This is a genomic window from Rhizobium sp. SG741 (assembly GCF_012275435.1).
GTDB lineage: Bacteria > Pseudomonadota > Alphaproteobacteria > Rhizobiales > Rhizobiaceae > Rhizobium > Rhizobium lusitanum.
This window is the reverse complement of sequence record NZ_JAAZQP010000005.1, coordinates 57,672-114,889: the sequence shown is the minus strand read 5'-3', so window position 1 is coordinate 114,889 and position 57,218 is coordinate 57,672. Positions and strand designations below refer to the sequence as shown.

General features: G+C 61.1%; 52 protein-coding genes and 2 riboswitches (2 of these 54 cut by a window edge). Of the genes, 26 read left to right on the top strand and 26 right to left on the bottom strand.

Annotation, left to right across the window (positions count from 1 at the left end; translation table 11 throughout):
- On the bottom strand, positions 1-455 hold the 5' portion of the coding sequence (locus FHT29_RS14705; RefSeq protein WP_047553917.1) for a TetR/AcrR family transcriptional regulator. The gene continues 241 nt to the left of window position 1, outside the view; only the first 455 of its 696 coding nucleotides appear in the window; it begins with the start codon at positions 453-455; its stop codon lies beyond the left edge, outside the window.
- 181 nt (positions 456-636) lie between these two features.
- Between FHT29_RS14705 and FHT29_RS14700 the strand changes: the two genes are divergently transcribed.
- The 6 genes from FHT29_RS14700 to ugpC all read left to right on the top strand — a co-directional run bounded on the left by FHT29_RS14700 (position 637) and on the right by ugpC (position 7,074).
- On the top strand, positions 637-1,923 hold the full coding sequence (locus FHT29_RS14700) for an ABC transporter substrate-binding protein (protein WP_047553920.1): 1,287 nt from the start codon (positions 637-639) through the stop codon (positions 1,921-1,923).
- A 61-nt stretch (positions 1,924-1,984) separates the two neighbouring features.
- A complete protein-coding gene (locus FHT29_RS14695; RefSeq protein WP_063835585.1) occupies positions 1,985-2,896 on the top strand; it encodes a sugar ABC transporter permease in 912 nt (303 codons plus the stop codon).
- Between the two features lie 28 nt (positions 2,897-2,924).
- Positions 2,925-3,773: a carbohydrate ABC transporter permease gene (locus tag FHT29_RS14690; RefSeq protein WP_173412154.1), complete on the top strand. Its 849-nt coding sequence runs from the start codon at positions 2,925-2,927 to the stop codon at positions 3,771-3,773.
- Positions 3,774-3,846: 73 nt separating this feature from the next.
- Positions 3,847-4,872, top strand: coding sequence for a Gfo/Idh/MocA family oxidoreductase (locus FHT29_RS14685; protein ID WP_037195923.1), 1,026 nt, complete (start codon positions 3,847-3,849; stop codon positions 4,870-4,872).
- Positions 4,873-4,879: 7 nt separating this feature from the next.
- Positions 4,880-5,950, top strand: a complete 1,071-nt coding sequence (locus FHT29_RS14680) for a Gfo/Idh/MocA family oxidoreductase (protein WP_047553923.1) — start codon at positions 4,880-4,882, stop codon at positions 5,948-5,950.
- Positions 5,951-5,994: 44 nt separating this feature from the next.
- On the top strand, positions 5,995-7,074 hold the full coding sequence (gene ugpC / locus FHT29_RS14675) for a sn-glycerol-3-phosphate ABC transporter ATP-binding protein UgpC (protein ID WP_037196172.1): 1,080 nt from the start codon (positions 5,995-5,997) through the stop codon (positions 7,072-7,074).
- 73 nt (positions 7,075-7,147) lie between these two features.
- Here the strand turns inward: ugpC and FHT29_RS14670 are convergent, their stop codons facing one another.
- The 7 genes from FHT29_RS14670 to epmA all read right to left on the bottom strand — a co-directional run bounded on the left by FHT29_RS14670 (position 7,148) and on the right by epmA (position 15,488).
- On the bottom strand, positions 7,148-9,619 hold the full coding sequence (locus FHT29_RS14670) for a glycoside hydrolase family 2 protein (protein WP_168599793.1): 2,472 nt from the start codon (positions 9,617-9,619) through the stop codon (positions 7,148-7,150).
- Positions 9,620-9,697: 78 nt separating this feature from the next.
- Positions 9,698-10,657: a DUF1839 family protein gene (locus FHT29_RS14665; RefSeq protein ID WP_080760453.1), complete on the bottom strand. Its 960-nt coding sequence runs from the start codon at positions 10,655-10,657 to the stop codon at positions 9,698-9,700.
- Positions 10,658-10,665: 8 nt separating this feature from the next.
- Positions 10,666-11,574 (bottom strand): amino acid--[acyl-carrier-protein] ligase, encoded by a 909-nt coding sequence (locus tag FHT29_RS14660; RefSeq protein WP_047637699.1) that lies wholly within the window; start codon positions 11,572-11,574, stop codon positions 10,666-10,668.
- A gap of 5 nt (positions 11,575-11,579) precedes the next feature.
- Positions 11,580-12,773, bottom strand: a complete 1,194-nt coding sequence (locus FHT29_RS14655; RefSeq protein WP_037196170.1) for an acyl-CoA dehydrogenase family protein — start codon at positions 12,771-12,773, stop codon at positions 11,580-11,582.
- Positions 12,773-13,024 (bottom strand): acyl carrier protein, encoded by a 252-nt coding sequence (locus tag FHT29_RS14650; RefSeq protein WP_037196168.1) that lies wholly within the window; start codon positions 13,022-13,024, stop codon positions 12,773-12,775. The genes FHT29_RS14655 and FHT29_RS14650 overlap by 1 nt, the downstream gene beginning before the upstream one ends.
- Before the next feature lie 350 nt (positions 13,025-13,374).
- Positions 13,375-14,427, bottom strand: a complete 1,053-nt coding sequence (locus tag FHT29_RS14645; RefSeq protein WP_047553930.1) for a lysine-2,3-aminomutase-like protein — start codon at positions 14,425-14,427, stop codon at positions 13,375-13,377.
- Positions 14,424-15,488 carry an EF-P lysine aminoacylase EpmA gene (gene epmA, locus FHT29_RS14640; RefSeq protein WP_047553932.1) on the bottom strand — a complete coding sequence of 355 codons (1,065 nt, stop codon included), beginning with the start codon at positions 15,486-15,488 and terminating at the stop codon, positions 14,424-14,426. Before epmA ends, FHT29_RS14645 begins: the two co-directional genes overlap by 4 nt.
- 151 nt (positions 15,489-15,639) lie before the next feature.
- Between epmA and efp the strand changes: the two genes are divergently transcribed.
- Positions 15,640-16,209: an elongation factor P gene (gene efp, locus FHT29_RS14635; RefSeq protein ID WP_037195905.1), complete on the top strand. Its 570-nt coding sequence runs from the start codon at positions 15,640-15,642 to the stop codon at positions 16,207-16,209.
- A gap of 107 nt (positions 16,210-16,316) precedes the next feature.
- On the opposite strand, the gene FHT29_RS14630 is transcribed toward efp, so the two are convergent.
- A complete protein-coding gene (locus FHT29_RS14630) occupies positions 16,317-18,176 on the bottom strand; it encodes an ABC transporter ATP-binding protein/permease (protein ID WP_037195903.1) in 1,860 nt (619 codons plus the stop codon).
- A 165-nt stretch (positions 18,177-18,341) separates the two neighbouring features.
- Between FHT29_RS14630 and FHT29_RS14625 the strand changes: the two genes are divergently transcribed.
- The 4 genes from FHT29_RS14625 (at position 18,342) to FHT29_RS14610 (ending at position 21,930) form a co-directional block, all read left to right on the top strand.
- Complete coding sequence (locus tag FHT29_RS14625; protein WP_168599792.1) at positions 18,342-19,184, top strand: MoxR family ATPase; 843 nt, start codon at positions 18,342-18,344, stop codon at positions 19,182-19,184.
- Entirely contained in the window at positions 19,184-19,606 is a 423-nt protein-coding gene (locus tag FHT29_RS14620; RefSeq protein WP_047553936.1) for an NUDIX domain-containing protein, read from the top strand. The genes FHT29_RS14625 and FHT29_RS14620 overlap by 1 nt, the downstream gene beginning before the upstream one ends.
- A gap of 78 nt (positions 19,607-19,684) precedes the next feature.
- Positions 19,685-19,762: riboswitch (SAM riboswitch) on the top strand.
- 50 nt (positions 19,763-19,812) lie between these two features.
- Positions 19,813-20,739 carry a homoserine O-succinyltransferase gene (gene metA, locus FHT29_RS14615; RefSeq protein ID WP_037195896.1) on the top strand — a complete coding sequence of 309 codons (927 nt, stop codon included), beginning with the start codon at positions 19,813-19,815 and terminating at the stop codon, positions 20,737-20,739.
- Between the two features lie 3 nt (positions 20,740-20,742).
- Entirely contained in the window at positions 20,743-21,930 is a 1,188-nt protein-coding gene (locus tag FHT29_RS14610) for a VWA domain-containing protein (RefSeq protein ID WP_168599791.1), read from the top strand.
- Positions 21,931-22,070: 140 nt separating this feature from the next.
- Here FHT29_RS14610 and FHT29_RS14605 read toward each other — a convergent pair whose 3' ends face one another.
- Positions 22,071-22,628, bottom strand: a complete 558-nt coding sequence (locus FHT29_RS14605) for a DUF308 domain-containing protein (RefSeq protein WP_047553940.1) — start codon at positions 22,626-22,628, stop codon at positions 22,071-22,073.
- A gap of 140 nt (positions 22,629-22,768) precedes the next feature.
- Between FHT29_RS14605 and FHT29_RS14600 the strand changes: the two genes are divergently transcribed.
- The 6 genes from FHT29_RS14600 to FHT29_RS14575 all read left to right on the top strand — a co-directional run bounded on the left by FHT29_RS14600 (position 22,769) and on the right by FHT29_RS14575 (position 28,470).
- On the top strand, positions 22,769-23,356 hold the full coding sequence (locus FHT29_RS14600; RefSeq protein WP_047553942.1) for a TetR/AcrR family transcriptional regulator: 588 nt from the start codon (positions 22,769-22,771) through the stop codon (positions 23,354-23,356).
- A gap of 255 nt (positions 23,357-23,611) precedes the next feature.
- The gene (locus FHT29_RS14595; RefSeq protein ID WP_168599790.1) at positions 23,612-24,637 is read left to right on the top strand and encodes an aldose epimerase family protein; all 1,026 of its coding nucleotides are present in this window, start codon (positions 23,612-23,614) and stop codon (positions 24,635-24,637) included.
- Positions 24,638-24,759: 122 nt separating this feature from the next.
- On the top strand, positions 24,760-25,533 hold the full coding sequence (locus FHT29_RS14590) for a GntR family transcriptional regulator (protein WP_047554403.1): 774 nt from the start codon (positions 24,760-24,762) through the stop codon (positions 25,531-25,533).
- Positions 25,530-26,561 carry an SIS domain-containing protein gene (locus tag FHT29_RS14585; RefSeq protein WP_047553946.1) on the top strand — a complete coding sequence of 344 codons (1,032 nt, stop codon included), beginning with the start codon at positions 25,530-25,532 and terminating at the stop codon, positions 26,559-26,561. The genes FHT29_RS14590 and FHT29_RS14585 overlap by 4 nt, the downstream gene beginning before the upstream one ends.
- Entirely contained in the window at positions 26,561-27,718 is a 1,158-nt protein-coding gene (gene nagA, locus FHT29_RS14580; RefSeq protein ID WP_168596462.1) for an N-acetylglucosamine-6-phosphate deacetylase, read from the top strand. Before FHT29_RS14585 ends, nagA begins: the two co-directional genes overlap by 1 nt.
- A gap of 23 nt (positions 27,719-27,741) precedes the next feature.
- Positions 27,742-28,470, top strand: coding sequence for an SIS domain-containing protein (locus tag FHT29_RS14575; RefSeq protein ID WP_168596461.1), 729 nt, complete (start codon positions 27,742-27,744; stop codon positions 28,468-28,470).
- 94 nt (positions 28,471-28,564) lie between these two features.
- On the opposite strand, the gene FHT29_RS14570 is transcribed toward FHT29_RS14575, so the two are convergent.
- The 5 genes from FHT29_RS14570 to FHT29_RS14550 form a co-directional block, all read right to left on the bottom strand.
- Positions 28,565-31,744: a multidrug efflux RND transporter permease subunit gene (locus FHT29_RS14570; protein ID WP_037195881.1), complete on the bottom strand. Its 3,180-nt coding sequence runs from the start codon at positions 31,742-31,744 to the stop codon at positions 28,565-28,567.
- Positions 31,741-32,916: an efflux RND transporter periplasmic adaptor subunit gene (locus tag FHT29_RS14565; RefSeq protein ID WP_168599856.1), complete on the bottom strand. Its 1,176-nt coding sequence runs from the start codon at positions 32,914-32,916 to the stop codon at positions 31,741-31,743. Before FHT29_RS14565 ends, FHT29_RS14570 begins: the two co-directional genes overlap by 4 nt.
- A 318-nt stretch (positions 32,917-33,234) precedes the next feature.
- Positions 33,235-35,064, bottom strand: coding sequence for an ABC-F family ATP-binding cassette domain-containing protein (locus tag FHT29_RS14560; RefSeq protein WP_047553952.1), 1,830 nt, complete (start codon positions 35,062-35,064; stop codon positions 33,235-33,237).
- Between the two features lie 2 nt (positions 35,065-35,066).
- The gene (locus FHT29_RS14555; protein WP_168599789.1) at positions 35,067-35,720 is read right to left on the bottom strand and encodes a thiamine diphosphokinase; all 654 of its coding nucleotides are present in this window, start codon (positions 35,718-35,720) and stop codon (positions 35,067-35,069) included.
- 73 nt (positions 35,721-35,793) lie between these two features.
- Positions 35,794-36,309 (bottom strand): MarR family transcriptional regulator, encoded by a 516-nt coding sequence (locus FHT29_RS14550; RefSeq protein ID WP_047553955.1) that lies wholly within the window; start codon positions 36,307-36,309, stop codon positions 35,794-35,796.
- Positions 36,310-36,487: 178 nt separating this feature from the next.
- On the opposite strand from FHT29_RS14550, the gene FHT29_RS14545 reads away from it, so the two are divergent.
- The 5 genes from FHT29_RS14545 (at position 36,488) to FHT29_RS14525 (ending at position 43,462) form a co-directional block, all read left to right on the top strand.
- Complete coding sequence (locus tag FHT29_RS14545) at positions 36,488-38,023, top strand: MDR family MFS transporter (protein WP_037195872.1); 1,536 nt, start codon at positions 36,488-36,490, stop codon at positions 38,021-38,023.
- A 70-nt stretch (positions 38,024-38,093) separates the two neighbouring features.
- Positions 38,094-38,210, top strand: a riboswitch (TPP riboswitch).
- 50 nt (positions 38,211-38,260) lie between these two features.
- On the top strand, positions 38,261-39,289 hold the full coding sequence (gene thiB, locus FHT29_RS14540) for a thiamine ABC transporter substrate binding subunit (RefSeq protein ID WP_168599788.1): 1,029 nt from the start codon (positions 38,261-38,263) through the stop codon (positions 39,287-39,289).
- 10 nt (positions 39,290-39,299) lie between these two features.
- Positions 39,300-40,937, top strand: a complete 1,638-nt coding sequence (thiP, locus tag FHT29_RS14535; RefSeq protein ID WP_168599787.1) for a thiamine/thiamine pyrophosphate ABC transporter permease ThiP — start codon at positions 39,300-39,302, stop codon at positions 40,935-40,937.
- Positions 40,930-41,658: an ATP-binding cassette domain-containing protein gene (locus FHT29_RS14530; RefSeq protein WP_168599786.1), complete on the top strand. Its 729-nt coding sequence runs from the start codon at positions 40,930-40,932 to the stop codon at positions 41,656-41,658. Before thiP ends, FHT29_RS14530 begins: the two co-directional genes overlap by 8 nt.
- A gap of 379 nt (positions 41,659-42,037) precedes the next feature.
- The gene (locus FHT29_RS14525; protein WP_037196164.1) at positions 42,038-43,462 is read left to right on the top strand and encodes a M48 family metalloprotease; all 1,425 of its coding nucleotides are present in this window, start codon (positions 42,038-42,040) and stop codon (positions 43,460-43,462) included.
- Between the two features lie 39 nt (positions 43,463-43,501).
- On the opposite strand, the gene FHT29_RS14520 is transcribed toward FHT29_RS14525, so the two are convergent.
- The 5 genes from FHT29_RS14520 to FHT29_RS14500 all read right to left on the bottom strand — a co-directional run bounded on the left by FHT29_RS14520 (position 43,502) and on the right by FHT29_RS14500 (position 49,835).
- Entirely contained in the window at positions 43,502-44,365 is an 864-nt protein-coding gene (locus FHT29_RS14520) for an RNA polymerase factor sigma-32 (protein WP_037195866.1), read from the bottom strand.
- A gap of 403 nt (positions 44,366-44,768) precedes the next feature.
- The gene (locus FHT29_RS14515) at positions 44,769-45,341 is read right to left on the bottom strand and encodes a CarD family transcriptional regulator (RefSeq protein ID WP_034509382.1); all 573 of its coding nucleotides are present in this window, start codon (positions 45,339-45,341) and stop codon (positions 44,769-44,771) included.
- A 396-nt stretch (positions 45,342-45,737) separates the two neighbouring features.
- Entirely contained in the window at positions 45,738-46,076 is a 339-nt protein-coding gene (gene fdxA / locus FHT29_RS14510) for a ferredoxin FdxA (protein ID WP_034509384.1), read from the bottom strand.
- 207 nt (positions 46,077-46,283) lie between these two features.
- On the bottom strand, positions 46,284-46,688 hold the full coding sequence (locus tag FHT29_RS14505) for an RNA-binding S4 domain-containing protein (protein WP_037195864.1): 405 nt from the start codon (positions 46,686-46,688) through the stop codon (positions 46,284-46,286).
- Positions 46,689-46,691: 3 nt separating this feature from the next.
- Positions 46,692-49,835, bottom strand: coding sequence for a helicase-related protein (locus FHT29_RS14500; protein WP_113084771.1), 3,144 nt, complete (start codon positions 49,833-49,835; stop codon positions 46,692-46,694).
- 1,272 nt (positions 49,836-51,107) lie between these two features.
- Here FHT29_RS14500 and FHT29_RS14495 point away from each other — a divergent pair.
- The 3 genes from FHT29_RS14495 (at position 51,108) to FHT29_RS14485 (ending at position 51,898) form a co-directional block, all read left to right on the top strand.
- Positions 51,108-51,263 (top strand): DUF3309 family protein, encoded by a 156-nt coding sequence (locus FHT29_RS14495; protein ID WP_075853478.1) that lies wholly within the window; start codon positions 51,108-51,110, stop codon positions 51,261-51,263.
- Between the two features lie 47 nt (positions 51,264-51,310).
- On the top strand, positions 51,311-51,565 hold the full coding sequence (locus FHT29_RS14490) for a YMGG-like glycine zipper-containing protein (protein WP_037195857.1): 255 nt from the start codon (positions 51,311-51,313) through the stop codon (positions 51,563-51,565).
- Between the two features lie 159 nt (positions 51,566-51,724).
- The gene (locus tag FHT29_RS14485; RefSeq protein WP_168599785.1) at positions 51,725-51,898 is read left to right on the top strand and encodes a hypothetical protein; all 174 of its coding nucleotides are present in this window, start codon (positions 51,725-51,727) and stop codon (positions 51,896-51,898) included.
- A gap of 44 nt (positions 51,899-51,942) precedes the next feature.
- Here the strand turns inward: FHT29_RS14485 and FHT29_RS14480 are convergent, their stop codons facing one another.
- On the bottom strand, positions 51,943-52,668 hold the full coding sequence (locus tag FHT29_RS14480; protein WP_047554285.1) for a beta-ketoacyl-ACP reductase: 726 nt from the start codon (positions 52,666-52,668) through the stop codon (positions 51,943-51,945).
- A 123-nt stretch (positions 52,669-52,791) separates the two neighbouring features.
- Positions 52,792-53,973, bottom strand: coding sequence for an acetyl-CoA C-acetyltransferase (locus FHT29_RS14475; protein WP_047554287.1), 1,182 nt, complete (start codon positions 53,971-53,973; stop codon positions 52,792-52,794).
- A gap of 240 nt (positions 53,974-54,213) precedes the next feature.
- Here FHT29_RS14475 and phaR point away from each other — a divergent pair, with 240 nt between their 5' ends.
- Positions 54,214-54,786: a polyhydroxyalkanoate synthesis repressor PhaR gene (phaR, locus tag FHT29_RS14470; protein ID WP_034509395.1), complete on the top strand. Its 573-nt coding sequence runs from the start codon at positions 54,214-54,216 to the stop codon at positions 54,784-54,786.
- Positions 54,787-55,008: 222 nt separating this feature from the next.
- Here the strand turns inward: phaR and rpmF are convergent, their stop codons facing one another.
- From rpmF to mtgA, 4 genes are all read right to left on the bottom strand, one after another.
- Positions 55,009-55,194, bottom strand: coding sequence for a 50S ribosomal protein L32 (gene rpmF, locus FHT29_RS14465; RefSeq protein WP_006724402.1), 186 nt, complete (start codon positions 55,192-55,194; stop codon positions 55,009-55,011).
- A gap of 177 nt (positions 55,195-55,371) precedes the next feature.
- Positions 55,372-56,019: a glutathione S-transferase family protein gene (locus tag FHT29_RS14460; RefSeq protein WP_047554289.1), complete on the bottom strand. Its 648-nt coding sequence runs from the start codon at positions 56,017-56,019 to the stop codon at positions 55,372-55,374.
- 16 nt (positions 56,020-56,035) lie between these two features.
- A complete protein-coding gene (locus tag FHT29_RS14455; RefSeq protein ID WP_168599855.1) occupies positions 56,036-56,758 on the bottom strand; it encodes a DUF1868 domain-containing protein in 723 nt (240 codons plus the stop codon).
- 94 nt (positions 56,759-56,852) lie between these two features.
- Positions 56,853-57,218: the end of a monofunctional biosynthetic peptidoglycan transglycosylase gene (gene mtgA / locus FHT29_RS14450; RefSeq protein ID WP_047554408.1), read on the bottom strand. It continues 381 nt past the right edge of the window; the window shows 366 of its 747 coding nt (coding positions 382-747); its start codon lies beyond the right edge, outside the window — the gene reads right to left on this strand; its stop codon occupies positions 56,853-56,855.

Below are 57,218 nucleotides of genomic sequence, written 5' to 3'. Positions count from 1 at the left end.
ATCTCCAGCACCCTGTCCGATCGCTGCAGATAGTGTGCCTGATGCAGATTTTCGGTCACGAGCAGGCTTAGAAACTCGGGATGCGCGAGAAAATGCCGCCAGGTGAACAGCGCAAGTTCCCGCATTCCCTCTTCGGGGTCGCGGCGGGCGAGATCGAGATGCTTTTCGGCGTTGCGGATCGCCGCATAGGTCGCCTCCAGTACGGCGAGATAGAGCCCCTCCTTGTCGCCGAAATAGTGGTAGAGCATCCGCTTGTTGGTCTGCGCCCGCGCCGCGATCGCATCCACCCGGGCGCCGCCGAAGCCATGCGCGGCAAACTCTTCCGTCGCTGCTTCCAGGATCGCGGCGTGGGTCCGTTGCGGATTGCGCGACACTTTTTTCGACCGTATTCGTACAGCCTCCACGATCCCGGCTTGCGCTGACTTTTCAGTCTCTTGCCTCTCCCTGGCGGTCATGACTAACCTCCTCCCGCATCGATCTTTCCCGCGAGGGGCGCCACCGGCTCTCGCAGACGTCGTTTTGATTGTGACACGATTGACGCTTGACAGCGGTCGCATTTCTATCCAACTTGTAACCAAATAGTTATATCATGCAAAGCAGTTCGTAAATCATCGGTTTACTGGGGAGGAGACCAGGATGACTTTGACGATCGACCGCCGGCAGCTCATTGCCGGCATGGCAGCTACGCTAGCTTTCAGCAGTATCGGACTTTCCCGCGCCCATGCGGCAACGGCGATGCGCCTTCTTTGGTGGGGATCGAAGGAGCGAAGCGATCGCACATTCGCAGCCGTCAAGGCCTATCAGGCCAAGAATGCCGATGTCACCATCGCCGGCGAGTCCTTCGGCTGGGACAGCTACTGGACGCGTCTCGCCACGCAGACGGGCGGCGGCAATGCGCCCGATCTCATCCAGATGGACTATCGCTATATCTTCGAATATGCCCGCCGCGGCGCGCTGCTAGACATGACGCCCTATCTCGGCAAGAGCCTCGCGATCGAGGATTTCGGCCCGGCCAATATCGATTCCGGCAAGGTCGACAACAAGATTTACGGCGTCAATCTCGGCGTCAATTCCTCGATGGTCGTCGTCAATGCGGCGGCCTGGACCGAAGCTGGCGTCGAGCCGCCGCATGACGGCATGACCTGGGAACAGCTCGGCGATGCCTGCGCCAAGGTGACATCAGCCAAGAAGCGCCGCGGCTTCTATGGCACTGCGGATGCGAGCGGCGGAGAGCCGGCCTTCGAATGCTGGCTGCGCCAGCGCGGCAAGGCGCTCTATACCGCCGACGGCAAGGTGGCCTTCGAGGCCAAGGATGCCACCGAATGGTTCGACTTCTGGGGACATATGCGCAAGATCGGCGCTTGCGTTCCGGCCGATGCACAGGCGCTCGACCAACAGACCCTCGAAACCGACATGCTCGTGACCAAGAAGGCAGCCGTCAGCTACGCCCATTCCAATCAGTTCGTCGCCATTCAGGGTCTGGTCAAGGAAAAGCTCAATATCGTTTCCTATCCGGTCCCCGGTGCTGACGGCAAACCCGGCCAGTACCTGAAGCCGTCGATGCTGATGTCGGTTTCGGCGACCTCTGCCAACAAGGACGCTGCCGTCGCTTTCGTCAATTACCTGGTGGAGGATCCGGAGGGCGCCAAGGCACTCGGCGTCGAGCGCGGCGTTCCGCCGTCGACAAAGATCCGCGATCTCCTGACCCCGGATCTCGATGCGACGAGCAAGCAGGTCGTCGACTATATCGGCCGACTGACGCCGCATGTCGGAGCGCTGCCGCCGTCTCCGCCGAACGGCGCCGGCGAGAATGCATTCCTGCTGAAAAAGATCGCCGAGGAAGTGGCCTTCGGCAAGACCAGCGCGCAGGACGCCGGGACGAAGTTCACCGAACAGGCAGCAGCAAACGTTACGCGAGGCTGATACCGTGGGTACAAACAGCAAGAGCGTTGCCGGCGGCTTGGCCGTCGGCGTGCGCGCGCCGATGCGCGTGGAAACCACCTACAAGGCGCCGAGCGCATTTTCGCGCAACGCGCCGGGCTATCTCTTTCTCCTGCCATGGTTCATCGGCTTCTTCGGACTGACCCTCGGACCGGCGATTGCGTCGCTCTACCTGTCCTTCACCGACTACAATCTGCTCCAGTCTCCGAACCTGGTCGGATGGGATAATTACGTGCGCATCGCCACGGCGGACGACAAGTTCCTGTCGTCGATGAAGGTGACGCTGTTCTACGTGGTCTGCTCCGTGCCGCTGAAGCTTGCCTTCGCGCTCTCGGTAGCGCTGCTGCTCAACCGAGGCATTCGAGGCCTTCCCGTCTATCGCGCCATCTTCTACCTGCCGTCGCTGCTCGGCTCCAGCGTCGCCATCGCCGTCCTGTGGCGGCAGATCTTCGATGCCGACGGCATCATCAACACCCTGCTCTGGTATGTCTTCGGCATCAACGGCCCGAGCTGGATCTCCAATCCGGACTATTCGCTCTATACCCTGATCATCCTGGCAATCTGGCAGTTCGGCTCGCCGATGATCATCTTCCTGGCGGGCCTCAGGCAGATCCCGACCGATCTCTATGAAGCCGCCAGCCTCGATGGCGCCTCCAAGAGGCGGATCTTCTTCAAGATCACCCTGCCGCTGCTGACGCCGGTGATCTTCTTCAATGCGGTGGTTCAGACCATCGACGCATTCAAGGCCTTCACGCCGGCCTATGTGATTTCCTCCGGCACCGGCGGCCCGATCGATTCGACACTGTTCTATACACTCTACCTCTATCAGGAAGCCTTCGGCTATTTCCGCATGGGCTATGCCGCCGCACTCGCCTGGATCCTGGTGATCATCATCGCGATCTTCACCACCTTCTCCTTCCTCTCCGCTCGTTATTGGGTTCATTACGATGACTGACGCGAAGCTCACCCATTTTGCCGAGGATATGAACCCGCCGCGCGAGCGTCCCTGGTTCGTCTCCGTCCTCATCCACATCGCCCTCGTCGCCGCGTCGATCGTGATGCTCTATCCGCTGCTGTGGATGCTTTCCGGCTCGATCAAGGACCAGAACGAGATCTTCGGCACGGCATCGCTGATCCCGTCACACTTCGACTTCAGCTCCTATGCCCGCGGCTGGTTCGGCGGTCAGGTCACCTTCGGCACCTTCGTCTGGAATTCGGTTGTTATCGCCGTGCTCTCGGTCATCGGCAACGTGATCTCCTGCTCGCTGGCGGCCTATGCCTTCGCGCGGCTGGAATTCTGGGGCAAGAATTTCTGGTTCGCTTTGATGCTCGGCACGCTGATGCTGCCCTACCACGTCACGCTGATCCCGCAATATATCCTCTTCCTCAAGCTCGGCTGGGTGAAGACCATGCTGCCGCTGGTCGTGCCGAAATTTCTCGCTGTCGACGCCTTCTTCATCTTCCTGATGGTGCAGTTCTTCCGCGGCATCCCGCGCGAGCTGGACGAGGCCGCCATGATGGACGGCTGCAGCCCCTGGCGCATCTACTGGCGCATCATGCTGCCGCTGTCGCTTCCCGTTCTGGCGACGGCCGCCATCTTCTCCTTCATCTGGACCTGGGACGATTTCTTCGGGCCGCTGATCTATCTCTCCGACATCAATACCTACACGGTGCAGCTCGGCCTGCGCTCCTTCGTGGATTCCACAGGAAGTTCCGACTGGAGCAGCCTGTTCGCCATGTCGAGTCTCTCGCTGATCCCGGTCTTCCTGATCTTCCTCTTCTTCCAGAGGCTGCTGATCGACGGCATCGCGACCGCCGGCCTCAAACGCTGATTATGAACCTCGCAGCCCCGAATACCCAAGATTCGGGACGGCGAACCAACAAACCTACGAAAGGAAATGTCGCATGAGCGCGCTGCGCTTCGCCGCCATCGGCCTCAATCACGATCACATTTACGGCCAGGTCAACGTCATGCTGCGGGCCGGCGCGGAACTGGTCGCATTCCATGCCATCGAGGACGACCTTGCCGCCGTCTTCGCCGAGCGCTTTCCGCAGGCGAAACGCGTTGCCGACAGAAAAGAAATCCTGGAGGACCGCTCCATCGCGCTGATCGTCAGCGCGGCGATTTCCAGCGAACGGGCGGGCCTTGCCATCGAGGTGATGCGCCACGGCAAGGACGTGATGCTCGACAAGCCCGGCATGGTGACGCTGGATCAGCTCGCCGAGGTGCGCAGGGTGCAGGCCGAAACCAAGCGCATCGTCTCCATTCTCTATTCCGAGCATTTCGAGACGGCATCGACCGTCAAGGCCGGCGAGCTGGTCAAGGCCGGCGCCATCGGCAAGGTCATCCACACGACGGGCCTTGGGCCGCACCGGCTACGCAAGCCGACCCGGCCGGAATGGTTCTTCGACCGCAAGCGCTACGGCGGCATCATCACCGACATCGCCTCGCATCAATGCGAGCAGTTCCTGTTCTTCGCCGGCTCGCTCGAGGCCGAGGTGTTGTCGGCAACCGTGTCCAACCGCGCCAATCCCGAGACGCCCGGGCTGCAGGATTATGGTGATGTCCACCTGCGCACGCCTGACGTGACGGGCTATGTCCGCGTCGACTGGTTTACGCCGGACGGCCTTTCCACCTGGGGCGACGGCCGCCTCTTCATCGTCGGCACCGAAGGCACGATCGAGCTGCGCAAATATATCGACGTTGCCGGCCGCCCCGGCACCGATCATCTCTTCCTCACCGACCGCAAGGGCATGCAGCATATCGACTGCGCCGGCCTTGATCTGCCCTACGGGCGGCAGTTTGTAGCCGACATCAGGGACCGCACCGAAACGGCGATGGGCCAGGACCATTGCTTCAAGGCCATGGAGCTGGCGCTGAAGGCGCAGGCGCTTGCCGAAGCAACATCGCTCAACAGCATCCAAAGGTAATCCGCATATGTCCGACATAAAGAAAGTCGCGATCATCGGTCTGGGTATCGGCCGCTCCCACATCGTCGAAGGCTATCTGCCTCATTCCGATCGCTTCGAAGTTGCCGTCCTCTGCGATCTCAACGAGGAGCGCCTGAACGCGGTCGGCGACGAATTCGGCATCGGCAAGCGCATCAAGGATTTCTCCGAAGTCCTTGATATGTCCGATATCGACATTATCGATATCTGCACGCCGCCCGGCTCGCATTTCGAGCTCATCATGCAGGCGCTCGCAGCCGGAAAACATGTGGTCTGCGAAAAGCCGCTTGTGGGATCGCTCGCCGATGTCGATGCCGTCATCGCCGCCGAGAAGACGGCCAAGGGCAAGCTGATGCCGATCTTCCAGTATCGCTACGGCGACGGCATCCAGAAGGCCAAGCGCATCGTCGACGCCGGCATCGCCGGCAAAGCCTATGTCGCCACCTCCGAAACCCATTGGGTGCGTGGCGCCGATTATTATGCCGTCCCCTGGCGCGGCAAATGGGCGACGGAGCTTGGCGGCGTGCTGATGACGCATTCCATCCATCTGCACGACATGCTGACCTATCTGATGGGACCGATCGCAGGCCTCTTCGGCCGCGTCGCGACGAGGGTCAACGACATCGAGGTCGAGGATTGCGCCAGCGCCAGCCTGCTGATGGAAAACGGCGCGCTCGCCACCATCAGCGCCACGCTCGGCTCGCAGGAGCAGATCAGCCGCCTGCGGCTTGCCTTCGAGAATGTGTTGATCGAAAGCAACCACGAGCCCTACAGCCCCGGCCAGGACCCCTGGAAGATCATCCCGGCCAATGACGAAATCGCCGCGAAGATCGATGCGCTGCTGACCGACTGGACGCCGATTCCCAACCGCTTCAACTCGCAGATGAAGCTGTTCCACGAGGCGCTAATATCAGGTGGACCGCTGCCGGTGACGACAGCCGATGCCCGCCAGGCGCTGGAACTGGTCACGGCATTCTATGAATCATCGGAAACGCGCACCGAAGTCCGCTTTCCTGTCGGACCGGAAAGCGCAAAATACAAGAGCTGGAGGCCGTCATGAACGTTGCCCCGTCAGCCATCAGGACGAACAAGGAGGAAGCGCCCATGGCGACAAGTGTCTCGCTGCAGAAGGTTATCAAGCGCTATGGCGAACTCCAGGTCGTCCACGGCATCGATCTGGAAATCGAACCGGGGGAATTTACCGTTTTCGTCGGCCCATCCGGCTGCGGAAAATCAACGCTTCTGCGCATGATTGCCGGGCTGGAGCCGATTTCCGGCGGCGGTCTTTATCTCGACGGCAGCCGCATGAACGATGTTCCCGCCTCCAAGCGCGGCATCGCCATGGTCTTCCAGTCCTATGCGCTCTATCCGCATATGTCGGTCTATAAAAACCTCGCCTTCGGCCTGGAAACGGCTGGCATGAAGAAGCAGGACATCCAGCCGCGCGTCGAAAAGGCCGCCGAGGTCCTGCAGATCACGCAGCTTCTCCAACGCAAGCCGAAACAGCTCTCCGGCGGCCAGCGCCAGCGCGTCGCCATCGGCCGCGCCATCGTGCGTGAACCCAATATCTTCCTCTTCGACGAACCGCTTTCGAACCTGGACGCCGAGCTGCGTGTCCAGATGCGCGTCGAGATCGCCCGCCTGCACCAGCGGCTCGGCAACACCATGATCTACGTCACGCACGACCAGACCGAGGCAATGACCATGGCCGACAAGATCGTCGTGCTCAACGGCGGCAAAATCGAGCAGGTCGGCGCACCGCTCGACCTCTATAACAAGCCGAAGAACAAGTTCGTGGCCGGCTTCATCGGCTCGCCGAAAATGAACTTCCTCGACGCCAAGATCGTCGCCTCCGACGACGGCTCCGCCGTCATCGACCTCCACGGCCAGACAGTTCGCCTGCCGCGCCGGCTGGGCGGCATCCGGCCCGGAGAGAACGTGACACTCGGCGCGCGCCCCGAACATCTGAACGTCGGCGATCGCGGTCTGGCGCTCGGCACCGCCGGCGTCGATCTCGTGGAGCATCTGGGCGGCCAGACGATCCTCTACGCCACGCTGCAAGGCGGCCAGACGCTGACGGTGGCATTGGAAGATCAGCAGGCCATCCGCGCCGGAGAAACGGTCAACATCCGCATCGATCCCGAACGCTGCCACCTGTTCGGACCGGATGGCGCAACGCTGTAAGGGAAGCTGACGCGCGCAGGGGTTATCCCGCCCGCCAGGGGCGAGATAGGGCTCCGCATTCGCCGCACCTTGGTCACACTTCGACGATTCGCCGGCTACCGACAGCGCGGATCTGACCCATCGGAACGGCGTCGGCCGGTATTCCCGCACGCCGGTGAAGCCGAACACGCCGGCTGCCGTCCGGCGGGAGATGAAACCAGTCATCCTCTGCCCGATAGGCCTCGAAATCGATCTGCACCGATTGCGCAAGCCGATCGCTGCGAAGATCCAGAAACCAATCCTCGCCCTCCTGCAGGACCGATGCTGCAATCTCGGCGTCGTGGAATGCGGCCGCCCTACCGAGGGGGTAATGAAACGCTTCCGCAATCAGCGCGCCGGTACCGGGTGCCGTCAGCCGCGCCACCGTCACATCATGCGACGGCGGGCCAAAGCGAAAGGCGTAGCTCGTGTCGAAAAAGGCGCCGAAGAGATCCGTGCAGGCAATCTTCTGCTTGGAGCGGGCTTCGACTACCAGTTCGCGGCTACCGCCCACCACTCTCTGACGGCCATCGCGCAGGCAGGAAACCTCGAGCGCGATATCAAGCGCCGCATCGCTCTCGTTGATCACATGCACATCAAGGCCGTTGGTGCCCTCGTCTGTCAACAGCACCTGCACGGGCCGGAAGGCGCGGCGCAACGCATACCATATCGGCTTGGGCTCGCCGGTCGAATCGATCACACCCCAACCCGCGCCGGGCAACAGATCCTGCAGCGTCCAGACAAGCGCGCCGTTGCAACCCGAACCTTGCCGCCGCCACTCGGCATAGGTCTCTTCCGCGACCTCGCCGGTCACCGCGCGGGAAAGGCCGAGATAGAGATCGGGGTCCTCCCGCCGCAATCGGTTGGGTTCGAAGCCGTAGAGTTCCTCAAGGTAATGATCGCGCATATCTTCGAAATCCCAGGATGCGCCACGATCGCGTGGCACGCGCTCCTTCCATAGCGGGCTATGAACAGCCGGAACGGGCAGATGCCGGATGAGCGTGCGGGCCTGCGGCACATGCGCGAATGCCAGGCTCTCGGCCGCAAAGCGGACATCGGCGCGGCGCGCATCGGCGAGCGGCCGCATGTAGGCGCCGACGCCGTAGTAATGCGTCACGCCGGCATTCGGAGAAAACGGCATGGCGCCGCCGGACGGCGAGTTGACGACATAGGGCACATCGGGCCGAAGCGATTGCACGACCGGCGGGATGATGTCCTCGACAATCGGGCTTTTCCAGAACTGTTCGGGCAGGCCCATCATCGCCGCCTGCTGATGGATCTCGCTGCCGCCGCAAAGAACGGCAAGCGAAGGCGACAGGCGCGTACGGCCAAGAAGCTGCGCCACCTCCGCCTCGACATGGGCGTTGAAAGTCTTGTCGTTCTTCGGGTAGTCGAAATTGGCGAACATGAAATCCTGCCAGACCAGCAGGCCGAGTTCGTCGCAGAGGCGGAGGAAATCCGGCGCCTCATAGGCCATGGTGCCGCCGATGCGGATCATGTTCATGCCGGCCTGCGCCGCCAGCCGCAGCCAGGGTTCGTAATCCTCGCGGCCGCCGGGCAGGCGCACGATGTCGGCCGTCGTCCAGACCGCGCCGCGGCAGAAAATCCGCTCGCCGTTGATGACAACAGCAAAATCCTGCCCATCGGCGCCACGATCGACTGACAGCCGTCGAAAGCCGGTGTTTCCGAGGGGATATTCCGCGCCGTCGATGACAAGCGCGACGTCATATAGGTATGGTGCGCCATGCGTATGCGGCCACCATGGCTCCGCACCGGGAATTTTCAGGATGGCGTTGTAGCGGCCGGGACTGTCCAGCTCGAAAGCCTGCTCGACCTCACCGCAGCGCAGGACGATCTCCCCGGCATCGCCCTCGATCGAAAGCGATGCATAGAGCCGGCCTTCGCCATCATCGAGCAAGTCCGGCCGCAGGGAGAGATCGCGGACGACAGGCGCGCTCGGGCGCAGAAGGGAAACCGGTCGCCATGGGCCAACGGCATGGATCTCCGGACACCAGCCGGGCATGTGGCCGAGCAATGTCGTGCGCACGAAGCGGAGGCCCTGCGGCGTGATCATCTGCGGCCGCCAGCGGGCGCGGGGACCCTGCTCCGAAAGCCTTGGCCCCAGAGCGCGGAAGCACAGCGCCAGCTCGTCGCCGCCGAGCAGGCTCACGGCGATATCATGGGCTTCGAACATGCTTTCGGAGACGAGGATTTTCTGACCGTTGAGGAAGACCTCGCAGAGTGTCGCCAGCCCTTCCAGCCGCAGCACCGCATCGCCGGCATCCACATCCACCATGCGACAAATATACCAGGCATCCCGGTCGTTGAGGATGTGAGGTTTCGCGCGGTCGAAGAGCCCGGCCTTTTCCAGCGCCTCGGCCACGGTGCCCGGCACCGGCGCGGGGATCAAGCCGGCCGAAAAGGGCACGTCGGAAGGCAAGGCACAGGTGCCCGCATCCGTCAGGACCAGATTCCATCCTTCGCTCAGCCGCATTCCGCCGCCGATATCAGCCAAGCGCCCGCCCATGACATCTTTCCGGGGGATTTCCCCGCCCCACATCTATCCCGAAATCGCCGAGCCGTTTCGCAACCGAACGGCAGCCGGTCAGAGCTTCCGTTCAAGCAGCCCCATCATGGCATCCCACGCATCGGCCGCCGGATCAAGCGCCGTCCGCAATGGCTCGAATTTCTTGCGCGTAATGGCGCGGGCAAGCTGGAACTGCACCGATTTCGCCGCTTCGGAAATCCGTCGCGCTTCGACGGCAGCGTCGGAGAAATCCGCCGTCAGCCAGTCCAGATGGCTGCCCGCGAGCTCGAAATTGGCGCCGAGCTGGCGCAGCGTGTTGAAGGCATATTTATGGAAGAAGCCGAAAGGCCGCTCGGCAACCGCTTCGACCTGCACGGGAAAGACCTCGGCAAAGGCGCGGATAGGATTGGCCTGCGGACGGCGGCGGAAATGGAAGGACAGCAGCTGCCGCGATGTTTGCCGGACGGCGGATTCTCCCGGTGTCTTGTCGGGAAATTTCGCGAATTCCGTATAGGGCAGGAACGGCAGGTCGTCTTCCGTCAGCTGCAGCTGGAACAGCCCGTCGAAATCTTCACCTGAGAGGCGGAAGAAGCCGCCATTGTGGAAATAGTCGATTGTACGGCCGTCCATATCGAGCCGGTTGATCGCGACAGTCGTCTTGCCATGCTCGCGGCGATAACCGACGCCCTGCGTATCAGGCATGAAGAAGGAGTCCATCTCCACCAGGCAGAGCCGGCCGCGGCCGATCTGCTCGCCGACGTGATGCTGGACCTTGTCGTAGATCGCAAGCTCCGTGCAGCGGATGCCGTAGAGCGCTTCGAGATCTTCGAGCGGCACCTTAAAGAAAGTGAACTGGTCGCCCTCGAAATCCTGGCCCAGCGTGAAGCCAAGCATGGCTTCCGGCTGAAGCTTCAGGCTCGAGAGCACTTCGATCCACAGATCGATGTAGCAATTGGTCTCCGGCCACATGCGTTCGCTGTCGTGCAACGCATGTGGCTTGTAGGTGGCGGGATCCAGTCCCTGGAAAACGGCAGCCATGGAAGCGATCAGCCCCACAGCGTCTTGCGCACGCTCTCGGGCCATTCCTTGACGTCGAGACCATGGTGGTGGAAGAGCGCCAGCGCAATGCGCTCGAGGCCGAAGCCGACGCAGGCGGTATGCGCAACGCTACCGTCAGCGAAGTTCAAACCCCATTTCGTCCCAAAGGCGTCCTGGTGATAGTTGAAGCTCATACAGGCCGTCGGGTTGGCTGTCGAGGTGATCGGGATCAGCAGTTCGAACTTCAGGTTCTGGTCGCGCTGGTTGTTGGCGAGCATCTTGCCGGCGCGGCCGAAGAAGGGATCGTTGGCAACGTCGATGGTCACGTCGAGGCCGACGGCCTTCATCATCTCGATGCCGCGATCCATCCAGCTTTGGCGGAAATCCGTCACATGCTTGTCGGTGCCCATGCAGACATATTCGCGCATGCGGAAGAGCTGCTGGCGGGCCGGATCCTTGGATGGCTCGTGACGGAAGCAGTAGGACTGCAGATCAAAGAGCGCGCCGCTTTCCGACAGAGCGCCGCGCTTGGCAACGGTCGGATAAAGCGGATAGCAGGCCGCCGGCGTCAGCACGATATCGGTCGCCTGCTGGTCTTTCGTCCAGTCGTCGCCGACTTCCATGCACTTCAAGAGGCTCATATGGTCGAGTTCGCTGCCGCAGAAGCTGTGCACCGTGCCGGCGAGCTGCGGGAAGCTCTTCATGTAGCCGCTCTTTTCGAAAAAGGCGCGGTTCATGCCCGGCGGAAAGCGGATGGCCTCGGCGCCATCGGCGCCGCCGAATTTGTCGATCAGCCGCTCGAAGGCGGCAATGACGTCTTCGAACTGACCGCTGCGCCCGTAGAGACCGTCAACGCCGGTGTCGATCAGAAGACCAGAATCAAAAAGACGATCGAGAAACGAGGATTTCATATCCATTACGATTACCCCAACAGGCTTGTATCTTGTTTGTGGACGAGCAGCATGGTCGACGTGTTGCCGAGAATGCGATCATTCGAGATCATCAATTGAGCGGAGTGCGCATCGCGCAGATGGCGGCCGAGGCTGTAGGGCGTGCCATTCTTGTAGCCCATGATGCCGCAGATCAGCATGGCGTGGTTGATGATCGGCAGGATCATCTCCGACGACGCGATCTTGACGTTGTTCATCGCGACGGCAAAGGCCATCGAAGACAGCCGATCGGCATCAACCTTGGCCTCTTCATAAACCTTAAGACCGGCAACGACATTCGACTTCACCATCTGCAGCAGACTGGAGACTTCCGCCAGCCGCAATGCACCCGGCGGCTGCGTGCCCGGCGATTTGCGGGCCGCTGCGCGCACGAAAGCCTGAGCACGGGCAACGGCATCGGCCGCAATGCCGTACCAGACGCCGCTCCAGAGCAGATGCGAGCTCGCCAGCATCGATTGCGCGGCGATCTCGGCAAACGGCTTCGGCAGGATCTGCACGGCCGGCGCCTCGCCCTTGAACAGGAAGCCGTCGGAGCAGGTGCCGCGCATGCCGAGCGTGTTCCACTCGACCGTGCGTTCAATCCTATACTGATCCCTAAGGAAAACCGTCAGCACCTGGTCGGAAGAAGCCGCCTCGGCGTGGCTGCGGGATGTGATCAGGATCGCATCGGCATGGGCGCCATAGGAAATGACGGTCGCATCCTTTTCCAGGAAGCAGGTATCGCCCTCGACCTTGATGGCGCAGATGCTGTTGCGCAGATTGCCGCCAATGCCGCCTTCAGTCGTCGCCGAGGCCAGCAACAACTGCTCGCTCGCAATGCGGCGCATGAAATCACGGTGCCAATCGCTGTCGGCGCCATGCTCGACCAGGCTCGAAAGCTTGATCTGATGCATGGCGAAAACCATGGCGCTGGCCGCGCAGGCCTGGCCGAGGATCGAGCAAAGCTCGGCGATTTCAGTGATCGATGCGCCCTCGCCGCCAAGAGCGGCCGGGATCTGGATGGATAGCAATCTCTCGGCGCGCATCGCGTCGACGGCTTCGCGCGGGAACCGGCCCTCGGCATCGACGGCATCGGCGTGTTGGCTGGCGATCGCGGCGACGCGCGCGGCACGTACCGCCGGTCCGTCTCCCGTCCCAACCTCAAGCAAAGCGACCGCCACGCTCATCATGCAACCTTCCGGCTGTCCAGGATCATACCGACAGTCTTTTCGATGGCGGCAATGCTGGCGAAGGACTTGCGGTTCAGCAGATTGTCGGGAAACTCAACGTCAAAAGCCTCTTCGATGCCGAGCATCAGCTGTACGGAAGCAAATGAGGACAATCCCGTGACATAGAGATCGGCATCATCGGCAATCCCATCGACAGCAACGGGAAGCGCACCGAATTTGGTCAGCAAATCGCGAATCGTCTTATTCATAATCTTGTCCCTTCTGGCAATGGCAAGCATAACTGCAGTTACGCAGTCTTATCGTCAGCCAAGAAGTAACGGGCAAAATAGAACATTCCGCTAATCGACGTGGTAAATACAATTGGGATATACTTCTAGAAAATTCGCATATTCAACATTTTTCTAAATGAAGTTTACCATCTGTAAGCCATGCAAGGCAGCGTTTACAGGCAAATATTAAGATGCTCTAATATTTTCGCGTATTCGATTTGTGAATAGGCACCACCGGCAATAAGGTTAATGTGCCAACTTCGCCAATACGTTTTATTCAAAAAATCTCATAACAAGCATAGCGGCAGAGTAAAACGGCAGCCCCGGATCTATGGATCGGGCGGGTAGACGTGCTCGCCGCCGCGATAATCCGAAATCGAGTAGCAACCCTCGCTGACCTCGCGAACCGAACTCTTGCCGATATCCGCCTTGCCGTGGCCGCCGGGAATATCGAGAATATAGGTGGGCTGGCAGAGGCCGGAAATGCGGCCGCGCAGAGCCGAAACGATCGCCTGGCCTTCGGCGATCGTCAGGCGAAAATGGCTGGTGCCGGGCGCCAGATCGGGATGGTGCAGGTAATAGGGCTTCACCCGCGTTTCGACGAAAGCCTTCATCAGGGTTGCCAGCACATCCGGATCGTCGTTGACGCCCTTCAGGAGCACCGATTGGCTGATCAGCACGATCCCGGCATCGACCAACCGGGCGCAGGCAGCGCGCGCCTCACCCGTCAGTTCCCGCGGATGATTGGCATGCAGCGCCACATAGATGGTCTTGCCGCTAGCCTTCAGTGCCGCGATCAATGCCGCATCGATCCGCAAGGGATCGACAACGGGAACGCGCGTGTGGAAGCGGACGATCTTCACATGATCGATATCGGCCAACTGCCGCAAGATCTCTTCGAGCCGGCGCGGCGAAAGAACCAGCGGGTCGCCGCCGGTGAGAATGACCTCCCAGATCTCGCTGTGACCGCGGATATAGGCAAAGGCGGCATCGAGCGCCTCGCCGTCGAGCGTCCCGAGACCTTGTGGCCCGACCATCTCGCGGCGAAAGCAGAAGCGGCAATAGACCGGGCAGACATGCACGGCCTTCAGCAGCACGCGATCCGGATAGCGATGGACGATGCCTTCGACGGGGCTATGGGCATGATCGCCGATCGGATCGGCGCGCTCTTCCGGCGTGACGGCAAGTTCAGCCATGTCGGGCAGGAATTGCCGGGCGATGGGATCGGCTGGATCGGTGCGGTCGATCAGCCGCGCAACGGTCGGTGTCAGCGCCACCGCATATCGCTCCGTCACCGCCTCCAGCGAAATCGCCTGATCGGCATCGATCAATCCGGCACGCTCGAGTTCGCTGATATTCCTGATCGGACGCATCGAATTCATACGCCGAACTCCGCAACCGGCGCCCAGAGCACCTGCTCGATCCGCGAGGCCCCGGTTGCCAGCATGACGAGCCGATCGAAGCCGAGCGCGATGCCGCTTGCGTCAGGCATGACGGCAAGCGCCTCCAGAAAATCCTCGTCGAGCGGATAGGTTTCGCCATAGACGCGCTGCTTTTCCGCCATCTCGATTTCGAACCGCCGCCGCTGCTCGTCGGCATTGGTCAGTTCACCGAACGCATTGGCAAGCTCGACTCCACAGGCATAGAGCTCGAAACGTTCGGCGACACGGTGATCTCCAGCGGAGGGCCGGGCAAGCGCGGCCTCGGAGACGGGATATTCATCGAGGATCGTCGCACGGCCGAAGCCGAGATTGGGTTCAACCTTCTCGACCAGCACCCGGCTGAAGAGATCGGGCCACACGTCATCTTTGGCGACGCGTATGCCGACCCGCCGCATGTCCGCCGCCAGGCGCTCCGGGTCCGTGGATCCGTCCATGCCGATGGAGGCAAAAAGATCGATGCCGGCGTAACGTTCGAAAGCCGCTGCGACGCTGATACGCTCCGGCGTGAGGAAAGGATCGGTCTCGGCGCCGCGATAGGTCAGCTTTTTTGCCCCGACCGTCTCGGCTGCCAGCGCCAACAGCACAGAACAGTCGGCCATCAGGGCCTCGTAGCTTTCCCCAGCCCGATACCATTCCAGCATGGTGAATTCCGGATGGTGCAGCGGGCCCCGCTCACGATTGCGATAGACATGGGCAAAACAGGCGATGCGCTCCTCACCGGCCGCGAGCAGCTTCTTGCAGGCAAACTCCGGCGACGTATGAAGATAGAGAGGTGATGCCTTGCCGTCCGTCGTCAGCGCCTCGGTCTCGAAGGCATGGAGATGCGCCTCGTTGCCGGGCGACACCTGCAGCGTCGCCGTATCGACCTCGATGAAGTCGTTGCGCGCGAAGAAACCCCGCAGAGCCGCCTGGATGGCGTTACGGCCAATGAGAAACGGCCGCCGGTCCGCATGGACATTGCGGGTCCACCAAGGAGACGCCTTGCTCGTTGTTGGCTTCATTCCTAGCTTTCTTCAGGGCGCAGGCCGCGTTGGGGGTGGCAATTTCCATTGATTTAGGGTAGTTGCGCCCCCAAGCAAACAATTGCTGCGTCTCGGAGAGCATTTAGACAGTCCCTCTACGACGCAAAACACAGCGTTACAAGGAAGTCTTATGGTCAAGGTCATCGCCTCTTCGGTCCGCAAGGGCAACGTTCTCGACGTCGACGGCAAGCTCTACGTCGTTCTCACCGCCGCGAACTTTCATCCGGGCAAGGGTACGCCGGTTACCCAGGTCGATATGCGCCGCATCGTTGACGGCGTTAAGGTGTCCGAACGCTGGCGCACCACCGAGCAGGTCGAGCGCGCCTTCGTCGAAGACGTGAACTTCCAGTACCTCTATGAAGACGGCGAAGGCTTCCACTTCATGAACCCGGCCAACTACGATCAGGTGGTCGTCGATGTCGAAACCATGGGCGACCAGAAAGCCTATCTGCAGGAAGGCATGACCTGCGTCCTGTCGATCCACGAAGGCATTCCGCTCGCGCTCCAGCTGCCGCGCCATGTCACGCTTGAGATCACCGAGACCGAACCGGTCGTCAAGGGCCAGACGGCATCCTCGTCCTACAAGCCCGCCATCCTGTCGAACGGCGTGCGCACCATGGTGCCGCCGCACATCAACGCCGGCACCCGCGTCGTCATCGCCACGGAAGACAATTCCTACGTCGAGCGCGCCAAGGACTGAGCCTCGGCCGCTTGCCTGCATGAGAAACGCCTCGTCGCCAAGACGGGGCGTTTTAGTTTCAGCGGCTGGCGTCGCCATGGCCGGACATGCACGCTTCCGAAGCAAAGTTACGGCGCGTTGGCCTTCTTCGTATCCCTGACCGTTGCCTCTGCGGGTACGGCCGCCGGTGGCGTGGCGGCGGCCACATCATCCTCGTCGCGCGATACCAGTGCCTGCAGGTGCAGGACGCGAGGGGACATGGCATGAAGATAGGCTTCGTTGCGGCCGATATAGATCACGGTCACGTCGGTCAATTCCGCCAGCAGCGCTGAAAACTGCGCCTGAATTTCCGCCTCCAGCCCTTCCATGGCGTCGTCGAGGACTACCCATTTCGGCTTCGCCAACAGCAGATGCGCAAAGCCGACGGCCTTCTGCTCCTCGATATCAAGCAGCCGGTCCCAGCGGGCTTGCGTGTCCAGACGGCTCTTGAGGCGACCAAGGCTCACCTTGTCCATCGCGGCCTCGACCGCGGCCTCGTCGTAGACATCCCGATCCTCAGGGAAACAGATCGCCTCCCTGAGCGTGCCGCTCGGCACATAGGGTGTGTGCGGCATGAACAGAACGTCTTCCATCGGCGGCAGGCTGACGGTGCCGGAGCCGCTATACCATTGATGCGCCAGCACCTCGAACAGCAGCCGGCGGTTCACGCCGTGATCGCCGTTGACCATGATGTGTTCGCCGGCATTGATCGTCACCGTCCCCTCGGCGATCCGGAAGCCGTTCTCGGTCGCCTCGTCGCTGGTCCTGGTGGAGATCTCCATGTCGGTCCATACCATCGTGCCGGGCGCGGCCTTCTCGAAGACGAGGGTGTGCGGCATCGGCGTCTTGTCGTCCATCTCCGTCAGTGCCTTGCGGAAATCGGTGACGCGCATCAGCGTGGCGCGCCATTCGGCGATCGGTCCGAAATTGGCAACATACCAGCGCAGGGCCGAATTGACCTGATTGAAGGCGCCGACTGCCACCATGAGCTGGCCGAAGGTCAGCCCGCCGGAGAAATAGGCGGGCGCAGCCACGAGGATGGGGATGATCAGCACCAGCCAGCCGTAGCCGGCGGAAACCCAGGTGAGATTGGTATTGGCGATCGCAAGCTGGCGGATGACGGCGAGCACGGCGGAAATATCGACATTGATCCGCCGGCGTTCATTCTCTTCGCCGCCGGCAATGGTGATCGCCGGCATATGCTCGTTGGCATGCATGAGCGCGAAGCGCAGCTCGGCTTCCTTCGAATAGCGATCGGCATTCAGCCGCACCAGCCGGCGGCCGACGAACTGGCTGAGGAACGATGCCGAACCGGCATAGAGGATCGCCGCCCAGACCATATAGCCGGGGACGGAGAAGCTTGCACCCCTGAAATGGAAGACCATGCCGCTCGACAGTTCCCAAAGCACGCCGATGAAGCTCAGCAGCAGGATCGTCGCCTGCACCAGGCCGATCGCCAGACCCGTCGTGCTTTCGGCGAGATTGCGGGCATCCTCATGGAGCCGCTGGTCTGGATTGACGCCGATCAGGCCGGAGGAGGCAAGGCGAAGCGCACGCTTGGCCTGCAGCCATTGGTTCACCAGATCCCTTGCCAGGCCCTCGCGCATATAGAGCGCGGTCATCTGGTTCAGCCATGCCTGGATGACGTTGAGGACCAGAAGCGAGCCGGCAATGATGCCGAAGACGCCAAGCTGGTGGAAGAAGGCGGAGGTATCGCGCCTTGCCAGCGAATCGTAAAAAGGAGCGTTCCAGCTGTTGAGCAGCACCTGGACATAGGCGGTGACCAGGATAATCAGGAAGAGCGCTACGGTCAGCGAAATGATCTTGATGCGTACCGGCGAATTCCAGAAAGCCGAGAACATCATCCTCAGCCGAAAGAAAAGACTCAAATCGTAACCGACCTGCTCGTTTCCCTGGATATTCGGCTTGGCTTGCGCTTCAACTGCCATCAGCACTTCCCTGCGACGCACGTCCCGTCAGTTAATCAAGACCCGCCCTCATGTCCACCCTTGCAACAGATTGGTGCGATCACGTTCCTATATACACGGTTTCACGCCTTGAACCGAATAAGGTCAGCAACTAGCTTGCACTGGAAAGATTGAGAAAGCCTTCCGATGCAATTTCAAGGAACTGCCGACTATATCGCCGACAAGGATCTGATGGTCGCCGTCAATGCAGCCATCCGGCTGGAGCGTCCGCTTCTCGTAAAGGGTGAACCGGGCACGGGCAAGACGGAACTGGCGCGACAGGTGGCCGCTGCTCTCGGCCTGGACCTCATCGAGTGGGCCGTAAAATCGACCACCAGGGCGCAGCAGGGCCTTTACGAATACGATGCCGTCTCGCGCCTGCGCGACAGCCAGCTCGGCGACGCACGCGTTCATGATATCAGCAACTATATCAGACAGGGAAAGCTCTGGCAGGCCTTCACCTCGCCGCGGAAATGCGTGTTGCTGATCGACGAGATCGACAAGGCCGATATCGAATTTCCGAACGACCTCTTGCAGGAACTCGACCGCATGGAATTCCATGTCTACGAGACCGACGAAACGATCCGGGCCGCCATCCGGCCGATCGTCATCATCACATCAAACAATGAAAAGGAGCTGCCGGACGCCTTCCTGCGCCGCTGCTTCTTCCACTATATCCGCTTCCCCGACATGGAAACACTGGAGCGCATAGTCGAGGTACACTATCCCGGCATCAAGCAGACGCTTCTGCATGCGGCGCTGACGCAATTCTTCGAGATCCGAGACGTGGCGGGCCTGAAGAAGAAGCCCTCGACATCCGAAGCCCTCGATTGGATCCGTCTGCTCGTCGCCGACGATGTCGATCCGGCCACGCTGCGCGGCGATACCAAAAATGCGCTTCCGAAGCTGCACCGCGCTTTGCTGAAGAACGAGCAGGACGTGCACCTCTTCGAGCGGCTGGCCTTCATGGCGCGTGGGCAGGGAAAATAATGCAGCCGGATGCTGTTAAGGTCCTGATCTACGCCGTTCGGGAGCGCCACCTGCTTGTTTTCGACGAGCCGGATTTTCCGGCGGTCGAACTGCAGGTCCCCGGCGGTACCGTCGAGGCCGGCGAAGACATAGCGGCAGCGGCAGCACGAGAGTTCGAAGAAGAAACCGGGCTCACAGCAAACGCGCTGCATCCGCTCGGCATCGACGATTACCGGTTCGAGAAGAGCGGTCGCACCTGTCACCATCAGCGGCATTTTTTCCGCTGCACCCTCCCGGAGACGACACCGGCCACCTGGCGCCACTTCGAGATGACGCCGTTCGATGGCAGCGCACCCATCTGCTTCCGCTTTTTCTGGATATCGCTCGCCGAGGCGCGGAAGCGTCTGGGCTATGGCATGGCGGCGCTTCTTGAACATTTGTAAGTGAGAACCGACATCAGAGCGTGGCCGCCAGCCGCCGCAAAGCTTGCCCATTGACCAGCGGGAACAGCAGGTTTATGAAATTCCTTCTGTGGTGATTTGGCCGGCCGGCTTGCAGCCACGTTAAATAAGTCGCTAAAGGGCCGCGTGCGGACCGGTAGCGATTCATGATCGCGGCCGGTTTTTTTGTATTTGGTCGAGTGAAAACAATGCCCATCAAGATTCCCGATACGCTGCCCGCATTTGAGACCCTCCGGAACGAGGGCGTGCGGGTGATGACCGAAACGGTGGCGATCCGTCAGGATATCCGCCCCCTTCAGATCGGGCTTCTCAACCTCATGCCGAACAAGATCAAGACCGAGATACAGATGGCGCGCCTCATCGGCGCATCGCCGCTGCAGACGGAGTTCTCGCTGGTGCGCGTCGGCGGCCACAAGGCCAAGAACACCTCCGAGGAACACCTGTTTTCCTTCTACCAGACCTGGGAAGAGGTCAAGGATCACAAGTTCGACGGTTTCATCATCACCGGCGCGCCGATCGAGCTGCTGGAGTATGAAGAGGTCACCTACTGGGACGAGATGCGGCAGATCTTCGACTGGACGGCGACCAATGTCCATTCGACGATGAATGTCTGCTGGGGAGCGATGGCCGCCGCCTATCATTTCCATGGCGTGCCGAAGCATACGCTGAAGGAGAAGGCCTTCGGCGTCTATCGCCACCAGAACCTTGCACCGTCATCTGTCTACCTGAACGGCTTCTCCGACGATTTCGCCATTCCGGTCTCGCGCTGGACGGAAGTGCGCCGCGCCGACATCGAAAAGGTGCCTGGCCTGCAGATCCTGATGGATTCAAGCGAAATGGGCGTCTGTCTCGTGCACGAACAGGCCTGCAACCGGCTCTACATGTTCAATCACGTGGAGTATGATTCCACCTCGCTGGCGGACGAATATTTCCGGGATGTGAATGCGGGCGTGCCGATCAAGATGCCGCATAACTACTTCCCCCATAACGACCCGGAGATTCCGCCACAGAACCGGTGGCGCAGCCATGCACATCTGTTCTTCGGCAACTGGATCAACGAAATCTACCAGACCACGCCTTATGATCTGGAGGAGATCGGCCAAGAAAGGGCTTGAGCCTTGTTCATTCCCTTCTTCCTGAAGCTGAAGGAAGCGAAGGTACCGGTGACACTCCGGGAATTCCTGTCGCTGCTCGAAGGGATGGAAGAAGGGATAGCCGATTACGATATCGAGGCCTTCTACTATCTGGCCCGTGCGACGCTGATCAAGGACGAGCGCTTCATCGACCGCTTCGACCAGGTTTTCGCCGATTATTTCCGTGGCGTGGAGGCGATCGGGGCCAATGCTGACGCGGTGGAGGCAACGGCCATCCCCGACGAATGGCTGCGCAAGCTGGCGGAAAAGCATCTCACCGAAGAAGAACGGAAGCAGATCGAGGCGCTCGGCGGGTTCGGCAGACTGATGGAGACACTGCGCCAGCGCTTGGCCGAACAGCAGGGCCGGCATCAGGGCGGATCGAAATGGATCGGCACGGCAGGCACATCGCCCTTCGGCGCCCATGGCTACAACCCGGAAGGCGTGCGCATCGGCCAGGAGGCGTCGCGCCACCGCCGCGCGGTAAAAGTCTGGGATCGTCGCGATTTCCAGAATCTCGACGACGGCGTCGAGCTCGGCACCCGCAACATCAAGGTGGCGCTGAAGCGCCTGCGCCGCTGGGTGCGCGAGGGCGCCGCCGAAGAGCTGGATCTCTCCGGCACCATCCGCTCCACCGCCGAACACGGCTATCTCGACGTCCAGACCCGGCCGGAACGGCGCAGCGCCGTCAAGCTCTTGATGTTCTTCGATGTCGGCGGTTCGATGGACGATCACATCCGCGGGGTGGAGGAGCTGTTTTCCGCCGCCCGCTCCGAGTTTCGGCACATGGAGTATTTCTACTTTCACAACTGCCTCTATGAGGGCGTGTGGAAGGACAATCGTCGCCGGCGTGTCGATGTGACAGCGACAACGGATCTGATCCGCACCTTCGGTCCCGACTACCGTGTCGTCTTCGTCGGCGATGCCGCGATGAGCCCTTACGAGATCACGCAGCCGGGCGGCTCGGTGGAGCATTGGAACAAGGAGGCCGGCAACGTCTGGCTCGCCCGCATGACCGGCCATTTCCGCAAATGCGTCTGGCTCAACCCCGTTCCGGAAAACCACTGGGGCTACACCACCTCGATCTCCCTCATCCGCCGCCTCATGACGGACCGCATGTATCCGCTGACGCTCGGCGGGCTGGAGAAGGCGACGCGGGAGCTGTCGCGTTGAATGGTATCAGCGCGACAAATTGATGCCCACGGCAAGAGAATTGACCAAGTCGCTAAAGCTGCTGCGAAGAACGGGTGCTGCCCGCCCTTTCGGCGGCAAAAAATGGATTTTCACCTTGCCGCCGCCAGATCGGGCAACCTCTACGCGTCGGCGTTGCGATAAGCCGTGACGACAAGCCAGATTGCCGAAAGCAGGAAGTAGAACGCGCCAAACCCGACATAGGGGGCGATATCCAGGATCGTCGGCGCCACGGTGCCGAGAGATCGGCTGATCATGAAGGCACCGGCGAGGGCCGATTGCGCACCACTCAGGATCATCACCCATTGTGCGCCATAGTGACGCCAGCGCCTTACCGCCGTGTAGAGTTGCAGCAGACCCGAGAGGATTGCCCAAACCCCAAATACGGCCAGAACGGCATAAGTGCTGTCGCTGATTGCAACGATCACGGCGAGCGCGGTTATCGTGCTCACCACGACATTCAATGCTTGGGACGAGTTAGCTCTCAGGCCGCCATTGACCCGTGCATCAACGAGATTGGCAAGGGCATCCCATGCTGGGTAGATCACAAGCAGAAACGCGATGGGGTTGGATTGCCCGCCGAAGAGAATGGCGGCGGCAATCCAGGCGATGGAGAATATGGCACGTGCGAAATAATAGGATCGCAGCCAGCTGGACTGGCTAGAGGATTGGTTTTGCATTGGAAGGCTCCTAGTTGAAATCTACCAACTAGTAGGAAGACAAAACTTTTCTGTCAACTCGTCACCCGAACACCTCTTTGTGAGAAGCGGAAGCATCGAAGCAATCTTGACAAACGACCTATCAGAAGGTAGGCAGCGGCATGAAATCAATAGCTTCGACTTCCGGAAAAATCCTCGACACTGCGCAGTCTCTCATCGTCGCGGGAGGCTATAACGGCTTCAGTTATGCCGACATCTCGGCTGCGATCGGCATAAGGAAGGCGAGTATCCACCATCACTTTCCGACAAAGGCCGAGCTGGTCGCGGTGTTGGTCGATCGCTATAGGCAGCAAGTGGAAGTAGGCTTGAATTCCCTTCGTGAGCAGTTCCCAAGCCCTGCCGAACAACTGCGGGCCTATCTGAATTTCTGGCAAACATGCATTCGCGATGCCTCGCTGCCCTTCTGCGTCTGCGCAATGCTCGCTGGCGAGATGCAGATGCTGCCGGAAGAGGTCGCATCACGCGTCCGTGCCCATTTCCATAGTCTCTCCGGGTGGCTTACGTCGGTGCTGGAGACCGGAGCACAGCAAGGCCTGTTCCGGCTTCACAAACAACCGGGAGAGGAAGCCCAAATGCTGATGGCATCGGTTCATGGGGCAATGCTCTCCGTGCGAGCTTTCAGCGATCCCGGACTGTTCAGCACAATCGTCAGCCCGCAGATCACCAGGCTGATGGCACCGGCTCACTAACAAACCGCCGGGCCAAAGCAGGAAGGTCGCGCTGACGGCGCTCGTTACGAAGTAACGAAGCAAAATGCACACACCTGTCGTACGCACTGCACATTTGCAGCGCAGTTTAACGTTCCGAAGCCGATGAGAGAAAGCCCGGTCGAGCCTTGATCCCCCTCCGCCCGCCTCTAAATTTCACAATCGAACCGGTTGCGGAACGGCCCGAATGGGGGCAGGGTCTGGCCTCGCATTTTAGATAGGTATGGATGAGCTGATATGACGGAAAATACTTTGCAACGGGAAGTTTTCGGAACGACGCCGAGCGGCGAAACGGTCTATCGCGTCACGATCGTTGGCGGCGGCCTGACGGCGCATATCATGTCCTGGGGCGCGGTCATCCAGGATCTCCGGCTTGATGGCCATGAGCCGGCCTTGCTGCTCGGCTTCGACAATTTCCCTGACTATCCGGCCCACTCCTCCTATTTCGGCGCCACGCCCGGCCGCTGCGCCAACCGCATCGGCGCTGGCCGCTTCACGCTGGATGGCAAGCAATACCAGCTCGAGCTCAACGAAAAGGGCGTCACGCACCTGCACGGCGGCAAGGACAATATCGCCAAGCGCAACTGGACGATCGTTGAGCACGACACCGACCGCGTAGTCCTCAAGATCGTCGATCCCGACGGGCGCGCCGGCTATCCCGGCAACTGCACGATACAGGCGACCTATCGAGTGCATGGCAACGGCGAACTGTCGGTCACCTACGAATCGACCACCGACCAGCCGACGCTCGCCAACGTCTGCCAGCATGCCTATTTCAATCTTGACGGCCGCGACGATGCTCTCGGTCACGACATCATGATCGCCGCCGATCACTATACGCCGACGGATGAGAAGCAGGTACCCACGGGCGAAGTGCGTTCGGTCGAAGGCACGGCGTTCGATTTCCGCGAGATGGCGCCGATGAAGCGCTTCGACGGAACGGAACAGGCGCTGTACGACCATAACTTCTGCCTCTCGACCAAGCGCACTGCCAAGCGTTCCGTTGTGCTGGCCCGCAGCGTCAATTCCGGCGTGTCGCTGGAGGTGCGCACCACCGAACCCGGCGTGCAGTTCTATACCGGCTTCAAGCTCAACGTTCCGGTTCCCGGCCATGATGGCCGCAAGATCGGACCGTTCGCCGGCTTCTGCCTGGAAACGCAGGTTTGGCCCGACGCGATCAATCACGAAGGCTTCCCCAATGCCGTGCTCCGCCCGGGCGAGGTATTGCGGCAGGAAACGGATTACATCTTCACCAAGAACTGATCGGGGCATGCCCCGCTCTCTTGAAATTCGGCCGGGCGTCCAAAGCGCCCGGCCGATTCTTTTTAGGCCCGCAGGCAGATTCGCCTTGTGAATTGGTTCTAAATAGGTTCTATATGCACATCATGGATAGAACCAGTTTGATCGCTGAATTGAACAGCCGCGGCCTCAGCGAGGGGACCGGGAGTGGGCCGCTCTATAAACGCCTGGCGCAGGCGCTGACGGGCCTTATTCAGGAGGGACTGCTGAAATCGGGCACCGCGCTGCCCGGCGAACGCGATCTTGCCGGCGCCCTGCAGATCGGCCGTGTCACGGTGCGAACGGCCTATCGCGACCTGCTCGCTTCGGGCGTCATCGAATCCCGCCACGGCAGCGGCACCTTCGTCTCGCAGCATGTCGAGCGCATCGAGCAGCCGCTCTGGCGCCTCTCCTCCTTCTCCGCCGACATGCGCTCACGCGGCCGCGAGCCGGCAGCCCGCATCCTGTCGCGCACCATCAGCGCGCCGGCGCCGGAGGAATCCTTCCTGCTCGGCCTCGGCCTTGACGAACCTGTGCTGCGGCTTGACCGCCTGCGCCTGGCCGACGGCCAGCCGCTCGCCATCGAACGCGCCGTCGTCCCCATCAAATTCCTCGGCGAGGACGCGGTATCCGAGGGTTCGCTCTATGATGCGCTCGCCGCCAAAGGCTTCAAGCCCGTGCGTGCCCAGCAAAGGCTGACGGCCGTGACGCTGGACCCCACATCCGCATCGATCCTGACCGTCAAGGCCGGAGCGCCGGCGCTTTTGATCGAACGGGTGTCGCGCCTCGCGGACCAGCGCGTCGTCGAATACACCCGCTCGCATTATCGCGGCGATGCCTATGATTTTGTAGCTGAATTGAGAATTGGAGATGACCTATGAGCGAGACCCAATCCCTGATGCTGACGGAAGCCGGCCAGTCGCCGGACGTGGTTGCAACGCTGCTTGACAAGGAAAAGCCCGCCTTTGCCGAAATCGCGAAGCTCTTCTCCTCCACGCGCCCATCGCTGGTCACGACAGCCGCGCGCGGCTCTTCCGACCATGCCGCGACCTTCTTCAAATATCTCTTGGAAATATCCTGCGGCATCCCGGTCGCCTCGGTCGGCCCGTCGATCGCCTCCGTCTATGGCGTTCCGCTCCACCTGAAGGGCGGCATCCACTTCACCGTGTCGCAATCCGGCGGCAGTCCCGATATCATCGCCATGCAGGCCGCCGCCAGGAAGGGCGGCGCTACCACGATCGCCGTCGTCAACGTCACCGACAGCCCGCTTGCCAACGAGGCCGACATCGTGCTCGGCCTCAATGCCGGCAAGGAACAGAGCGTCGCCGCCACGAAATCCTTCATCGCCTCCGTTGCCGCCCTTGCCGGCGTCACCGCAACGATCTCGCAGGACCAAGCCCTCTTCGCCGGCCTCGCCAGGCTGCCGGAAGCACTGAGGGCCACCTCGGGCATCGACGGCAAGGCTGCCGAAGACGTGCTCTTCAACGCCTCCTCGCTCTATACCGGCGGACGCGGCCCCGCCTTCGCCATCGCACTTGAAGCCGCGCTGAAGGCCAAGGAAACCGCCGGCCTGCACGCCGAAGCCTTTTCGCTGGCCGAACTGATGCATGGCCCGATGCGGCTGGTGCAGCCAGGCTTCCCCATCGTCGCCTTCTCGCCCGATGACGCGGCCTTCGCCAACAATGCCCGGGCGCTGGAGCGACTGCAGAAGCTCGGCGCAACCGCCGTCTCCTTCTCGACCGCTCCGCTTGCCGGGATCAACCTGCGCATGCCGACCACCGGCAACGGCCTGCTTGATCCGCTGGTATCGCTGCTTTGCTACTACCGCCTCATCGAGTCCGTGACGCGCCGCAAGGGCTTCGATCCTGACAAGCCGGCTAACCTTCTCAAGATCACGGAGACCATGTGATGGACTACAAGGTCTTTACCGGCGCCCGAATTTTCGACGGCGACCGCTTTCACGACGACAGTGCACTGGTGATCGGCAACGGCCGCATACACGCGATCACCAGTGCCAACGACGTGCCCGACAACGCCGAAACGGTCCAGCTGAACGGCGGCGTCCTGTCGCCGGGCTTCATCGACGCTCAGGTGAACGGCGGTGGCGGCCGCATGCTGAATGACGAGCCCTCGGCCGAATCCATGTACATGATCGCCGAGGGGCATCGCCCCTATGGCACCACCTCGCTGCTGCCGACGCTGATTACCGATGTCGCGGCCGCGACGACGGCTGCAACCGAGGCGGCAGTCGAGGCCGTGAAGGCCAATCGCGGCGTCGTCGGCCTGCATCTCGAGGGCCCGCATCTGGCGCCGGCCCGCAAGGGTGCGCATCTGGCCGAGCTGATGCGTCCGGTCGAGGACAGCGATGTCAGAACCTTCATCCGCGCTCGTGAGGCGATCGGTACGCTGCTGGTCACCATGGCGGCCGAACAGGTGACGGAGCGGCAGGTGCAGGCGCTTGCCGAAGGCGGCGTCATCGTCAGCATCGGCCATAGCGACTGCACCGCAGAAGCGGCAAATGCGCGTTTCGATGCCGGCGCCCGCGGCGTCACCCATCTTTTCAACGCCATGAGCCAGATGGGCCATCGTGCGCCGGGTCTGGTCGGCGCGGCGATCGACCATCCTGCCCCGTGGTGCGGTATCATCGCCGATGGCCACCATGTCGATCCGATAGCATTGCGCGTTGGACTTCGTGCCAAGCGCGGCGAGGGCCGGCTGTTCTTCGTCACGGATGCCATGTCGCTCGTCGGCACCGATCTTCCGAGCTTTACGCTGAACGGCCGCACGGTCTATCGCACCAAGGGCGGCTATTGCTCCAAGCTGACGCTGGACGACGGTACGCTCGCCGGCTCTGATGTCGATATGGCTTCCACCATCCGCTATGGCGTCAATGTCCTTGAACTGCCGCTGGCCGAAGCGTTGCGCATGGCGACCTCCTATCCCGCCCGCTTCCTGCGGCTCGGCGATCGTGGCCACCTGACGCCCGGAACCCGCGCCGACCTGGTCCATATCGACGATGGGATCGAGGTCACCGAAACATGGATCTCGGGCCAGCCTTCGGCTTGAAACAATCGAGAAGGAGGCACGGCATGAGCACAATCACAGACAGCTATTTCTCCGCCCTCATCGGCCGGCTGGAAACCCTGCGCGAAACGCTGGCGGAACCGATGTCGAGGGCCGCCGCCGCCATCAGCACGGCTGCGCGCGCCGATCGCCGCGTCTATGTCTTCGGCACCGGCCATTCGCATATGCTGGCGGAAGAGGTGCACTATCGCGCCGGCGGCTTGGCTTTCACCATCCCGGTGCTTGTGGGATCCGCCATGCTGCACGAAGGCGCCGTCATCAGTTCGGTCTATGAACGCACGGAGGGCCTCATCCGCCCGATCTTCGAGCGCTATGGCATGCAGCCGGGCGACGTGCTGATCATCGCCTCCAATTCTGGCGTCAATGCCGCCCCTATCGAGGCTGCCGATTTCGGCCGAGAAATCGGCGCGACCGTCATCGCCATCACCTCGTCCGCCTATTCGGCCGCCATTGCCAACGGCCGCAGGAGGCTTGCTGATATCGCAGATATCGTGCTGGACAATGGCCTGCCGCCGGGCGACGCCATCATCGACCTGCCGGGCACCGACCTGAAGGTCGGGCCGGCATCGACGGCCATCGGCACCACGGTGCTGAACGCCATCTTCGCAGATGTCGCCGCCGAGCTTTGCAAGGACGGCGAACCGCCCGTCTACCTCAGCGCCAACATGCCGGGCGCCAAGGAAACCAATCAGCGGCTGGTGAAGAAATACCGGCCACGCAACCCGCATCTCTAGAAACGCGCGGCGGTTTTCAGTCCGGAATTGCATGAAAGCAAACGATTGGAGCGGCTCAGCGATCCCATGGAAAGCTGAGCCGCTCCAATTGATGTTATTGCGCCGCCGCGTCTGAGGCTGACGGCTCTTCCACCACTGCCTCCGTCTGCTTGCGCCGCCTGCGCAGCACGACGTAGAAGACCGGCGTCAGGAACAGGCCGAACAGCGTCACGCCGAGCATGCCGGAGAATACGGCCGTGCCGAGCGACTGGCGCATTTCCGCGCCGGGTCCGGTCGCAATCATCAACGGCACGACGCCGAAGATGAATGCGAAGGCCGTCATCAGGATCGGGCGCAGACGCAGATGGCTGGCCTCGATCGCCGCCTCCACCGCGCTCTTTCCTTCGAGCTGCGCCTGACGCGCGAATTCGACGATCAGGATCGCGTTCTTGGCCGCAAGGCCGATCAGCACGATGAGCCCGATCTGCGTCAGGATATTGTTGTCCATGCCTCTCAGATGCACCCCGATCAATGCGGCGAGCACCGCCAGCGGCACGATGAGGATGATGGCGAGCGGCAGCGTCCAGCTTTCATACTGGGCCGCAAGCGCAAGGAAAACGAAGATGACCGACAGGGCGAAGATATAGACCGCCGTATTGCCGGTATTCCTTTCCTGATAGGCAAGCTCCGTCCATTCGAAGGTCGTGCCCGTCGGAAGAAGGTTCTTCGCCAGCCCTTCCATGGTGTCGAGGGCCGTACCGGTGGAGACGCCCGGCGCCGGATTGCCCTGGATGGGAACCGACACATACATGTTGTAGCGCTGCACCAGCGTCGGCCCGGTCGTATCCCGGATATCGACGAGGGTGCCGAGCGGCACCAGCGCGCCAGTGGCTGAGCGAACCTTCAGCGCCAGAATATCCTCCCGGTCCATGCGATATTGCTGGTCGGCCTGCGCCCGCACCTGATAGACGCGGCCGAAGGCATTGAAGTCGTTGACGTAGGATGTGCCGAGGTTGATCGACAGCGTCTCGAAGATGTTCGGGATCGGCACGTTCAGCGCCCGCGCCTTGTCGCGGTCGATCGCCAGGAAATATTGCGGGCTGTTGGCCGAGAAGGTGGTGAAGACGCCGCTGACACCCTTATTCTGTGCGGCAGCGCCCATCATTTGATAGGCCAGCGGCAGGATCCGGCGCATGTCGGGATTTTCGCGGTCCATGATCTGCATCTTGAAGCCGCCGGAATTGCCGACGCCGCGGATCGATGGCGGCGGAATGGCGATGATGAAGGCCTCCTGAATGCCCTGGAGGCTGCCATAGATCTGGCCGATGATCTTCATGGCCGTCTCGCCGCTCTTCAATCTCTCCTCGAAGGGTTTGAAGGGCGTGAAGATGACGCCCGAATTTGAGGCATTGGTGAAGGTCGCGCCATTGAAGCCGGCAAAAGCAACGGCGTTTTCCACGCCAGGCGTCTTGTTGATGATCGCGGTCGCCTTCTCGATGACGGCATTGGTGCGCGCCAGCGACGCTCCATCCGGCAATTGCACGACGACGATGGCATAACCCTGGTCCATTGTGGGAACGAAGCCCTGCGGCACGATCCTGCCCATGAACCAGGTCGCGCCGAGTAGCCCGACGAACACGAGAAGAGCGCAGCCAAGCGCGACCCAGGTGGTGACGAGATGGCGGATGACCCAGGAATAGCCCCTGCTCATCGACTCGAAACCCCTGTTGAACCCATCGCCCAGAGCGCGACCGAAACGCGAGACGATATTGTTGGATTTCTTGTGGTCGTGTGGACGCAGCACGATGGCGGCAATCGCCGGCGAGAGCGTCAACGAATTCAGGCAGGAAATCGCCGTTGCGATGGAAATGGTCACGGCGAACTGCCGGTAGAACTGTCCCGTTATGCCCGGAATGAAGGCCGTCGGCAGGAAGACGGCGATCAGGACCAGCGAAATCGCCAGAACCGCAGTGCCGACCTCGTTCATCGTCACATGCGACGCCTCCTTTGGCGTCATCCCGAGCGCCAGGTTGCGCTCGACATTTTCGACGACCACGATCGCGTCGTCGACGACAATGCCGATGGCAAGCACCAGGCCGAACAGCGTCAGCATGTTCAGCGAGAAACCGAAGGCAAGCAGGAAGGCGAAGGTGCCGATGAGCGACACCGGAATGGCGACGATCGGAATGATCGCCGTCCGCCACGACTGCAGGAAGACCAGCACGACGATGGCAACGAGCACGGCTGCCTCGAAGATCGTCTTATAGACCTCGTAGATCGATTCCGCGATGAATTCGGTCGGATTGTAGACGATGCGATACTCGAGGCCCTGCGGGAAATCCTGCGCTAGGCTCTGCATCGTCTTCTGGATGCTTGCGGCGGCGTCAAGCGCATTGGTGCCGGGGCGGGCAAAGATGCCGAGCGCAACCGCCGGCTTGCCGTTCAGATAGCTGTTGGTAACGTAGTCCTGCGCGCCGAGCTCGATACGCGCCACGTCCTGCAGCTGCACGAGCCGGCCGCTATCCGTCGCCTTGACGATGACATAGCGGAATTGCCGCGCATCGGAAAAACGCCCCTGGGTCGTCACCGTATATTGAAAGGCGTTGGTGCCCGAAACCGGCGGCCCGCCGATCGAGCCGCCGGACACCTGCACGTTCTGGTCCCGCAACGCCTGGACGATGTCGCCTGCGGTCATGCCGTAGGCGGCGAGCTTTTCCGGGTCGAGCCAGATGCGCAGCGAATATTGCCGCTCGCCGAAGAGCTGCACGTCGCCGACACCGTCGAGACGGACGAGAAGGTCGCGGATGCGCGTTCGGGCATAGTTGGAGATATAAAGCTGGTCGTAGCGGTTGCTCGGCGAGAGCAGATGCACGACCATCATCAGGTCGGGCGAGCTTTTGACCGTGGTGATGCCGATGCGGCGGACATCATCGGGCAGGCGCGGTTCGGCAATGGCGACGCGGTTCTGGACCAGCACCTGCGCCTTGTCGAGATCGGTGCCGAGCTTGAAGGTGATGGTCAGCGACATCGAGCCGTCGGCGCTGGAATAGGAGGACATGTAGAGCATGTCTTCCACGCCGTTGACCTCCTGCTCGATCGGCGTCGCCACCGTATCGGCGATCGTCTGGGAATCGGCGCCCGGATAGGAGGTGCGCACCACGATCGTGGGAGGCGCGACCTCCGGATATTGCGCCACCGGAAGCTGGAAATAGGCAATGCCGCCGACGATCAGCAGCACGATGGACAGAACCGACGCGAAAATCGGCCGGTCGACGAAAAAATGGGAAAACCTCATTGATCCGTCCCCTGTGCGTCCGCCTGAGCCGGCGGCTCGTCATTCGACGCTTCCTGCGGCAATTCGATCAGCTGAGGCGCGACCTTGACGCCGGGCCTGATGCGCATCAGGCCGTTGACAATAATGGTCTCGTCACCGGTCATGCCGTCGCGGATCACCCGGTAGCCATAAAGCTTCGGCCCGACCCGCACCGACTTCGGCGTCACGTTGCCGGCCGTGTCGACGACATAGACGACACGCTGGTTCTGATCCGAGCCGATGGCTTCGTCGGGCACCAGAATCGCCTTGTAGCTGTTAGAGCCCTGCACCTGGATGCGCCCAAACAGGCCGGGCTGGAGAATGAGATCGGGGTTGGGGAAGGTAGCGCGAACACGGATCGTACCCGTTTGATTGTCCACACGGTTTTCCGCAAAGTCGAGCTTGCCCTTGAAAGACTTCTGGTGAGAGTCGGCGATCGTCACGGTGACGTTGAGACCGCCGCCGCCCTGCTGCAAGGCACTACCGTTCTTGCGCGCCTCGTCGGCATAGGAAAGCAGCCGGCGCTCATCGACGTCAAAATAGAAATCGATCGGGTCGAGAGACACGATGGTCGTGAGGATGGTCTGATCGGCCTGCACGAGATTGCCGACAGAAATCAGCCGACGGTCGATCCGGCCGCTGAGCGGCGCGGTGATCTTGGTGAAATCCATGTCGAGATTGGCGCGATCCACGGCCGCCTCAGCCCCACGCACATTCGCCTGCGCCGAGATGAGGTCGCGGCGGCGGTCGTCCAGGTTCGAGGCCGACTGGCTGCCCGTCGTCGACAGGGATTCCGTCCGCTTGAATTGCGCATCGGCAAGCGTGAGCGACGATTTCGCCACCTCCAGCGACGCCGTCGCCTCGTTCAAGGTGGTGATGAACGGCCGCTGGTCGATGACAAAGAGCAGGTCGCCCTGCTTGACCATGGTGCCGTCCTTGAAATGCACCTCCTGCAGATAACCGCCGACCCGCGAGCGCACGGAGACCTCGTCGACCGCCTGGAAGCGCCCGATGAACTCGTCGCTGTCGATGACATCGCGAACGACGGGCTTGGCGACCGTGACGGGCGCAGCCGGCGGCGCGCTTTGCGCCAGCGCCTGGGCGCCCGAGAAAACGGTGACTACACAGCTGAACAAAATGGCACGCGGCAGCATCGGCATGAAGGCCCCCTCGAAAAACCGCACACGGCAATAAGCGCCGCCGCGTTAAACGTCTACGATATTTGCCTGCAACTTTTACGAAGGACCTGTCGCCATCAGGCGAAATCCAATCAAGTCTCTTCGGACTTCCCCAACATGCACCACGGGCCGCGCCGGCCCGGGGGTATCAACCGGCTCATCGTCCGGCAGCATCCGTTAATGTATAAACAGTTTATCGGATTCGACAACAGGGAATGAAGCGGCCGCGACCGAGCGCAACCGATTGTTTTTTCTAATATAGACGGACGCGCATAGGGCGAGCTGGCAGAGATATCAGCCCTCCAGCTCCTCGCGCAGCATTTCAAGCTCAAGCCATTCCTCTTCCATCCTGATCAGGCTTTCGCGCAGCTTTTCCATCTCTGCCGCAAGACGATTGAACGTAGCGGGATCCTTGGTGAAGAGAGTGGGATCGGCCATTTTCTTCTCGCGGACGGCGATCTCCGCTTCCGCCTTGGCCATTTCCTTCGGCAGGTTTTCCAATGCGAATTTCTGCTTGTAGGAAAGCTTGGCCTTGCCTTTCGAGGCGTCCGCGGCGGATGACGCAGTCTCTGCGGCCCTCGGCTTTTCAGCCGCCTTTTCCGCCCGCTTGCGCTCTTCCATCGCGCCCTTGCGCTGGGTGAGCATGTCCGAATAGCCGCCGGCATATTCGATCCATCGGCCGTCCGGATCTTCCGGGTTGGCGGGCGCGATCGTCGAGGTCACGGTGCGGTCGAGAAAATCGCGGTCGTGGCTGACGAGGATGACCGTACCGGAAAAGCCGGCGACGATTTCCTGCAGCAGATCGAGCGTCTCGATGTCGAGATCGTTTGTGGGTTCGTCGAGGATCAGCAGATTGGTCGGCCGCGACAGGATACGCGCCAGCATCAGCCGGGCGCGCTCGCCGCCGGAAAGATTCCTGATCGGCGTGCGGGCCTGCTCCGGCTGAAACAGGAATTCCTTCATGTAGCCGGTTACATGCCGTTGCTCGCCGTTGACAAGCAGGTTTTCGCCTCGCCCGTCGGTCAGGTAGTTGGCAAGCGTGTCCTCGGGATCAAGCTCTTCGCGCTTCTGGTCGAGCGTGGCGATCTCCAGATTGGTGCCGAGCTTCACCGTGCCGCTGTCCGGGGCCAATTGGCCGGTCAGCATCTTCAGGAGCGTCGTCTTGCCGGCGCCGTTCGGACCGACGAGGCCGATGCAATCGCCGCGATGCACGCGGATCGAAAACGGCGCCACGATGACGCGTTCGTCATAGGCCTTGGTAATCTTCTCGGCCTCGATCACCAGCTTGCCGCTCTCCTGCGCATCCGCGGCGGTCGCCTGCACGGAACCCAGCGCGCCCCTGTGGCCACGATGGCGCGAGCGCATGTCGTGCAATTCGCCGAGGCGACGCATGTTGCGCTTGCGCCGCGCGGTCACGCCGTAGCGCAGCCAGTGCTCCTCGCGCTCGATCGCCTTGCCGAGCTTGTGCTGCTCCAGCTCTTCGGCTTCCAGCACCTGATCGCGCCAGGCTTCGAAGAATGCAAAGCCGCGATCGAGCCGCCGCGAGGTGCCGCGATCGAGCCAGACGGTCGCCGTCGAGACTTTTTCGAGGAAACGACGGTCGTGCGAGATCAACACCAGCGCGCTGCGGGTCTTCTGCAGCTCGCCTTCCAGCCATTCGATGGTTGGCAGGTCCAGATGGTTTGTGGGCTCATCGAGCAGAAGGATGTCCGGCTCCGGCGCCAGAACGCGGGCAAGAGCCGCACGGCGCGCTTCGCCGCCCGAAAGGTTCTTCGGATCCTCTTCGCCGGTGAGGCCGAGATGCGACAGGAGATAGGTGACGCGATAGGGATCGTCGCCAGGCCCCAACCCGGCTTCGGCATAGGCGGCCACCGTCTTGTAATCGGCGAAATCCGGCGCCTGTTCGAGATAGCGCACGGTTGACGACGGATGACGGAACACTTCGCCGGACTGCGCCTCGACCATGCCGGCTGCGATCTTCAAAAGAGTCGACTTGCCCGAACCATTGCGGCCGACGAGGCAGATCTTGTCACCCGGCTCCACCTGCAGCCCGGCGCCGGCGAGCAGGGGTGCTCCGCCGAAGCTCAGGAAGATGTCGTCGAGTTTCAGAATGGGAGGGGCCAAGATCAGACTCCGCTGAGATCATAAGGGCGGGCAAGGACGATCGCCCTGCCGCTGCCGAGCGAAAAGCGCACAGCGCCTTCCGCTACATTGGAAATGGTGCGCGACGTGCCGAAGGGCAGATGGAAATCGCGCAAGGGATAACGGGCATTGTCGATGAAAAGCCCCGTAAGGTCGCTGAAACCGAGAACCGAAAACAGCGATCCGGCCGGTAGCTGAAGCATCAGCTCTCCCGGCGGAAGCGGCACCGCTTCCTCATCACCGGAGGTCAACAGCACATCAAAGCCCTTTTCGGCGAGTTGGACGCCGTAGAGCAGGTGCTGGATCGCATGATCAGACCGTTCGCCACCCATGGCCCCGGCCAGGATCAACCTGGTTGCCCCACGATCGATTGCCTCCGATACGGCAATCTCGCCATCGGTTGCCGCCTTCGCCGCCGGATAGGGCTGTTTCGGCACCTTGGGAAACGCCGCGAGGAGGTCCGCGGATGTGGAGTCGAAATCGCCGACCCAGAGCTCCGGCTCTACGCCAAGCGCCACGGCATGGCGCATGCCGCCGTCGGCCGCGATGAAACGGCTATCGGAAACCGCGGCGCGCAACCGATCCGTCATGCGAAGCTCGCCGCCGAGTAGGATGGTGAAGGTGGTGGACTGGCTCATGCGCCAAGCCCATAGCGCAAAGTCGTATCCCTAGGGAAGAGCGCCGTTCGCAAGAACGACCCGTGTCGGCCGCTCAGTCGGTCGTTTCCTTGAGGCGGGCCTCAATAACGCGTTCATAGCCTGTGACATAGCGATCGAACAACAACGAGAAACTCTTGATTTCCTCAGCCGACCAATCGGCAAAGATGCCGCCGATGACGGAGTATTTTTGCGCCTGAATTTCCGACAGCAACCGTTGCCCGAGCGCGGTGAGCACGACGACGATGCGCCGCGCATCTGCCTGGGACGCCTTTCGCCGCAAGACGCCGCGCGCCACCATATCGGCAACGATGCGGCTCGCCCGCGATGGATCGATGCGCAGGATGTCCGCAATCGTCCCGACGGTGACTTCGCCTGTGGCCTCTGCCCGCCTCACGACGTCGAGCACATCGAGATGCGAAAGCTCAAGCCCCGGGGCGACGTTCTGAATGGCGAGCCTGCCGATCATACGGCGGCCTGTCAGCAGGCGCATGCGCGTCATCGCCTGACCGATCAGCAGGAGATTCGCGTCTTCGGTCAGCGGCGGGCCTTCAACTTCACGTGTATTCATCGCTGATGTCATCTTTCCACCATATCAGAGGCGGAAAAGAAATAAAACATGCAAACAGCATTCACCTGTCATTGACAATTATATGCTAACAGCACATATGTTTCCTATATGAAGCCGGGGCGCCCCGCGCATTCGCTCGACTGCGCAGCGTTTCGGACAAGCTCGGATATCTTGCTCCATGGACATGCAGACAACGTTCGCGCCGCTCGTGACGGATCCCAGGCGGCGGCTTATTCTCTTCCTGTTTCTGATGACCGCCATGTTCATGGCAACGCTCGACAATCAGATCGTATCGACGGCACTCCCTACCATCGTCGGCGAGTTCGGGCATCTGGAACGCTTCGGCTGGATTGGATCGGCCTATCTTCTCTCCCTTTCCGCCGTGATGCCTGTTTATGGCAAGCTCGGCGACCTCTTCGGCCGCAAATATGTGATGATGACGGCGATCGCGATCTTCACTGTCGGCTCCGCCGTCTGCGGCCTTGCGGTGTCGATGGACACGCTGATCGCCGCCCGCGTGCTGCAGGGCTTCGGCGGCGGCGGCATCATGGTGTCGATCTTCGCCGTCAACGCCGATCTCTTCGAGCCGCGCGAACGCGCCCGCTACCAGAGCTATTCGAGCCTCGTGCTGATGGCGTCCGGCGCCATCGGCCCCGTCCTCGGCGGCACGATGAGCGATCTGTTCGGCTGGCGCTCGATTTTCCTCGTCAATGTGCCGATCGGCTTCATCGTGCTCGCCGGCCTCGCCACCATGCTGCCCTACCGCAAGCCGGCCCGCCGGCCGAAGATCGACTATGCCGGCGCGCTTGTTCTTGCACTGACGACGACAAGCATCGTGCTCGCCGCAGACGGCACCGAACTCTTCGGATCGCTGCTGTCGCCGCAATGCCTCGGCATCATCGCCTTCGGTGTCATCTGCGCTATCGCCTGGGTCTTCATCGAGCGGCGTGCGCCCGAGCCAATCGTGCCGATGACACTGTTCCGCAATCCGACATTCGGCCTGCTCCTGATCATCTCGATCACCAGCGGTGCGGTCGCCATCGGCATGGTCAACTACTTCGCTCTCTTCCTGCAGACGACGACGGGCCTTTCGCCCTCGCTGGCCGGCCTGCTGTTCATCCTTTTGACCGGCGGCATCGTCTGCGGCTCGCTTTCCGCCGGCAGGTTGATCGCGGCAAGAGGCCGCTACAAACCCTTTGCCGTCGCCAGCGCCGCCTGCAGCACCATTGCTTTCGGCTCGCTCGCCTTCGTCCATGCCGGCACGCCCATCGCCGTCATCGGCGGCCTGATGCTGCTGCACGGCATCGGTATCGGCCTTGCGCAGCAGGTGCCTGTCATCGGCGTGCAGAACGCCGCCAATAGCCGCGACGTCGGTGCTGCTACCGGCGCGGTGACGCTGTCGCGGATGGGCGGTGCCTCGATCGCCATCTCCATCTATGGCGCCATCATCGCCGCCAAGCTCGGCAATGTCGGTGTCTCGATTTCAGGCGTTTCCGACATCAAGGAACTGACGCCGAAGATGATGGCGGCCCTGCCGGAAGCCACCCGCGAAGCCGTCGCCAATGCCTATGCAAGTGCCTTCAGTCCCCTGTTCATGACGGCAGCCGGCATCTGCCTGCTCGGCCTTCTGACAGCGCTCACGCTGAAGAACGTGCAGCTGCCCGGCGCCACCAAGAAATTCGAAAACACGGTTGCCGCCGAAGCCGCCGAATAGATCGTGCGGCCTGCAATCGACGGGGGAATCATTCCCCTTGTCATCCCTTCGTCACAAGGCTAAATCTGCCGATGCTCTAACGGGGTGCCTTATGTCCTTTGGGATATTTGGCTGAGAGGCTTTGACAGGCCAACCCGCGGAACCTGATCCGGCTAACACCGGCGGAGGGATTAGACGCGTGACGAAATCATGGCGCCCTTTTCCCCTTCAAGACGAAACCAAAGAGGAGGCGCTGTCATGCACGACCGATCGCTATTGTCATTCTTCGCCGGCCTGGCTCTCGCCGCCGGCACGACGTTTTTTACTGCCCAGGCCGCCCAGGCTGCGGACAAGACGCTGACCATCTACACCTATGAGAGCTTTACCGCCGATTGGGGTCCCGGCCCCAAGGTCAAGGGCGCCTTTGAAAAGACATGCGGCTGCACGGTCAACTACGTCAGCGTCACCGACGGCGTGGCGCTTCTGTCCCGCCTCAAGCTCGAGGGCGCCGGCACCAAGGCCGATATCGTTCTCGGCCTCGACACCAATCTAGTCAATGAAGCCAAGGATACCGGCTTGTTCGATGCGAGCGGCGTCGACACATCGGCGCTCAAGGTTCCCGGCGATTTCAAGGATGATGTCTTCGTGCCCTATGATTACGGCCATTTCGCCGTCATCTATGACACGCAGACGGTCAAGAACCCGCCGAAGAGCATGAAGGATCTCGTCGAGGGCGATCCCCAGCAGAAGATCGTCATCGAGGATCCGCGCACCTCGACACCGGGCCTCGGCCTCCTGCTCTGGGTCAAGTCGATCTACGGCGACAAATCAGCCGATGCCTGGACCAAGCTCAAGGGCCGCATCCTGACGGTGACGCCCGGCTGGTCGGAGGCCTATGATCTCTTCACCAAGGGCGAAGCGCCGATGGTGCTCTCCTACACCACGTCGCCGGCCTATCACATGATCGAGGAAAAGGCCGACCGCTATCAGGCGGCTGCCTTCTCCGAAGGACATTACATCCAGATCGAGGTCGCCGGCCTCGTCAAATCGTCTTCGAATAAGGACCTTGCCCGCGATTTCCTGAAATTCATGGTGTCGCCGGCCTTCCAGGACATCATCCCCACCAGCAACTGGATGATGCCGGCCTCCGCCACATCGACGCCGCTGCCGGACGCCTTCAGCAAGCTCGTGGTGCCGACGAAGACCTTCCTCATGAGTCCTGAAGTCGTCGAGAAGAACCGCAAGGCCTGGATCGACGAATGGCTGGCCGCCACCAGCGGCAACTGACATCGCGACCATGCTGACGGCACCCGAAAGAAGACGCGCCATTTCCGGCGGGGCGCTCAGTCTCGCCGGCATCACGCTTTTCGTCGGGATCGCCGTCGTCGTCCTGCTTGCCGCCGGCATCGAATCCGGCGGCGACTCCACGCTCGCAGATCCCTATCTGCTGCGCGTGCTGCGGTTCACCCTGCTGCAGGCGACCCTGTCGGCGCTGCTCTCCATCGTGCTTGCCATCCCCGTCGCCCGCGCCCTGGCGCGCCAGCCGCGTTTTCCCGGGCGGCTGTGGCTGATCCGCCTGATGGCCGTGCCCATGGGCCTGCCTGTCCTGATCGGCGCGCTCGGTCTGCTTGGCATCTGGGGGCGCCAGGGATTGCTCAATCAGGCCCTCACGGCAATTGGCCTGTCGCAGCCCGTCAGCATATACGGCCTTGCCGGCATCCTGCTGGCGCATGTCTTTTTCAATATGCCGCTTGCCTGCCGCCTGATGCTCGCCGGGCTGGAGCGTGTGCCGGCGGAATATTGGCTTGTTGCCGGAGGCCTCGGCATGCGACCCGCCTCGGTCTTTCGCTTCATCGAATGGCCTGTCTTGCGCGGCCTCATTCCCGGCATCGCCGGTCTGATCTTCATGCTCTGCGCCACCAGCTTCACACTGGTGCTGATCCTCGGCGGCGGCCCGGCCGCAACCACGCTGGAAGTCGCGATCTACCAGGCGCTGCGCTTCGATTTCGATCCCGGTCGTGCCGTATTGCTGTCGCTGCTGCAGATCGTCGTCACAGCCGCAATCCTCGGCGCGATGACGCTGTTTCCCTCGCCTGACGATCATGGGCTGACGAGCGGCCGCGCCCTGCGGCGCATCGACGGGCAGCTGCGCGCCGCGCGATGGGTCGATGCTGTATTGCTGTCAAGCGCCGCCCTCTTCATCGGCCTGCCGCTTGCCTCGGTCGTCGTCGCCGGCCTCGAAGCCGATCTTCTCAAGCTTGCCGGTCAGACGATCTTCCTGCAGGCGGCTGTCACGAGCCTCGCCATCGCACTCGCCGCCGGCCTTCTGGCCGTGGCGATATCGTTCGCGATCATCCGCGCCCGCTCGGTAATCTCGGCCGACCGCAACAAGACCTTCAGCCTGCGCGGTCTGGCGGCTGCTCTGAGTGGAACCTCCTCCCTCATCCTGCTCGTTCCGCCGATCGTGCTGGCAACCGGCTGGTTCCTGGCGCTCAGGCCATTCGGCGATCCCAGCCGCTTCGCCGCCGTCCTGATCGTGACAATCAATGCGCTGATGGCGCTGCCCTTCGTCATCCGCGTCCTCGAGCCGGCTTACGTGGTTCATAGACGCCGCACCGAGCGGCTGGCGGCGAGCCTCGGCCTTGAGGGGCTCTCCCGCTTGCGCCTGATCGACTGGCCCGGCCTGCGCAAACCGCTTTTCACGGCACTCTCCTTCGCCATCGCGCTTTCGCTCGGCGATCTCGGCGCTGTCGCTCTTTTCGGCTCCGACAGCCTGATGACCCTGCCCTGGCTGGTCTACAGCAAGCTCGGCAGCTACCGCACCAACGATGCCGACGGATATGCCTTGATCCTCGGCGTGGTATGCCTTCTCCTCACCATCGCCGGCACGGCGGGCCAAGGCACCCGCGAAGACGAAGGCAGGCGAAATGACTGACCGCGGCGACATGATCGAACGCAGCATCGCGATGACCGGCGTCGAACTGCGCCTCGGCACGCATGATTTCCGCTTCGATTGCGCATTGCCGCAGGGCAGGATCATTGCCATAGCCGGCCCCTCCGGCTCGGGCAAGTCGACCTTCCTCAACCTGTTGGCCGGCTTCGAGCAGCCCGATCGCGGCCGCGTCCTGCTTGCCGGACAGGATGTGACCGGCAAGCATCCCGCCGAGCGGCCGGTGTCGCTCGTCTTCCAGGACAACAATCTCTTTGCCCATCTGGATCTCTTCACCAATGTCGGCCTTGGCATCAGCCCGTCGTTGAAACTCTCCGCCCGGGACCGCCAAAGGGTCTCGGAAGCCCTGGCGCGTGTCGGGCTCCCGGGTTTCGAAAAGCGCAAGCCGGGAACGCTTTCCGGCGGAGAGCGGCAGCGCGCAGCCTTCGCCAGGGCACTGGTGCGCGACAAACCGATCCTGCTCCTGGACGAACCCTTCGCCGCACTCGATCCTGGGCTGCGCTCCGGCATGGTCGAGCTGCTGAAGGCTCTCCACCACGAAAGCGGTAATACGGTCCTCATCGTCTCGCACGATCCGGCCGAGGTCAGGCGTCTTGCCGACCATGCCGTCTTCATCGACGGCGGCACGATTCGGCTTTCCGCGCCCATCGAAGCCTTCCTGAAGGAGGGCGGCATTCCGGCACTGACCACATTTTTGCAGCATTGAATGCGACGCAGCATGCTGTTGCCGGTTTTGCCTTAATTTCGTCCAGCCAAACGGCTGAAAGTCCTGAGAGAAATGCTTGCTAAAATACAACGCTGCCACATTTAAACGGAGTCTCGCTATGCAACCGGTGCCAAAATCGGCTAGAGCAAGGGGTGGAGACCGTCCGGTAAACGCGGATTGATGGGGTGAAAGCAACCTTTATCGGCGCGCGACGACGATCGGCCCGGTAACGATCAACCGGATTTTGGCGCCGAGCCGGCATGGCAGCGAAATGAGTGAGACACAGGTACTGAAGCAGAGCGAACGAGCAAAACGAAGGATCAGCGTGCCCGTCGCAGCCCGTTTGCGCCGCCTGGCTTCTCTTCTTGTCGCCGCGGCAATGTTGAACAGCTGCCAAACGGTGATGGATCAGTCCTATCAGCCGAGCGTTTCGCCCTCAGCCAATCCGCAGATCGTGTCCGAGGTGCAGAAAAACGATCCGCGCGCGCAGATGGGCGCGCGCGAGCATCCACGCATTCTCGCGAGTTACGGCGGCGAATACAAGGACGCCAAGACCGAACGTCTCGTTGCCCGCATCGCCGGCGCCTTGACCAGCGTGTCGGAGAACCCGCAGCAATCCTATCGCATCACCATTCTGAATTCGCCGTCGATCAACGCCTTCGCCTTGCCGGGCGGCTATCTCTATGTGACGCGCGGCCTTCTTGCTCTTGCCAACGATGCGTCGGAAGTTGCCGCCGTGCTGTCGCACGAAATGGCGCACGTGACAGCCAATCACGGCATCGAACGCCAGAAGCGCGAAGAGGCCGAGGTCATCGCCAGCCGCGTCGTCGCCGAGGTCCTGTCGAGCGATCTCGCCGGCAAGCAGGCGCTGGCCCGCGGCAAGCTGCGCCTCGCCGCCTTCTCCCGCCAGCAGGAACTGCAGGCCGACGAGATTGGCATTCGCACACTCGGCCAGGCAGGCTATGACCCTTACGCCGCGGCACGCTTCCTGAACGCCATGGAAGACTACAGCCGCTTCATGACGGCCAATTCCGACGTCGACCAGAGCCTGGACTTCCTGTCCAGCCATCCGAGCACTCCGCAGCGCATCGACCTCGCCAAGGCACACGCCCGCGAATTCGGCGAGGAAGGCAAGGTCGGCGACACCGGCCGCGACTATTACCTGAACGGTATCGACGGCCTGCTCTATGGCGACAGCCCGGAGGAAGGCTATGTGCGCGGCCAGACCTTCCTGCATGGCGGCCTTGGCATTCGTTTCGACGTGCCGCCTGATTTCCGTATCGACAACAAGGTCGAGGCTGTCATGGCGACCGGTCCTGGCGATATCGCCATTCGCTTCGACGGCGTTGCCGACACCCAGAACCAGAACCTCACGAATTATATTTCCAGCGGCTGGGTGACCGGCCTTGATCCTTCGTCGATCCAATCGATCACCGTCAACGGCATGCCGGCCGCCACCGCGCGCGCTTCTGCCGATCGCTGGGATTTCGACGTCACCGTCATCCGCGACCGCACGCAGATCTTCCGTTTCCTGACGGCGGTGCCGAAGGGGAACCTCGCCCAGCTCGATCAGACGGCCAATGTGCTGCGGTCGAGCTTCCGGCATATGACCCCGGAGGAGGCTTCGTCGCTGAAGCCGTTGCGGGTTCGCGTCGTCACCGTCAAGCCCGGCGATACGATCACCACGCTTGCTGCCCGCATGATGGGCACCGACCGCAAGCTCGACCTGTTCAAACTGATCAATGCCCTGCCCACCGGCGCAAACATTGCACCGGGCGACAAGGTCAAGATTATTGCGGAATAACGGCGGGTTTACCTTCCCCCGCTCGGGAGAAGGTGTCTCTCAGGCATAGGTTGCCATACGCGGGTCGGCATCCACCAGCGCGCTCCGGAGCTTGTCCATCGCGCGGCTTTCGATCTGACGCACACGTTCCTTGGAAATGCCGAGATCGGCGCCAAGCTCCTCCAGCGTCGCCCCATCTTCGACAAGGCGGCGGGCGCGGATGATCTTCATCTCGCGTTCGTTGAGGTGCTTCAGCGCCGATGCGAGCCAGATGCGACGACGTTCGCCGTCGATCATGTCGGAAACCTGCTCATCCGGAAGCGGCTCGTCGCTGATGAGAAAATCGATACGTTCGGCGCTCTCCGAATCGCTTGCTATCGAAGGCGCCTGCAGCGAGGTGTCGCTGCCGGAAAGGCGCGCATCCATGGTCTGCACATCGGCAAGGCTGACGCCGAGCGTGACGGCGATTTCCTCGTGGATAGACTGAACGGTAATGCTCGAATTGCTTCTTGCGAGCTTGGCGCGCAGACGGCGGAGATTGAAAAACAGCGCCTTCTGCGCCGAACTCGTGCCGCCGCGCACGATCGACCAATTGCGCAGGATATAATCCTGGATCGACGCGCGGATCCACCAGCTGGCATAGGTCGAAAAGCGCACTTCCCGCTCCGGCTCGAAGCGGGCGGCAGCTTCCAGCAAGCCGACGTAACCTTCCTGCACGAGATCGCTCATCGGCAGTCCGAAATTGCGGAATTTGCCTGCCATCGAAATGACAAGGCGCATATGGGCGGTTGCGATCTGATTGCGGGCGCCGCGATCGTCGTGATCCTTCCAACGTATGGCGAGATCATGTTCTTCGTCACGATCTAGATATGGAGCAGCCATCGCAACTTTAATCATGCGCCGATCTGCAGACATATTCGTCATATGCATCTCCTGGGTTCGGCCTCAAGTCGTCTCTGTGCCGCGGTCGACGAAAAGGGCAGCAAGCGTCGTTTCCGAACATCCCTGCTCGGATGAAAATCAATGAATGAAATGCAATTGGAGACCAATCTCCGGCTCGCCGGATAATCGATGACTAGTCTAACTCGATATCAGCGAACGAATCTGACGATTGAAGCATCTTCAGATCGCCGGGGAGCTTCGAATGAAAACGCATAGGCCGGTCCTCGTGAACATCAATGAAACAGCCAGTCGAGACAACTCACCCGTAGGAAGGAACCCGCACCGACCGCCAACACGAGCTTTAAACGCGGCAGACGGAAAAAGGTTCCAAAGAAAAAACCCGGCACGAGGGCCGGGTTTTTTGAAGCAGTATCTGGCACTGGCCTTATGCGGCTTCGTCCTGGGAATCGTCTTCTTCGACGACCTTGCCGCGCTTGGGACCCTTGTTGAGATTGGCCTCGACGAGGCGAACGGCTTCGGTCTCCGACATCTTGTTTACGGCAGCAATTTCGCGCGCCATGCGATCGAGCGCGGCTTCATAGAGCTGACGTTCGGAATAAGACTGTTCCGGCTGATTCTCGGCACGATAAAGATCGCGAACCACCTCAGCGATAGAGATCAGATCGCCGGAATTGATCTTGGCATCATATTCCTGAGCGCGACGCGACCACATGGTACGCTTGACGCGGGCCTTGCCCTGGACGACCTTAAGTGCACGCTCGACGAAATCCGTCTCGGAAAGCTTACGCATGCCAATGCTCATGGCCTTGGCCACGGGCACCTTCAGACGCATCTTGTCTTTTTCGAAGTCGATCACAAAAAGCTCAAGCTTCATGCCTGCGACTTCTTGCTCTTCAATCGCGGTGATCGTACCAACCCCATGAGCGGGATATACGATCGATTCACCAGTCTTGAAGCCATGGCGTGCTGCTGAAGGTTTTTTCTGCTGGGTCGTCATTCTTTTCAAAAACTCCCTGTTACGCACCGGTAAAGGCCGGCGCCGGGTCAGTCAGGCCCGGATGAGACGGAAACACCGTCGGGTGACTTCATCCTGGTCCAGCCAGACTCATGCAAAAGAAACCCCTCCATCGCGATCCCAGACCCGACAACTCAAAACGTTGATATGTCAAGGAAACCGCGTACGGATTGGTGATTTGCTTTCGTGATGGTTTTGGGCATGCGAAATGCCGCTGTGGATCAGTGTAGACAAGCTATCACAAAAATCTGAGGAAATCAATAATTTGCTTCACGCGCGCCAAAAAGGCCACGTTGACAGCCCATGCGGCCCAACGGCAATGATTCGTTCCGTGCGATATCGACTACACCTTTATCGGCAGCCTGTCACGGCTTTCGATCAGTCGCCCGCACCCGGGTTCGCCGAGAAATACTTCTCGAACTTGCCCTCTTCGCCGTCCATTTCCTTGGCTTGCGGAAGCGGATCGCGCTTTACCGTGATATTCGGCCAGATGGACGCATATTCGGTATTGATCTTCAGCCACTTGTCGAGACCCGGCTCCGTATCGGGCTTGATCGCCTCGGCAGGACATTCGGGTTCGCAGACGCCGCAATCAATGCATTCGTCAGGATGGATGACGAGAAAATTCTCGCCCTCGTAGAAGCAGTCGACGGGGCAGACTTCCACGCAATCGGTGTATTTGCAGCGGATGCAATTGTCGGTCACGACGTATGTCATGAAGCACTCCAGGAATGTCTCTAGTTTTCCGCGGATGCGCAACCTGGAACGTCGCGCCCTCCCGCGGTGCCGAACGAACAGACGAATGCCAAGCGAGCACGCGTGCCGTCCGGCTGGTTACCGGCAGGTTGATGGTGAGGTATCGACTTTGTAAGCCAATTTCAAGGACAAACAATCTTGAAAACCATCCGGGGCAGACAGAGTTTTCTAATCCCCGTCCTTGGTCAGGCGATCGATGGCGCGCCGGTCGCGTTTCGTCGGCCTGCCGCTGCCCGGCGCTCGCAAGGCCTGTTCGAACGCCGTGAGGCGTTTTGTCTCATCTGGCGGAGGCGTCAGGTCCTCGTAGAGCAGCTTGGCTTCCTCAAAGGGTCCCCTGCGTTCGCCGGGTGCACGCACGACGAGGACCAAATCGCGCCGTTCGAGGGACAGCTCGATCCGGTCGCCTGCCTTGATGCCATAGCTCGGCTGTACGACCCGTTCGCCGTTCACCCGCACGCTGCCATTCTGCACATAGACCTGCGCCAGCGAACGGGATTTCACCATGCGGGCAAAGAACAGCCATTTGTCGATGCGCTGTCGCGAACCGGAAAATGTCTGTCCCTCGTCCTTCATGGCCTATTTCTTCATCTGCTCCTTAAGCGCAGCGAGCTTTGCGAAAGGAGAATCCGGATCGATCGGCTTTTCCTTGCGCGGCGGCTTGGCTTCGAAGCGCAAAGGCTGCGACGCGCCGCGATTGTTCCGGTCGTTCCGATTGTTGCGGTCATTGCGATCGCCGCGTTCTTGGCGGTCGTTGCGCTCGGGGCGGCCCCCTTGATGCGGCGGACGGCCACCATCGCGATTATTGCCGCGCGGGCCTTTGTCGGCACCACGGACTTCGCGACCGTCGCGCTTGTCACGGCCTTCGCGATTGCCTTCGCCGCTCGGCTGCTGCTGCTCGCCAGCGCGGCGGTTGCCGTTCTGAGCGCGGCCCTCGCCCTGTTGGCCACGGCGATCACCGTGACCACGCCCGCCTTGACGCTGCTGTTGATCGCTGCGGCCGCCAAGACGCCAAAGCAGAACCGGCTTCGGCTCCACCGGCTCCGCTGCAACGGCCTCGGTTTCGGTGGCTTCGGTAGCCGCAACCGCCGGCTCAGTCGATGCATCCGCAGCCGGAACTGGTTCCTCGGCGGTTGATTCGGCCTCCTTGGCGGGCTCGTCGCTGGCAGCGTCGGCATCGTCGTGGTCTGCCTTTTCGGCAGCAGCTTCCGTCGCCTGCGCGGCCGGAGCCGCCACTGCATCCTGCTGTGCGAGGAAGGCTGTCGCCTCCTCCGCCTTCACGGGATCGGCACGATAGCCGAGACCCTTGAGGATCTCTTCCATATCCTCGAGCGTCGCGCCGAGGATCGAGAGCATCGCCGTCGTCGTCGTGAAGCGGCGGCCGTCATAGGCGCCTTCAGGTCGCGAAGCCTGGCCGGGCTTCCACTGCAGCAGCGGGCGGATGATATCCGCCAACCGCTCGAGAATGTCGATGCGCACCGCGCGCTTGCCAAGGAAGCGGAAGCCGGCGAGCTTGTAGAACATGCGCTCGTAGCTCGGATCGGTGACAACAGAGGTGCGGCCGGCGGCCAGCACCGGAATGAGATCGCCATAGCCCGGCTTGTCCAGGCCATCGTTCTTCAATGCCCAGAGCAGGCTGATGAGCTCGGCCGGAGCCGGCTTCAACAGCGCAGGCACGAAAATATGATAGGCGCCGAAGCGAACGCCGTAACGGCGCATGGAGGCGCGCGCGTCCTGATCCAGCGACTTCACCTCTTCGGTGACATCGCGGCGGAAGAGCACGCCCAGATTTTCCACCAGCTGGAAGGCGAGCCCCTTGGCGAGGCCCTGCAGATCCTCAGCGCGCTGGAGATCGTCGAGCGGCTTCAGGATCGTGCTGATGTGATGGTTCACGAAGCGCTCGATGCGGGCGGCGACATGATCGCGCGCATTGCCGGTCAACTGCTCGTCGGCGAGCAGGAGGACACGCGGCCGCATGATATGATCGCTGCCCGATAGGCGCGCCACGGGATCGCCGAGCCAGCGCACGAGACCATCGGCACTGATCGCAAGATCGCTGTTGCCGGCCGCGTGCATGCGAGCGGCACGCGCCTCGAACTCCAGCGCAAGCGCCTTCAGCGAAGCCGACTGGACAGCCTTGGCGTCCGGCCCCTCCGTTCCGGAGATTGGCGTGAACCGGAATCCGGTCAACTGCCCCACATGATGCCCCTCGACGAAGACATCCCCATTCACACTGATTTCAGCTTCCAGCATCGCATTCTCTCTCAGGCGCTTCATGAGCACAGATGTCCTGCGATCAACAAAGCGTTTCGTCAACCGTTCATGTAACGCATCGGACAATCGATCTTCGATTTCCCGCGTCTTTTCTTGCCAGTGTGTCGGATCGGCAAGCCAACCGGGCCGGTTCGACACATAGGTCCAAGTCCTTATCTGCGCGATTCGCGCCGAAAGCGTGTCGATCTCGCCATCTGTCCGATCGGCACGATGCACCTGCTCGGCCAGGAAATCCTCTTTCACCGTGCCATAGCGCACGAGATCGGAAAAGAGGGTAGCGATAAGATCGGCATGCTGGGCGGGCGTGATACGCCGATAGTCGGGAAGCGCACAGGCCTCCCATAATTTTTCGACCCGCGCCGGGCTGCTGGCAAGATCGGCAATCTCCAGATCGCGTGACAGATATTCCAACGCCTGCTGGTCTACCGCAGGCAGCGCCCGCGTCAAGCCCTGCACGCGCGGAGCGTCTTCGAGACTGGCGCGCAGCGCGGCGATCGAGGCGAAGTCGAAATCCTTGCTGCGCCATTGCAGCACCTTCACCGTGTCGAATTCGTGCCCCTCCATCCGGCGCACCAGCTCGTCGTCGAAGGGATCGACCTGACCCGTCACGCCGAAAGTGCCGTCCTTCAGATGGCGCCCGGCGCGGCCTGCGACCTGGCCGAGCTCGGCGGGATTGAGATTGCGGAACTGATAGCCGTCGAACTTGCGGTCCTGGGCAAAGGCGACATGATCGACGTCGAGATTGAGGCCCATGCCGATGGCGTCGGTGGCGACCAGATATTCGACATCGCCTTCCTGGTAGAGCGCCACCTGCGCATTGCGGGTGCGGGGGCTCAGCGCGCCGAGCACAACGGCGGCTCCGCCGCGCTGGCGGCGAATAAGCTCCGCGATGGCATAAACCTCGTCGGCGGAAAAGGCGACGATCGCCGTGCGTTGCGGCAGGCGCGTGATCTTCTTCTGCCCGGCATAGAAGAGATGCGACAGCCTCGGCCGCTCGATGACGGTAATCCCGGGCAGAAGCTGCTCGAGAATCGGCCGCATCGTGCCGGCGCCGAGCAGCAGCGTCTCGTCCCGGCCGCGCAAATGCAGGATGCGATCCGTAAAGATATGGCCGCGTTCCAGATCTCCGGCCAGCTGCACTTCATCGATGGCGACGAAGGAAGCACGCGTCTCGCGCGGCATTGCCTCGACGGTACAGACCGAAAAGCGCGCATTGGGCGGCGATATCTTTTCCTCACCCGTCACCAGCGCAACATGCTGGGCCCCGACCTTCTCAACGACGCGCGTATAGACCTCACGCGCGAGCAGCCGCAGCGGCAGGCCGATCACGCCACTGCCATGCGCCACCATGCGCTCGATGGCATAATGGGTCTTGCCGGTATTGGTAGGTCCGAGCACTGCGGTCACGCCGCGTCCGCTCAGGATCATGGGGTGCGAGATTTGAGTCATGGGTCCGTGCATGGGCGAGAAACTACCGTCTTCCGATCAGCGAGCTCCTCCTTGAAGAGAAGAACAAATGACGACCATATGTGACAAAGGCAAGACCTGAATCAAAAAACAGCGGCCGCAACAGCTGATTTCATAAACGGCAGTCTCAACCAAAAGATACATTATCCCTGCACCCCATGCGAGTCCCCCCGACTGGGGAACAGCTTGGGAACGAATCGGCGACGAATCGCTGACTCGGCAGAGTTCTTCATTTGTTCACTACTATATATGGATTTCGATTCACAGAATCCCACCAGATACTGAATCGCACTTTCATGGCCTTTTTCGCGGAAAGGGGAGTCAAGCAATGAATTCGCGGGAGGCGAAATTTCACACGGATTTACGGTTAATCATTTGTAAACATACCGGATTTCCCGATGTGCCCGCCGTCGCATTAACAATCGGGCCAAAGCCGGAACGAATCAGCGACGAATCGCTGATTCCGGCAGTTTCTGCCTTTGTTCTCTACAATATATAGCGGCTTTTCGTCGAAAGCACGCAGGACTCTGAATGGTTGAGACCGCGATTCGGCCCGAATCTTGGATTGCGGTTAATCTTTCAGCGAGCCCAGATATAATGAATCAATAAATACACCCTATAATTGTATCCGTTAACGCTTCGACCAAAGCCGGAACGAATCGGAGACGAATCGCTGATTCGTCCGCGTATTTCGTTTGTTCACGGCCATATCTAGTAGCTGGACAGAAATGCATCGCGAGATGAAGAACGGCACGCGCCCGCCGGCCAACGCGCAAACTGGTCCCCATTAACCAATCGGACCTGCGACGCACCACTTTCCGGCGAACCGCCCAGGCTCCTTCCCGCTCGAGCCTCGAGCGCAAGCGCCTTCCCCGCCGACCCCAACGCTAACCAAGGCCATATGCAGAACGAATCGCAGACGAATCACAGACATGATCGCCTTCCCGTTTCGTTCACCGCAACATATTGTATTTTCAGAAAATTTTAACCATAGGCATAAGTCCTGCCCGGCCGGTTCGCCATCACATCACATGATCGCGTTAACCCTTTGCCGGACACCGAGCCCATTGCACTCGCGTATTTTTATTTCTTAGCCGGAACAATTTTCCCGGAAGAAAGTTTCTACGGCAGCAACGCAAGGAACTCCGCTAGTTCCCCACAAACGAACCAGCGGGGTCGCATGGAATATGCTGTTGGCCGGGCGACAAGCCCGTGCCGGCGAAATGTTCGAGCGACGCACATGGAGGACGCATCATGCTTGGTACGGTACTGCTCGTCATACTGATTCTGCTACTGATCGGCGCACTTCCGAGCTGGGGTTACAGCCGGGCTTGGGGATATGGTCCATCAGGCGGCCTCGGACTTGTTCTCGTTATCGTTCTTATTCTGCTATTGATGGGTCGGATCTGATCCTCAGACCATTGTTGAAAACCTCGAAACACTAGGGAGCTAACACCATGAAGAAGATCATCGTCGCGATCGCGCTCGTCGGCGCACTAGCGTCGTGCACCGCCACGGAGAAAGGCACAGCCATCGGCGCCGGTACAGGCGCCCTGATCGGTGGCGTGGCCACGCATAGCTGGGGTGGCGCCGCGGTCGGCGCTGTCGCCGGTGGTGTCGTCGGCAACCTTATCGGACGGTCGCATGAACGTAGCGGCTATTGCATCTACCGCGACCGCTATGGTCACCGTTACGAGGCTCGTTGCCGCTAAGGCAGGCTGACGCCTCATGGCCGGTTGCCCTTGACGGTCGATCATGATCGTCAAGCTCTTTGCGCCGCCCCCCGGGGAGAGCAACTCCTGTAGGACAATCCTCTTCCCGCGAGAACCGATCGCGGGAAGGGAGCAGTGTTTTGAGAAAGGAACGGCATCATGGCCGCAATCATCGCAAGCATTGCAGCGTTCGCGCTCATTGGCACCAGTTTTTATGCGCTCGTCTGCGCGACAAGGGCGCGTGACAAGGAAAAGCGGCGGATGCCGTTGGAAGCCGTCGTCCTGGAATTCAAGCCGCGACGGCGGCAATCGGCCAATTCAGGCCGAGGATGATTGCCGGGCTCGCCCGGCAATCCCACCGATAACGAAGATCGGCTTCAAGCGAAGAATTGCCCGCCATTGGCTGATATCGTCGATCCCGTGATGAAACCGGCATCGTCGCTGGCAAGGAAGACAACGACGCGGGCGATTTCCTCGGGCTGGCCCAGGCGTCCCACGGGGATCTGCGGAATGATGCGCTCGTTCAAAACCTTTTCCGGCACAGCAAGCACCATTTCCGTGCCGATATAGCCCGGGCAAATGGCATTCACGGTGATGTTTTTGGCAGCCCCCTCCTGCGCGAGCGCCTTGGTGAAGCCGAGGTCGCCGGCCTTGGCGGCGGAATAATTTGCCTGGCCCATCTGCCCCTTCTGACCGTTGATCGACGAGATGTTGATGACGCGGCCGAAGCTGCGGTCGCGCATGCCCTGCCAGACATAATGCGTCATGTTGAACAGGCCGGTGAGGTTTGTATTGATAACCTCCTGCCATTGCTGTGGCGTCATCTTGTGGAACATGGCGTCCCGGGTAATGCCGGCATTGTTGACCAGAACCTCGACATGGCCGAGATCGTGCTCGACCTTGGCGATGCCTTTGCCGCAGGCCTCGTAGTCGGTCACATCCCACTTGTAGACGGCAATGCCTGTCACTTCGTGGAAGGCCCGCGCTTTTTCCTCATTGCCGGCATAGGTTGCCGCCACCTTGTAGCCCGCATTGCGCAGCGCCATTGAAATGGCCGCTCCGATTCCTCGCGTACCCCCCGTTACCAATGCCACTCTGCTCATGTGCCACTCCCCTTTGTTGCTGCGGAGACGAGACGACCGCTCATCAGGTCGCCTGCTCCGCCTTCACCGCCTCTTCTGGAAAACCTTGCTCGGGATCTCGAGCGCCCCCGCGCTCGAGATGCTTCAAAATGCCTCGAAGCACATGGCAACACCCATGCCGCCGCCGATGCACAGCGTGGCGAGACCCTTGCGGGCGCCGCGGCGCTTCATTTCGAACAGCAGCGTGTTGAGGATGCGCGCGCCGGAAGCGCCGATCGGATGGCCGATGGCGATGGCGCCGCCATTGACGTTGACGATCGACGTATCCCAGCCGAGGTCCTTGTTGACGGCGCATGCCTGAGCGGCGAAAGCCTCGTTGGCCTCGACAAGGTCGAGGTCGCCAACCGACCAGCCCGCTTTTTCCAACGCTTTGCGGGACGCCGGGATAGGTCCCGTGCCCATGATTTGCGGATCGACGCCGGCCGTTGCCCAGGAAACGATGCGCGCGAGCGGCTGGATGCCGCGGCGCGAGGCTTCGGCCTCGGTCATCAGCACGGCTGCGGCCGCACCGTCATTGAGGCCGGAAGCGTTGCCGGCCGTCACCGTGCCCTCCTTGTCGAAGGCGGGCCTGAGCTTGACCATGCCATCCAGTGTCGCGCCATGGCGGATATATTCGTCGGTATCGACAGTGACGTCGCCCTTGCGCGACTGGATCGTGAAGGGAACGATCTCGTCCTTGAACCGCCCGGCCTTCTGCGCTGCCTCTGCCTTGTTCTGCGAAGACACGGCAAACTGATCCTGATCCTCGCGCGAAAGCTGCCATTGGCGCGCGATATTCTCCGCCGTGATACCCATGTGATAGCCGTGGAAGGCATCCATGAGGCCATCCTTGATCATCGTGTCGACCATTTTCATGTCGCCCATCTTGGTGCCGGCGCGAAGATGCGCGGCATGCGGAGCCATCGACATGGATTCCTGCCCGCCGGCAACGATGATCTTCGCGTCGCCGGTCGCGATCTGCTGGAGGCCGAGCGCGACTGCACGCAGGCCGGAACCGCAAAGCTGGTTGACGCTCCAGGCGGTCGCTTCCTGCGGGATGCCGGCCTTCATCGCAGCCTGGCGGGCGGGGTTCTGTCCTTCGCCGGCCTGCAGCACCTGGCCAAGGATCACTTCGTCGACTTCCTTGGCGTCGACGCCGGCGCGTTCCAATGCGCCCTTGATGGCGGTGGCGCCAAGCTCGTGCGCGGGAACGGCCGCAAAAGCGCCGTTGAAAGAGCCGACGGCGGTACGCGCCGCGCTGGCGACGACGATGGATGAACTGCTCATGGATGCCTCCTCACAGAATGGACAGTATATGAGGCGAAACTGTCAAAGCTTTGCGCCTGAGTCAAACAGCAAGAATTTTCATCGCGCACATTTCGCGAAGCTGTCACTGCCTTCAAAAAATGCAATCAAAGGAAAGGTCTTGCCGCATCGCACAAAGCGATTGTCACCAAGCTTCTTTTGCGTCTACACTTAGGGGTGGAGGAGTATTCCATACAATCAGACGGGGCCAGGAGACTGATAATGGCAAAAAATGAGGGCCAGATCGTAATCAAGAAATATGCCAATCGCCGCCTATACAACACCGGAACCAGCACTTACGTGACGCTGGACGACCTTGCGGAGATGGTAAAAAAGGGCGAGGAGTTTACCGTCCAGGATGCAAAAAGCGGTGAGGATATTACGCATTCGGTCCTGACGCAGATCATTTTCGAACAGGAATCGAAGACCGGCAACACGCTGCTGCCGATTTCTTTCCTTCGCCAGTTGATCGGTTTTTACGGCGATCAGATGCAAATGGTCGTACCGAGTTTTCTCGAGCATTCCATGCGTTCGTTCACAGAGCAACAGGTGCAGATGCGCGAGCAGATCAACCGGGCCTTCGGCGAAACGCCTCTCGGCAAGAACCTGCAACTGCCGATCCAGATGGTCGAGGAACAGGTTCGCCGCAACACCGAGATGTTCCAGCAGGCCATGCAGATGTTCTCGCCCTTCATGAAGCCCCCGGCGAAGGAAAGCCGCAAGGCCGAGGCCAAGGATATCGACGAGCTGAAGGAACAGCTCCGCGCCATGCAGAGCAAGCTGGATAGCTTGTGAAATCTACCCTTCTCCCCTCGGGGAGAAGGTGCCCGCCATCCTTCAACGCTCCAGAGGGCGGATGCGGGATGAGCGCCGGCCTTGAATTTACGGAGAGTGCATACCCAGCGGCGCGGCCCCCTAACAGGCCGCTTTTCTTCCATCCATACAACCAGATCAAAACGGAAAAAGGCCGGCGAACCGCCAGCCTTTTTAATTCATGCCATCAAGGCAGCGCTGAAATTATGCGCTTTCCTTCGGCGTCAGGACCTGGCGACCGCGATACATACCGGTCTTCAGATCGATATGGTGCGGACGGCGCAGTTCGCCGGAGTTCTTGTCTTCAACATAGGTCGAAGCCTTCAGTGCGTCAGCCGAACGGCGCATACCGCGCTTGGACGGGCTTGTTTTTCTCTTCGGTACAGCCATTTTCGGTACTCCAATTTGCGGACGAAACATATCTACGGCCAGCCAGGCGGCCGAAATAGACATGCATCAATTTCGGAATTTGGCCGGGCTTGTACATGACTTATCGGGCTTTGACCAGTCCCTTCCAGCATTTTTTGCCCGCAGCAGCTGATTCGGCATATCGGAACCGATCGAGGTTCAATCCTCGTCTTCCGGCACGGTCCATGTTTCCTGCAGCGCCGCCTCTTCCCACTTCTTCCAGGCAGGCAAGCCTTTCATGATAGCCATATAGTCCTTTGTGTCGGCATTGGTAGCGATATCGTATCGCTCGAGGCGGCTGATGACGGGCGCAAACATCGCGTCTGCCCCAGAAAACGCTCCGAACAGGAAAGGACCGCCGGAGCGGGACCGCGCCTCGCGCCAGATTGTCTCGATGCGTGCCACATCCTCCATGACCCCTTCCAGCCGGTCGGGGCGGCTCACCGGACGGCGCATGTTCATCGGGCATGCATTGCGCAGAGCACTGAAACCCGACAGCATCTCCATGCTGTAGGACCGTGCCAGCGCTCGCGCCTGCCGATCCCTGGGCAGCAGGCCGGCATCGGGGAAAAGCTCGGCCACATATTCGATGATGGCAAGCGATTCCCAGACCTTGAAGCCGCCATGCACCAGCATCGGTACTTTGCCCGTCGGCGAAACCTCGCGAATGTCGGGATTGCCGGCCGGAAAATCGAAGGGGATCAGAACCTCTTCGAAGGCGATGCCGCAACCCTCCAGCGCGATCCATGGCCGGAACGACCAGGAGGAATAGTTCTTGTTGCCGATATAAAGGATCAGCTTGTCCATGATCCCTGCTCCCTTGTTAGCTCCGGAATTCCAGGACGCGAAGTTCCTCGAAATGGTTCATATCATCGAACGAGCAGAAGGCCGGTGGCCGCAGCTCAAGAACGGGCACCTCGGCACGAAGCTCGGCCGCTACCTCGTCCAGCATCGCCTGCCAGCGCGGCAGCGCCTCGTCGGCCAGCCGCTCGATGACATAGGTGAAGGTAATGTGAAAGGCATAGGTGTCGTGATCGGGATGGCGATAACCGAAGAGATCGGCCAGCACATTGCGCCATTCCCGCATCGTCTTGCGGTCCGCTTCCGTTGCGCCATCGACCAAGAGGCCGCTCGGTCGCGCCTTTATCACCGCCACCTTGAACGGATCGCGCATGGAAAAGGTCTTTAGCCGCTCATGCATGATCTCGGTCATCTCGTCGATCGGCGTATCGAGCGCAAGATCTGCAGGCCAATGAGGCTGCGTGCTTCGATATTCGATGACGCCCTGGAACAGCGTCATATGAAGGCTGGAAACCGGCGTGAAGGTAAATTGCCGGGCTTCCGGCATCTCCAGGTACTTCTGCCTTGCCACTACCATGGCACGCTGTGTTTGCGAGCCCTCAGGCACATGGCAGACGATCGTATTGCCAGGCTCGTACTGGAAGACCCCGGAAAGATCGTAGCGCGTACCGAGATGGCGCGGCGGCTCAGGATGCAGGCTCTTGGCATATTGCAGCAGCTCGGGGGAAAAGGCGGCGAAGTCCATGGCATGTCCGATCGTCGTTGGCAGATCATCCGCCCTTAGGTCATAGCCAAGAATGGCAGATGACAACAAGCCGATCGAACGACAAGTTCTGATCTCAATCATAAAGGCATTTGATGTATTCGTCGGCATTCCTCGCACGCCGCTGGATCAGCGAGGCGAGCTGGCTGAGGCCGCGCCCCGGCTTGCTCGCCACCCGATCGATCGGATTGGGGAGCGAGACCGCAAGAAGAGCGGCCTGGCGCGCAGTGAGCTTGGAAGCGGGCACCTTGAAATGATATCGCGCCGCCGCCTCGATGCCGTATATGCCCGGCCCCCATTCGGCGACATTCAGATAGATTTCCATCATCCGGCGCTTCGGCCAGACGAAGGAGGCCGAAACCGCAAGCGGCAGCTCCAGCGTCTTGCGCACGAAGGAACGGCTGTTCCAGAGAAACAGGTTCTTCACCGTCTGCATCGGGAT

Coding starts and splice junctions, on each gene's coding strand:
- rpmF (WP_006724402.1), bottom strand. CDS start 55,194: ATGGCTGTACCGAAGAGAAAAACAAGCCCGTCCAAGCGCGGTATGCGC.
- FHT29_RS14545 (WP_037195872.1), top strand. CDS start 36,488: ATGGACATGCAGACAACGTTCGCGCCGCTCGTGACGGATCCCAGGCGG.
- FHT29_RS14455 (WP_168599855.1), bottom strand. CDS start 56,758: ATGGACTTCGCCGCCTTTTCCCCCGAGCTGCTGCAATATGCCAAGAGC.
- FHT29_RS14575 (WP_168596461.1), top strand. CDS start 27,742: ATGAGCACAATCACAGACAGCTATTTCTCCGCCCTCATCGGCCGGCTG.
- FHT29_RS14485 (WP_168599785.1), top strand. CDS start 51,725: ATGGCCGCAATCATCGCAAGCATTGCAGCGTTCGCGCTCATTGGCACC.
- FHT29_RS14585 (WP_047553946.1), top strand. CDS start 25,530: ATGAGCGAGACCCAATCCCTGATGCTGACGGAAGCCGGCCAGTCGCCG.
- efp (WP_037195905.1), top strand. CDS start 15,640: ATGGTCAAGGTCATCGCCTCTTCGGTCCGCAAGGGCAACGTTCTCGAC.
- FHT29_RS14565 (WP_168599856.1), bottom strand. CDS start 32,916: ATGCTGCCGCGTGCCATTTTGTTCAGCTGTGTAGTCACCGTTTTCTCG.
- FHT29_RS14505 (WP_037195864.1), bottom strand. CDS start 46,688: ATGAAGGACGAGGGACAGACATTTTCCGGTTCGCGACAGCGCATCGAC.
- FHT29_RS14500 (WP_113084771.1), bottom strand. CDS start 49,835: ATGACTCAAATCTCGCACCCCATGATCCTGAGCGGACGCGGCGTGACC.
- fdxA (WP_034509384.1), bottom strand. CDS start 46,076: ATGACATACGTCGTGACCGACAATTGCATCCGCTGCAAATACACCGAT.
- nagA (WP_168596462.1), top strand. CDS start 26,561: ATGGACTACAAGGTCTTTACCGGCGCCCGAATTTTCGACGGCGACCGC.
- thiP (WP_168599787.1), top strand. CDS start 39,300: ATGCTGACGGCACCCGAAAGAAGACGCGCCATTTCCGGCGGGGCGCTC.
- FHT29_RS14595 (WP_168599790.1), top strand. CDS start 23,612: ATGACGGAAAATACTTTGCAACGGGAAGTTTTCGGAACGACGCCGAGC.
- FHT29_RS14570 (WP_037195881.1), bottom strand. CDS start 31,744: ATGAGGTTTTCCCATTTTTTCGTCGACCGGCCGATTTTCGCGTCGGTT.
- FHT29_RS14590 (WP_047554403.1), top strand. CDS start 24,760: ATGGATAGAACCAGTTTGATCGCTGAATTGAACAGCCGCGGCCTCAGC.
- FHT29_RS14515 (WP_034509382.1), bottom strand. CDS start 45,341: ATGACGACCCAGCAGAAAAAACCTTCAGCAGCACGCCATGGCTTCAAG.
- FHT29_RS14490 (WP_037195857.1), top strand. CDS start 51,311: ATGAAGAAGATCATCGTCGCGATCGCGCTCGTCGGCGCACTAGCGTCG.
- FHT29_RS14495 (WP_075853478.1), top strand. CDS start 51,108: ATGCTTGGTACGGTACTGCTCGTCATACTGATTCTGCTACTGATCGGC.
- metA (WP_037195896.1), top strand. CDS start 19,813: ATGCCCATCAAGATTCCCGATACGCTGCCCGCATTTGAGACCCTCCGG.
- FHT29_RS14650 (WP_037196168.1), bottom strand. CDS start 13,024: ATGAATAAGACGATTCGCGATTTGCTGACCAAATTCGGTGCGCTTCCC.
- FHT29_RS14690 (WP_173412154.1), top strand. CDS start 2,925: ATGAACCCGCCGCGCGAGCGTCCCTGGTTCGTCTCCGTCCTCATCCAC.
- FHT29_RS14695 (WP_063835585.1), top strand. CDS start 1,985: ATGCGCGTGGAAACCACCTACAAGGCGCCGAGCGCATTTTCGCGCAAC.
- epmA (WP_047553932.1), bottom strand. CDS start 15,488: ATGAAGCCAACAACGAGCAAGGCGTCTCCTTGGTGGACCCGCAATGTC.
- FHT29_RS14555 (WP_168599789.1), bottom strand. CDS start 35,720: ATGAGCCAGTCCACCACCTTCACCATCCTACTCGGCGGCGAGCTTCGC.
- FHT29_RS14660 (WP_047637699.1), bottom strand. CDS start 11,574: ATGGATATGAAATCCTCGTTTCTCGATCGTCTTTTTGATTCTGGTCTT.
- FHT29_RS14685 (WP_037195923.1), top strand. CDS start 3,847: ATGAGCGCGCTGCGCTTCGCCGCCATCGGCCTCAATCACGATCACATT.
- thiB (WP_168599788.1), top strand. CDS start 38,261: ATGCACGACCGATCGCTATTGTCATTCTTCGCCGGCCTGGCTCTCGCC.
- FHT29_RS14605 (WP_047553940.1), bottom strand. CDS start 22,628: ATGCAAAACCAATCCTCTAGCCAGTCCAGCTGGCTGCGATCCTATTAT.
- FHT29_RS14525 (WP_037196164.1), top strand. CDS start 42,038: ATGTTGAACAGCTGCCAAACGGTGATGGATCAGTCCTATCAGCCGAGC.
- FHT29_RS14670 (WP_168599793.1), bottom strand. CDS start 9,619: ATGGGCGGGCGCTTGGCTGATATCGGCGGCGGAATGCGGCTGAGCGAA.
- FHT29_RS14600 (WP_047553942.1), top strand. CDS start 22,769: ATGAAATCAATAGCTTCGACTTCCGGAAAAATCCTCGACACTGCGCAG.
- FHT29_RS14665 (WP_080760453.1), bottom strand. CDS start 10,657: ATGGCTGCCGTTTTCCAGGGACTGGATCCCGCCACCTACAAGCCACAT.
- phaR (WP_034509395.1), top strand. CDS start 54,214: ATGGCAAAAAATGAGGGCCAGATCGTAATCAAGAAATATGCCAATCGC.
- FHT29_RS14480 (WP_047554285.1), bottom strand. CDS start 52,668: ATGAGCAGAGTGGCATTGGTAACGGGGGGTACGCGAGGAATCGGAGCG.
- FHT29_RS14625 (WP_168599792.1), top strand. CDS start 18,342: ATGCAATTTCAAGGAACTGCCGACTATATCGCCGACAAGGATCTGATG.
- FHT29_RS14530 (WP_168599786.1), top strand. CDS start 40,930: ATGACTGACCGCGGCGACATGATCGAACGCAGCATCGCGATGACCGGC.
- FHT29_RS14700 (WP_047553920.1), top strand. CDS start 637: ATGACTTTGACGATCGACCGCCGGCAGCTCATTGCCGGCATGGCAGCT.
- ugpC (WP_037196172.1), top strand. CDS start 5,995: ATGGCGACAAGTGTCTCGCTGCAGAAGGTTATCAAGCGCTATGGCGAA.
- FHT29_RS14460 (WP_047554289.1), bottom strand. CDS start 56,019: ATGGACAAGCTGATCCTTTATATCGGCAACAAGAACTATTCCTCCTGG.
- FHT29_RS14550 (WP_047553955.1), bottom strand. CDS start 36,309: ATGAATACACGTGAAGTTGAAGGCCCGCCGCTGACCGAAGACGCGAAT.
- FHT29_RS14645 (WP_047553930.1), bottom strand. CDS start 14,427: ATGAATTCGATGCGTCCGATCAGGAATATCAGCGAACTCGAGCGTGCC.
- FHT29_RS14630 (WP_037195903.1), bottom strand. CDS start 18,176: ATGGCAGTTGAAGCGCAAGCCAAGCCGAATATCCAGGGAAACGAGCAG.
- FHT29_RS14620 (WP_047553936.1), top strand. CDS start 19,184: ATGCAGCCGGATGCTGTTAAGGTCCTGATCTACGCCGTTCGGGAGCGC.
- FHT29_RS14655 (WP_037196170.1), bottom strand. CDS start 12,773: ATGAGCGTGGCGGTCGCTTTGCTTGAGGTTGGGACGGGAGACGGACCG.
- FHT29_RS14680 (WP_047553923.1), top strand. CDS start 4,880: ATGTCCGACATAAAGAAAGTCGCGATCATCGGTCTGGGTATCGGCCGC.
- FHT29_RS14475 (WP_047554287.1), bottom strand. CDS start 53,973: ATGAGCAGTTCATCCATCGTCGTCGCCAGCGCGGCGCGTACCGCCGTC.
- FHT29_RS14520 (WP_037195866.1), bottom strand. CDS start 44,365: ATGACGAATATGTCTGCAGATCGGCGCATGATTAAAGTTGCGATGGCT.